Consider the following 57671-nt stretch of genomic DNA (forward strand, 5'->3'; position numbering starts at 1 on the left):
GCCAGCAGCGGCAAAGCCAGCAGCTCGGACCAGGCATCGGCCAGGTCCCGCTCCGAGACCAGACCCAACCGCGCCATCAGCGCGGTCAACGTGCCCTCGGGCGATTCGTCGTGCAGACGGCGGGCGCGGGTCAGGTCGCTGTCTTTAAGACGGCCGCGCGCTACCAGCAGGCGCAATAGCGATACTTCGTCCGCCACCGCATCGCCAATGGCTTCATTAACCGGTTCGGCTACCGTCGACATAATCATGCCGAAAGGCTGACACGGATATATTTCAAAATGGATTACACGATATGTCCCGAGCTAATGGAAATGCATCTTTCATAATCCGTGTAACGATATGCGACTTAAATCCCTAAACGCCGAAAGGAAGGGGCACGAAGCCCCTTCCCTTTGTCGAAAGAATCTCGACTTAGCTTAGTTCAGAACGCAACCGTTGACCTTGGCCTGGGTCAGATCGGTGTTGGTCAGGAACGACAGGCCGCGGTTGGCGCCGATCGTGGTGGTGCTGGCACGAACCGTAGCGTTGTACGGTGCGCCAAGCACGCCGCGAACCTGGGCGAGATCGGCACCGTTGCCATTGGTGTTGCCCAGGAAGTAAGACACGGCCAGGATCGGATAACCCGACGTCGGATTGGCGTAGGTGGAGGGATCCACCAATGCAACGCACTGCGTGGTCAGCGGAAGGGACTGCAGGGTCGGACGGCCGTTGGCATCGACAGTGTTCGCGATCACCTTGTCATACGTCAGGGTAACCGGGAGCGCCGGGCCGAACGCGGTGGGGCTGACGAAGGTGGATGGAGCATTGTCGTTGGCGACGGAGGCGGACTTCACACCCGCAACCAGAGCATTGGCAGCCTCTGCATAGCCGATGTAACCATCGTTCGCAGTGGCACCGACCACACCGACCACGCCCGTGTTGCCCGACGCGGACGTCGAAGCAGCATACGAGCTGATGTACGACGCAGCAGCAGTCGCATAGGACTGGTTCGTCTTGAACAACGGGGCAACGCCGTTGCCGCCGATCGACACTGGACCGCACTTGCCGGACAGGTGGTTGGTCAACGAGAACGACGTACCGCTACCATCAGCACGATAGACGACAGTGATGTTGCCAGTCGCGGTGGACGGCACGCCGGAACCGGCGAGACGGCTATCCGACCAGGTCTTGATGTCGCCGGAGAAAATGCGGCAAACCTGATCTTCAGTCAGCTTCAACGACGTGACGCCCGCCTTCTTGTAGATCACCGAGATCGCACCCGCAACCGACGGAAGCTGGACCGGCTTGCCGGTGCTATGACCGGTCGCGTAGGCATCGTAGTCAGCCTGCGAAAGCGGCGAATCGGAACCTACGAAATGTGGCTGGGCGAGGCCGGTGCCACCGAAACCGGTCGGAACGGCGTTCGCATCGCAAGCGGCGGCGACGTTGGCAACACCTACGTCGTTACCGGCAAGAATCTTCTTGCCCGTGCCACTGCCCGTCTGGCAGTACGTAGCCGGCGTGTTGCCGGCGATATGCGAATACGCGTACAGCAGCGAACCGCTGGTCGGCGTGATGAGACGGTTGGCGACGTTGCCACCGTAACCGAGAGCGGGAAGCGTAGCGCCGCCGCCGATAAGCGTGGCGCTCTGCGCGCCGGCAACGGAAGCGACGCACATCAGCACAGCGCCCGCAACCAACTTCATGCGGGTGTGACCCATCGAGATTCCATGACGCATGGTGTATCCCCTTGCATAGAAGCCCCCCGATTGGAGGCATGTCACAGTGGCATGGGGGAATGACGGGGTAATTAAGCTTAGGTGTCGCGGATTATGCTTGTTTCGTTACTTCGTTAATCCGGAATAACAAACGCGTCCTGCTTTATCTAGACCATAATATAAGCTGTAATATTTGTGATTATCAAATAAGTAAAAATACTTATACAGGAAGATTATCGTGACGCGTATCTCATTACAGGAGTGCGCTTTAGCGCACTCCTGCACAAACAAATCAGTTGTTGCTGATGCGGCCACGCTCCTCTTCGGTCAGCATCTTCGCGTGCGTGCTGTCGAGCTTGCCTGCACCAAGCACCTGCACCGGGCTCGTTACGTCATAGCCCTGCACGGGGCGGTCGATACTGGAACTGTTGTTGCCGTCGCGCAGCACCTGCACTGAGATGACCGAAGGCATGTGATCCCGAGCGTCGGACTGCTGCTTGCGTGCAACATCCTCCGCAACCTTCGATGCGGCATTCGCGGCTGCGCTTGCGGCATTCAGCGCGCCGATGTTCACTGCCGGCACCAGCGGTATACCTGTCGAGTCGCCCTTCACCTGAATGTTGTCTGCGTTGGCGACCCGGGCCGCAGCGATAACGAGATTACCGGCGACACGAATGCCCGCATCGCCGGCATCGACGGTACCGCGCGGCGCAACGAGGAACACATTACCGGGCGGCGCACCCTCGATCGTCTGCAATGTGGCGATACCCGCCCCACTGACCTGACCGCGTGCGTCGATGCGGCACCACGCGTCGACATCGCACAGATAGGTCGGCGGCGGTATTTCCGCCGTTGTCTTCGCACCCTGGCCCGCATTGATGTCGCCGTTCGAGCTCCACATAACCAGATTGCCGCCCTGCTCGGTAAAGATGCGACTTTGGGCGAGAAGCACGCTGCGGTCGGTGAACATGTTGATGTTCCCTTGCTCCAGCGTCAGCACGCCCATCGTATTCGGACCGTCGAGCAGGGTGCCGTCCGCCAAGGCTATCGGCGGCGGTGCCGACGTGCTGCCGATCAGGGCCTGCCCACCAGGCCCCAGAATCGTAATGTCACCACCTTGCTGGGTCTGGATCGATGTACTGCGGATATCCAGATTACCGGTGTCCACGGTGGACGCCGCGCCGTTCAGCCCACCCTGCCCCTGCCCATTGGCGGTGTATCCGAGCGATGCAGGGAAGAGCGTATCGATGGCAGCGTAGCCGCGAGCGTACTGATTGAAATACTTGCTGGATGGCGTGTTGTAGTCGCCACCCACAGCGGCGAGAATCTTGAACAGAGCCTTTTCCGCGAAGAGTCGCTGCACGTATTCCGGCTGCTGCGCGAACATCGCACGCGCCTGCTCCGCGGACAACGAGATGTCTAGCTTGTCGCGAGCATAGCCCGTGTCGACGACCTCGCCAGCCACGCGACGATTCATGAAGTCGACAAGATCTGGCATCAGGCTGCCGAAGCCATCGACGCCACCTGGCGTGTCGAGATAGTGCGTGATGAAAGCCGCGGTATCGATACCCGACCCGACACCGAACGCGACGTTCACGTCGGCTCCCTCGTGCGGCAGATAGGGATTGAAGAAGTTGCCCACGGACTGGATGCCCGTGGGTGTGTTCCCGGCATCGATAGAACCGCCCTTTGCCACATCCACCTGACTGGTAAGCGGACCGATGTCGCGCCCCGCCTCGACCAGAAAGTTGCCTGGTCCGCCGAGTACCAGAGACGGCACAAGTTCGTAACCGCCAATGATAAAACTGGCAAAGGGGCCGTGCGGCAGGATAGCTGTGTCGTAGATATCCCGACCGGCCGCCACTCGAGTGATATCGGCAGCGTGCGTGTGCTGCCCGATAAGCGACAAATTGACGATGTCCCTGCTGGCGTAGATCAGGGCCTGTTTCGCGGGTGAGATGATCAGCGACAGATAATTGAATCCGTTCGGCGCGTCGGTGCCGTCGGTTATGTCGCCCCCGAGCGCATAGATACGTACAGGGTCACTATCGTCGCCATGCAGGGGAACCGCCTGGTGGCCCGTCGCATTATTTAACGCGGAACCGCCATTGGTCACAATCCGGCTAACGTAATTGGTCGTGGGCGCGAGCGGTGAAGGCATGGAGTCCGGTGACGCATCGATGAGTCCGAAAGCGATGCCCTGACTATCCTGCACTGTCTGGCGAGAAAACCCGATGCTGCCGTTCGCGAGAATTGTAAGATTGCCGTCCGCCGAGGGATAGAGCTCGCCATTCGTAAGGATGCCGATATCGCCTCCGAATGCGGTAAGCGAAAGCGTGGCGGGTAAAACGGGACCGGCGATACCGCCTGCTCCGAATACGACTCCGGGGGCTCGCAGACTGCCGACAGTGATGTTGCCAGCCGTCGTGGCGACGGATAGCGCCGAATCCTGACTGTAACCTTGCATATCGGCGTGACCCGCAGGCAGAAGAAACCCGAACAAGCCGCGGGAGTTGTAGTAAGAAGGATCGTAGATACCACCGATGTCCGCACCCAATCGTGCGTTGACGCTCATGTCGGCATCCTGCATTGCGAACAAGGTAGACACCGGCGAGACGACGGACGGAGAAAATCCGGGAATATTTATCGCCGAAAGAAGAGGTGAAGCCGCAACGGCGCCATCCGCATCAATGCGGCCCAGACCCTTCGCGACGAAGTAACTTCCACTGAGGATATCTCCGCCAGCGTGCACGTCGAGATTGCCGCGTCCGACGGTGGTAATTGCATCGCGTGCCGCATTCGCATACCACGTCGTGGGAAGAGACACGGATAGTTCGCTGATGTTTCCGCCCGCGTCGACGCTGACGTTGCCGCCGACGCTCATGATGCCCTGGCCGAAATTACCGAAATCGATCGACGAACGGCTGCCGTCCGCTGCATTGCCGATCTGCATCCACTGCCACCAGTACTGGGAGACCGACTGTCCCTTTGCACCCTTCGTTACGCTGCCGTCCGCATCGACGACATACTGGATCGCGTCGATATTGCCGCGTGCTTTAAGACCGATGTCGCCCGCGTTCTCGGGATTGACGAAGCCCGTCACCAGCATGTCAGGTAGCGTATCGCCGATACCCTGTGCCTTCTCGGAAGGACGAAGGACTGAAACATCCGTACCAACCTGCGTGCCGGATGCCGGGGCGCCCGCGGTATACACGACTGCCGGCGCTTGTTCGTCGGCCCACTGGATGTCGCCACCTGAAACCATGTCGATCGAGCCAGTGCCGGTACGGATCGTCGTTGGCAGAAGCAACGTTTTGCCCGCGAAAGGGCTCTTCACGTTGACCACCGAAGGGTCCGTCAGCATGTCCTTTACGGAGAAATGGCCATCCAGAACAACGCTGCCGCCGCCTGCCGAGGTAGCCAACGGATCGACCGCCCCGATATCGGAACCTGCGACGAAACGGTACGACGTACTCGCGCCACCCAGCAACGTCGCCGATGCGAGCGACGCGGGACTACCGAGCGACGGCATATTGGACGGACTGTTATTGGCTGCGCTGGCAGGCACGGGGATAGGTGTGTTGCCGCCGCCCGGGTTCGTCGGCGCCGCGTCCGACTTCGGCACGAACGGTGCGTAGAACAGCTGGCTACCCCAGAAGAAGTTGCCGACGTTATTGGCGACGTAGTTGTAGTACGTCGAATGACCGTCGATATACTGACCGTAATTGGCTGTATATGCCGTGTAATTGCTATCGATCGGCGTCAGGATAGGTGATGGCGTCGTGTTGAAATGATCCGGGTCGAAGTAGAAATTGGACTCGAGCCATGTCTCATAGGCCGCCGCATAGTCGGTATAGGTCGTATAAGAACCCGGCTGTGGCGCAACCAGCGTGGTCGGCTTGTAGGCAAGGAAGCCGCCACTACTGTTCGACGATGCGAATGCATAAGCCCAGGTCTGATTATTTGCATCGCCCACCTCGCCGATATAGCGCTGGTAGTTCGCGTAATAGTCGTTCGACTGATTGAGAAGTGGCGCCTGCAGCGGCTGGTAGTATGGATCCTTGCTGATATCCGCCCTACCGCCACCCGGTGTCATGCCATCTCCGACGGCACCGTCCTTCAGGTTGATGGAACCGTTCCAGATACCGTTGGCATCGAGATACGCCTGGGATGTCTGATACGACGCCAGCGCGTTGTCGTAAGCCACATTGCGGACGACCGCATCGGATTTCGGCACGAACGGCGCGTAGAACAACTGGGTTCCCCAGAAGAAATTACCGACGTTATTGGCGACATAGTTGTAATACGTATTGTGGCCGTCGATATAAAGGCCATAGTTCGACGAGTAAGCCGTGTAGCTGCTATCGATCGGCGTCAGGATGGGAGAAGGCGTCGAGTTGAAATGATCGGGATCGAAGTAGAAATTGGACTCGAGCCAGGTCTCGTAAGCCGCGACATAATCGGCATAGGTCGTGTATGCATCGGGCTGCGGCGCAATCAACGCCGTCGGCTTATAGGTCAGGAAGCCGCCACTGGTGTTCGATGACCAGAACGCGTAAGCCCAGGTCTGATTGTCCGCGTCACCCACCTCACCGACATACCGTTTGTAATTCGCGTAGTAAGCGACGGACTGGTCTTTCAGCGGTGCCTGCAGCGGCTGGTAGTATCGGTCCTTGGTGATATCGGCGGTGCCACCACCTGGCGTCATGCCATCCCCGACCGCACCATCCTTCAGGTTGATCGAACCGTTCCAGATGCCGTTATCGCTGAGGTACTGCTCGGATTTCTGATAGGCCGCGACCGCATCGGCATAGCCGTTATCGGGCAACGGCGGCGGCGGTGGGGCCGGCGGATCGGACAGCACCGCGCCGTTGTTCTGCTGATAGAACCCGTCGGTAATACTGGCTTTCAGGTCGAGATTGCCCGACGCACGTATCGTGAGGATCGGTGCTTCGGCGCCATACCGGTACGCCAGTTGAATCTTGCCGGCGCTGTCCGTGACTCCCGCACCGAGATTCCAGTTGGTCAGTACGCCGATCGTGCCGCCGTTGACGCCATCGACGGGATTGCGAAGCTCGACGCCGGGGCGGACATGCACATTGGCGATCGTTGCGAAGCGCGGACCAAAGGTGAAGCCGGGATTCTGGATAAAGCCCATCAGCGCACCCGGCCCGTTGACGGCGTTGCCGCCAACATAACCGTAGAAACTCTGATGACCGGCATTCGCCGCATCGGGAATGAAGTAATTGGCGCTTAGATACTTCTTCAGTTGCGCGTCGTCGGCGGGTGCATCGAGCTGCTTGCCGGTCGCGTCGTACCATTTGCCTGCGACGAGGGTGGGTTTGCCGTCCGCACCCGCGCCATACCAGCCTGCCGGGTCGACGATGCCGTCGAAGTACTTCGATTTGTCGGTCTGCTGCGTATCCTTCGTGCTCCAGACAACGAACGGTTCTATCGTCACATCGCGCGCGCCGACGATGTTCGCGTTCCCGCCGTCGAGCGTAATCGGAACGTTGCCGTCCGCGAGAAGCGGCGCCCGCATGCTGACCTTGCCTCCGGAGAAGGCATCGCTCGAACCCCCGGAAACATCGATTCGCGCTTTGGCGCCGACATGGATATAGCCCGCATCGCCGGCCTGCACGTTCTCATAACCGTAAGCGCTATTCAGCGATCCGTCGCCCGTACCCGCGGTACCCAGGATGACATCGCCGCCGCGCTGAGCCGCGATGGAACTCGTAGCAATCAGGTTGCCCTCGATATCGACGCCCTTACGACCGTAGACCTCGATACGACTGCCCGCCGGAGCCGTCGCATCGATGGTACCGTCGATGCGCGCGGTGCCTCCGTTCGCATAGAGATAGACCTTGCCAGCGGTGAGCGTATTGCCTGCGGAAAGCGCGAGATCGCCCGCCCCGCTCGTGATATCGACCAGACCAGTCGCGCCGGCCATTGCGGTCAGCCGTGCCAGCGCGTCGAGGTCCAGCACCGCGCCGGAGCCAAGCGTGAAGTAACCGCCGCGATAGCCCTTCGCGGCGTGACCGTCGAATGTGCCGCCGAGCAGGACACTGTTTGCAGCCAGTGCGCTGAAGCTACCGGCATCGCCGCCCTTCGAGGCACCGCCGAACAGCAATGACGCTCCGGCCCCGATGTCGATACTGCCGCGATTCGCCGCAAGCGCGAGGGTGCCGCCAGGCGCGTACGTTGTCGTATCGAAGAAGACTTTGTTCGTACCGGCGACGTCGAGGCGCGTACCGGGCGCGATGACGAGGTCGCCCTGCGTCGCCGAGATATTCAGCGTGCCGGCCGTCGCATCGAGATTCATTCCGACGGCTACGCTTCCGCCCTTTAGCGTCAGCGAACCACCCAGCGCATCGCTGGCCATCGCCGCGCCGCCGCTGTTAACGAGACTCAATGCGCCGCCCGTCGTCAGCGACGTATCCGACCCACCTGAGGCGATGAAGACGGGTGCGGAAAGACTGACGTCCGCGCCGCCAAAATCCATGCCACCCCGCCCCTGCCCCACCACGCCCTTCGTCGCCGAGGCGGAGAAATTGGCGAAACCTTGCAGGGCCGACGCGCCGGGACCAAAGTCGATTTCATCGGCATGCACATCAAGGCGTCCGCCATGTGCGGCCGGAGCGGGCGCTACGCCACCAAGCGCATTCCCGAACCCCAGACGCGCGGCATGAATCGACACGTCGCCACCATCGCCGACCAGCGCTCCGGCATTCAGCGTCAGGGCGTTTGCGAGAGAAATATCGAGATTTCCGAGAAAATCGATCGCGCCACGGCTACGCAATGTGACTTCGTCGGCACTACGGAACAGGTCCAGCGTGCGCGGACCGATGACGAGGCCGTTGTCGCCGCCATTCACGCCATCGCCGACGAACGTGATCTTGTTGCTATTGGCATCGATGGCCTTCGCGCTGAATGTCGCGTTGGCGTCGACGCGCGTCGCGCCGGTGGCGTCCAGCGTAAGCGCGCTACCGCCATTCACTGTAGCGCCGCCGTCGATGGTCAGCCGCCCTGTCGATGTTCCGGCCACGCCGCCGGTGCCCGGCACCTGCCTGCGTACCACGTTAGCCGCGCCATTCTGCGACACGCGGATCATGGCGCCGTCGCCACTGACTGCCGAGGTCGGGTTGCCTGCCGCATCCTTGCCCGCATTGCTGCCGAACAGAATCGACTGGCTGCCTGCCGGATTCGAATCGCCCTGAGCTTGCAGCACGCTGCCGCTTTCCAGAAGCACGCCTTCGGCACCTGGCGCGGAAGCACCGCGCGCGACGAGCATGATCTCGCGACCCGCAAGCGGATGTGCTGCATCGTTCGACAGCACGACGCTGTCGGCTGCACCATCGATGCGGTCGCCATCGTCTTCGTGATGGCGTGTGCCACCGATGAGCAGGCTACCGGCATTGAGTTGCGTCAGGCCATCGGCGGAGATGTTCAGATACCCGTCGCGGATATTTTCGCCGGCGCCGACGATCTGGATCGCCTGGCCGGCGATGTCGACCTGCGAGCTTCGACCGCCCTTGGCCGGCTCCGCCGTAAGCGTTGCCCCGATATTCAGCTGTTTACCGGCAGCCAGCACCAGACGCCCCGCGTCGGCGAGCAGCTGCGGTGCGACGATGCCACTCTTCGTGGCCTGGTCGCCGAAGAACTTGTCGGCATCGGTAAGACGGTACTGCGAATATTGCTGCCAGACTTTGGCCGACTGGACAAGGAAGGTCGTATTGCGCGCATCGCGTGTGCCGGTGAGGCCATCCGCGAAGTAGCCGGCGACCGAATAGCTGCCGTCCGGATGGACGGCATTGCGGCCGAGCACGCTGTCGACGCTTGTCGTGTCCTGCACGATGCGATAAGCACCAGGCAATTCCGCATACCCAGCGGGCAGCAATGTGTACATGCCAGCCGGAAGGCCCGGAATGCCCGACAGGTAAACCGACTTCCCGATATCCGGAGCCGAAGAGGCATTCTCGAACGCGGCGTCGTGAGCCGCGACAGGCGACTTGTAGCCCGGAATAACCGCATAGACCGCGCGACCATTCGCGGGCTGCGCCAGCAGGTCTCGGGTACCGCCAACGCCAGGAACCCATTCGCCCGCCTGTAGCGCACCACCACCCGACAGGTCGATGCCGGCACCCTTGTCGAGCGCGACGTCGCTGCCGTGAACCTGGATATCCTTCGCAGGTGGTGCGACCAGGTCGGACGAGTTGGCAGCGGGATTGCCGTTGTACCGCCACTCGACACCGTCGACAGTGGTGCCGTACGGCACCGTCAATCCATTGAGCGACACCGAGGTCAGACTGCCCGCCCCCAGATTCACCGATGTTGTCGCCACCAGCGGGAAGATCGTTGGATCGATGCCGAAATCCGCAGCCTGGACAACCGGATCGGTGACGCCAAGTACCAGTGAGCCCGCGGGCGCCCGGATCGTACCGTTTTGCACGATGTGATCGGCGTCGACCAGCAACGCGCCTGCCGCCGAAAGCGGCGCGTTCGATGGACCGCCCGGAAGGATCGTGACCGTCGTGTTTCGCGCGTGGCCATCGGCATCCGCGATACCGGATGCATTGGCATCGATGACGAAACGATAGCCCGTGGCGGGATAAAGTTGCGCGGCCTTGAAGGTCAGGTTGCCGGTGCTGAAAAGGAGGCCCGTATTCGCCTTGCCGTCGACACCGAAAGCAAGGCTAGCCGGCAGGGTGAAGCGAATATCACCCGTCGCGTTGAAGTTCGCGTCGCGCCAGCGCTGCAGATCGACCGTTCCACCGATATCGATGAAATCCGCATCGATATCGAGCGTGCCGTCACCGGCGAGTGCCAGCGGAATCGGCGAAGACGGTACCGGGAGCTTCGTGCCGCTTATGTTGACGTAGGGCGCCGAAATCCGGACGTGTCCATTTCCCGCCGCGTACCCCGTGCCCGTCTGCAGGGACGTCGCACCGTCGGGCAACGCCAGGTAACCCGTCGAATATGCCGTGAAGGAACGGCCGAGCGACACATCGACATTGCCTGCGAACCCTATCGGCAACACGATCCCCAGCGTATTGACCGGGCCGACGGCCGGCCCGATCGCCAGGTTCGAGATACCCGAATTTGCAAGGCTGTCCGCCACGAAGTGAATGATTCCGGACGGAGCACCGCTCTCGATCGCTCCGTACCGCGTGGCACCCATCGGGACGACACTGCCGGATTGCTGGACGAGAACGCCGGTCGGTTGTGGGCGCCTGTCGAAACCGCCGCTATCCATACCCTCGACAGAAAGTGTTCCGCCTTCGGCCTCGGCCGAGCCGCCACGCGCGAGCAAGGTAGCATCACTGAGAAGCCCAGCCGCAGCACCGAACGCGATGGTGCCCGCATCGCTCCACACGGGTGTCGGCACATAGTCGACAGTGGATCCGTTCAATCGCGATGCGGCCACCGGAAGGTCATAGCTGTCCGCTGCACCGGAAACGTCGATGAGTGCGCCCGCTTGCGCCACGACGTATCCGCCACCCGTTGACTCGATCGAAATCGTGCCGCCACCCAACACGGTCCCCGTGCGTGGAGTCTCGCCAACCGGAATCCCTGAGCCTGACCGGACGCCTGCCGCGGCCTGAGTGTCGATCAGCGAGATACCGCTTGCGTCTACCAGGGAATGATCGCCAAGCCATACACGCGGCGCAATCTTGGGAAGGATATATTGGAGCGGCTTATTCGTGATCTCGATATCGCCGCCCGGCGCAATTATCGAACCGTCGACGACGGTTGCATTCATGCCCGACAGGTTGATCACTCCGTCCGCGTCGACGCGTACCGAAGCCCCACGATCGACCAGAACGGAACCGGTGACGCCCGCATAGACAGGGGCATCGGCGTTAAGGGCACCGACCTGTATTTTCCAATCGCGGAAGTCGCCAGCACTAAGAGAGAAACCCGGACCGTGACCCTTGCGCGTGTCGCGTGTCGCCCAGCGTCTGTAGGCGTCGAGTTCGCCGACACCCGCATAACCTGAAGATCGATACAGATCGCTGCCGGTCGGCAGCACGCTAAGTTCGTCCAGCACGGGGAGCATGTTCGCGCGCACGACACGAACGTTCGTGTCCGCTGCCACGGTCCCATCCGTTATCGCATGAAGAATGTAATTATCGAAACCCTGGCCGTCAAAGAATGAAGGTGCGAGGTGCAGGCCATTTCCGGACGCCATGTCGGAAGCGTCTCCTCCTACCTGTATCTGCACGGCCTGAAGCGTAAGGTTACCGCCGCCACCGAAACCGTAGGAAAGAATGTCGCCGTTGAGGTTGATATGCGCGCTGTCGAGCGCATCGGGTGGCGTCTGGCCGATACCATAAGCATCCGTATCCGGCGTCTTGTACGTCACCAGCGAGACATCGCCTCCACGTCCCTCTGGTACGCCATTTTTCATGCGCACGCGTCCGTCCGTGCCGACGTATCCGCCACCCGACACGTCTAGAACGCTCCCCTTCGCCAGATCGATCGAACCCGTGCCGTCCACGTGGTTCACGGGATTGCCCAGGAACGCCTGCTCAGTCGAGAGACTGATCGTGCCGCCGTTGACGAAACGGTCGCCGACGATTCCACCGGCCCCCTGGCCGGTATCGTTGACCCACAGACCACGCGTACTGAGTGTCGCGCCAGCCGCGACATGGATGTCCGCCCGCTGCAATTGCCCCTTCACGCCTTGAGGACCGGGCGCGACGATCGGATATCCCGTCGTCAGAAGAATGCTTCCCGCAGGCGCGGTGACATTTCCGAAGATATCGATGCGGCCACCCCGCAGCGAGATCGTGCCTCCGGAATTCACAGTAAGGTTTGTGCCAGCCGCCTCGACGATCGACGACTTCGTATTCACGCTCAGACTGTCGAAACCAGCGCGCGATACCATGTCTGCGGATACCACGAGCCAACTGCGCAGGCTGCCGTCGTCAGTCGCCGTGCCGTCCTGCGCCTTCTGCACATCTTCCCAGGCGGTGTCCGCCGTAAAGCCTGGCGCGAGCGCGTCCAGGAGCTGCGACGATTGCTGGAGCCGGATGCCACGCTGATAAACGTCGCGGTTGGAAGATGCTGCCATCGTATCGATGTTCAACTTGCCGCTGGTGGGCTGAGATCCATTCGCGACCTGACGGGTTCCCGCGCTCGTAGCGGCGGAGATATCACCGTCCAGTACCAGTGCACGATTAGTGTGGATATTGAGAGTACCGGCATTGCTACCGACAACGAAGCCGTCGTCCCAGCGCCGCGTGCCCCCGAGCAAGGGCGAGTTGTAGGTTTCGGTGACGCCCCAGCGAGCGTGGCTGGCGCTGTACTGCCCCGCGAAACCGACGTAGTTCACTGAAGGATCGGCATCGGCGATGTTGTAAATCCGTCCATCGGCACCGAGAAGGTTCGGGGTCGTGATCCATCCGGCCTGATAGGCGATATAGCCACCGTCGAGCTTCAACTGCGCTCCGCTGCGGACAATAACCTCGTTACCGTCCAGACCGATCGTGCCACCCCTGGTCAACATCTGGGAAATGTCGCGCGGAACGTTTTCGACATAACCCTTTACGTTGAGAATAGGGCTTCCGATCCAGTCGAGACCGTCATCGCGCGTACCGGATTGTGTGCTGTCGACGACGACATTTTTTTGCGTATAGAGAAAACTATTACGCAACAGAGGTGAATCGGCGAGTTCGTTCTGACCGATACGTGGAATATTGACCAGAAGCGCGGACATGGGCAGCACGACATTTACGAGCCCGGAAACATCGATGACCGCCCCACTATCGACGTAGATGCGGCCGGCAGTCTCTGGCGGATGGGCGATAGGCGCCGTATCCCTGATAGCCTTCAGATTGACTGCCGCACCCGGCGCCTCGACCAGCGATCCTCCCTGGAGTGTCACCGATCCACCGACGATGTCGACGTGACCGTTGACGAAGGTCTTATCGGCATCGGCGGACGATGAAGTCGTCGTACCGTCCTTTTCAGGAAGTATCGCCGTGACCGATCCGACACCCAACACGATGGGGCCGGATCTGGCGGCGCTACCATCGTTCGAGGAAAAACCATTCTGGGCTCGCAGCTCGATACTTCCCGGGTGCGCGATACTGGTAGACGCCAGGACAACCCCTGCCTGCTCGACAGAGTAGCCGAGCATATGCACCTGGCCGCGTCGCGACTGGATAAGACCCGTATTGCTTACGTCACCGCGATTTGCCTGAAAGTCCTGACCAAACGGCGTCTGATCGGAAACATTCAAGTCGCCGGATGTCCCATTTTCAAGCCTTGTCGTTGCAGCCAGGGTCGCCTGGCCGTCATCCGCGACGATCAAACCTGCATTGGATACGTTAGGAGCGGCAACCAGTGCGAAGCCCTGCGCTCCCGTAGTGATCGAGGCACCCTTCTCGATAACGACATCGTGGTTGCGGCCATCGGTAAACGTCGCCGTCAACATACCGCCACCATCGTTACGCGCGGCAAGGCCTTCTTTCATATAAAGGGCATTACTAGCCGCGACGTTCGGACCGTACAGATCCAGCGAACTGGCGATCAACGAATGCGTATTGACCTTCGCACCGGCGCCGAAAATCATCCCGTTACGGTTAAGCAGGTAGACCGTTCCCTCGGCCTTGATCTGACCAAGGATCTTGCTCGGCGAACCCGACGGGTCGTTGATGCGATTGAGCGCAATCCAGTCGTTCTTGCCGCCGTTCTGGTTGCCCGCGCTCTGGTTGAAATACATCGTGGTATCGCGACCGACGTTGAAGCTGTCCCACGTGAGGATGGCTTTCTTGTCGTTCTGCTTTACCTCGACCGTCGTCTTGCCGCCCGCGACCGTCTGTACCGGCGCGTTCGCGTTCTGCCATAGTGTCGGATCCTTCGCGATAAGCGCCGCGGGACTCAGCCCACCTGCCGCGATGCCGTCCGGCACGCTCGACGGTGTCTGTGCGGCAGCATCTTGTGCCGCCTTCTGCGCCGCGATCTGCGCGGCCACGACCTGTGCCGAACGATTGAGATTCGTAATGGACTGCTGCACGCGCTGCTGAAGCAACAGGTTGGCGGCGGTTGCGCCACCGGGCGCTCCGCCCACGCCGGCATTCGGCGATGTGCCCGTGGGGGTAGCCGATCCGGGCTGACCCTGTTTCTGCGCGAGCCATGCAGGACTGAACGCGGGCGGCGTCGCCGCGTATGCGCCGAAGGACCCTGCCGTGAGGGCCAGCGCGATCAGCTGACTGAGCGTGCGTCGACGCAGGTTGGCTGCTGTCGTCTGTCCAGCCTGCCTGCCATTCCGATGGGTCTGCTTGGTCACGCTCATGACGAACCTCTTTGTGCAATCGATGTGCGGAGCATCGCGCCCTGTGTCGCGCGCTCCCGCGCTGTGTTCTTCATTCCGTGGTGCGATCGCCTGCGATTCCTACTGACGGAAATCGCGCATGATCGACACCACTTCATCGTCCAGTCCCGGCATCCCGCCAAGTCGATCGAGTCCCTCGTCGTCCAGCTCCGCAAGCACTTTGCGGATTGCCGAGCGACGGCCTTCCTGGCACCACGTGTTCAGCACGAACTGCATCGCCCGAAAACACGAATAGGCCTGCTCGTCGCGCGTCCGTTTACGAAAGCGAAGCCGGTCTTCCACCACGTAACGCACCCGCCCATGGAGCACGTAGTCGCGCGATGCCAGCAGCGCCTCCAGCGCTTCGCGCGGACAGCGATCCAGCAATACGCCCGCCACGCGGTCCTGGTGACCCGCGAACAGCAGCTGAAGCATCTCGGCGAGTGCGTTGTTCACGCACACATCCGTGGTACCGCGGCTCTCATTCGTTTCCATGCGTCCCTCTCCTTGCGTGCCCGTTCCTTCCTGTGAGCCGTCCATGGCGGACGTCCCTGTCCGATACCTACGTCCTTCGCTTTCCTTGCATCCCCCGAGGCAGGGCTAGTTCCAACGGTTACGGATTCTTCGCACTGCGTGCGTCGAATTTCTGCTCGTAGAGCTTGTCGCCGAAGGCCTGCGCCGCTGCATCCAGCCGTACGCGCGCCTTGGCGGCGAACGGCTGGCGTGCCGCGATCACGTCGCCCATGTCGACGTTCTCGTAAGCAGCAAGGATGTCCTTCCCTACCGTATAGAGCCGGGCGTTCTTCGCCGCGCAGGTGTCGATGTTTTCGCGTGTCGCTTTCAGTTCCGCGGCAAGCTTCGCTCGCTCGGCTTCCGCGGCATGTGCCGTCTGCGTGCTTGCGTCGAGTTCGCCGCGATAACGGTCCACCGATGCCGCAAGAACCGCCTGCTTTTCGCGCTCGGCGGCGATTTCGCGATCGTTCGACGGCGGCCGGGCTTTCGTTCCGGCAAGGTTTTTCTTCGCGGCTTCCGCCTCGCTTCGCGCCGCATCCCGCTCACCCTCGAGCGCGGCCTTCTGTGCCTGCCACTGCGCCTGCTGTGCCTGAAGGTCCTGCAACTGGCTACGCGTATCGCGCAGCTGATCGCGCAGGCGCGATTCGAGAGGGGCGGTCTGTGCCGTTGCCGCACCCGTCGAAAGCAGGGCAGCAAGCAGGGAGGTAACGATGAGTATCCGCTTCATATCGGCCTCAGAATCGCGCGTTCATTTCGAGCTGGAAGACGTCGATCGACAGCGGCGGACCGAAGACTTCCTTCGAGTTGAAATAGCGCGCGGAGATCCACGCGTACTTCGAGATACCGTAGCTGCCGCTCAGGATGAAGCCCTTGGCATTGGTGCCGCCGAGGTGGAAATCCGGATCGTTGAGGCCGTCGACCGTGGCATCGGGCTGGAGGTATTTGTAACCAAAGACCACGTTCCAGTCGTTGCTGCCGGACGGCTGCGGATTGCCTAGCGTCGCGCGCATCATCCAGCCGACCGGTCCACTCTTGTACGTATCCGCCGAGAACGCGCCGGAATCGAAGTTATTCACAAGGCGACCCAGGCCCACCGAATCGCGAAAGGCGTCGCGACGGTGATAGGCCATGTTGCGCACGTAGTCGCCTTCCAGCCTCAACGGCGTATCGGCCACCTTCATGTCGAACTGCGTTGTGGCGTTGGCGAGGCGATAGTCGTAGACCAGCCCGACGAACTGCGGCTGCGCATAGTTTCCCGGCGACGACGGATCGGGAACGATGTTGCGCAGCAGGAACAGCGAATTGCCCTTCTGCATGAAGGACGAACGCGTGCTGTCCGTGTCGCAGTAGTTTCCGCCGAGGTAGAGCGAGCACGGCGACGACAGTTCGCCGCGCAGATGATCGAAGCGGTAGTACGCCAGGGCGAACTTCCAGCTCGTGTCTTCGTCGATCTTCCATTTCGCGCCGAGCTGAGCAGCGGTAAGCCACTTGTCGCGACTGGCACTTTTAAGACCAGCCTGCGTCGGGAAGTCGTCGGCCTGGTATTCGATGGGGAACATACCCACGGTCGCGAATGCGCCGACGTCGTCGCTGACCGGAACATGGAACTGGCTGGCCACGCCGTCGAAATTGAGGTCGTCGGCGAAGAGCAGGTTCGTGCTCATGAACGGATTGGCCATGCGGCCGCCCGTGACCGCGACCCAATCGGCCGGCTTCCAGGTCAGGTAGGCCTGGTCGAGCCAGAGCTCTTTCTTGGTCAGGCCACCGCCCAAGGTCTGCGTCGTGGAAACGGGATTGTTGTCGTTGCCTGTACCGATACGGATGCCGCCCGTCACGGTGTCGCCAAGCGTCAGCGTCACGCCAAGACGCGCACGGATACGCAGCGAGTTGGTGCGGTTTTCACGCGTATTGAGCAGCGGCGGCGGATTCTGCGAGTTCAGATCGTAAGGACCGGTACGATTGAGTTGCGCGAAGTCGACGACGGGATAGGCGTTGCCTTTGTCGTAGTAGTGGAACTCGTCGCGAACGCGCATATCGCCCGACCAGCCGATACGGTCGAGCCATTCCGGCAAGGCGTTCGGCTCGGCCCAGTGTTCGGTCTTCGCCTGGGCGATGACTTCCTGCTTCACTTCGTCGCGAATCTGGTTGCGTACCACTTCGGGCACGTATTGCACGCGGACCTGCCCGCCTGCCGTTCCGGCACCGGCGACAACAGGTACGGCGGCACTCGCCGCGCGCGCCTGCGAGGCTTCGGTATTGGCCTGTGCGATCAATGCATCCGCATCGCCCTGCGTCAGCACGCCACGCTTCACCAGCAGGCGAACGAGGTTGACTGTCGCATTCTCCGAGGGAGCGCTCTGCGCGTACGCGGTGGTGGTGCCAAGGGCCAGCCCGATGCACGCGAACAGCACGCCATGCCGAAGCGAGCGTCTAAGGGCGGTTTGGATGGTCATGCGGTCAGTCTCCGGTAGCTTTTTATGTGCTTCGCGTGAGTTCGTGTCGGCGGCGGGCATCAGCCCGGACGACGACCGCGGATTGAAACGCGCAGCGGAAAATGGGTGGTGGATGGCGGTGCCGCGTCGACGCGCGGCATGGCGCGCAATGCGGCAGCCAGCGCGTCGTCGGTTGTCTGATTGCCCGTGGAACCGACCAGTTGTGCCCGCGTCAGCCGGCCATCCGGGTCCATCCAGATGTCGACGCGCACTTCGAAGACGAGGCGATTGACTCGTTCGTCGCGCTGTACCGCTTGCTGGATCGCGTAACCCAGGTACTGGTCATAGCTGCCGGTTCCCGAACCGCTGCCTCCCCCGGAACCGACCATGCCCCCGCCCGTGCCGGCGCCGATGTTGAACGAGTCGCTACCGGCCTGGGCGTCGCTGTTGATCGTCACCTGCTTGGCGACATCGTTCGACGGCTTGGGTGCGTCGACCGGCTTCATCGGTTCGGCGGGCTTGTCGATGGTTTGCTTGATCTCTTCCTCGACCTTCTTCGGCTCCGGCGGCTTTTCTTTCGGCGGAGGCGGTGGAGGCGGCAACGGTGTGATCGTCGCAATGCGCGGCGCTTCCCTGCGAACGCCGACACGACTTCCGGCCATGTGCCAGATCATGCCGACGATGCCGAGAAGCACGGCCACGGCGACCGCACGCGGCAGCCATAGCCGGAGGCGTTCGCGCGATGTCGTACGCTTGTCCACGCGTCGTCAGCCCTTCGCCGGCTTGCCGGTCACGAGACCGACCTGGGAAAGATCCACGCGGCGCAGCAGGTCGAGGATGTCCATGACCTTCTGGTACTGAACCGTCGAATCGCCCTTCACCACCACCGGGAAATCCGGTGTCAGCGCCTTCTGCGAACGCAGTCGCTGTTCCAGTTCCGACAGCGTCACCGGATAGGCATCGAGGAATATCTGCCCGGTCTCGGATACCGTGATGGCCTTGGTCTGCGGCTTGGCCATGCTGACCGCGGCGCTTGCCTTAGGCAGGTTGACCTTGATGCCCTGCACCGAGGCTGTGGTCATGATGATGAAGATCACCAGCAGCACGTACGCCAGATCGAGCATCGGCGTGATGTTGATGTCGTCGTACGGCTTTTCTTCTTCCTGGGCACGCATGGCCGTGGTCTCCCGTCAGGCCAGCACGGGCTGGTCGGCGCTGCGATGCAGCTCGGCCAGACGGGTGACGAACTCATCGACGAACACCTGCATGTTCGCGGTGACGTTCTTGTTGCGGATGAGCAGGTAGTTGTAGCCGAACAGGGCCGGAATCGCGACGAACAGACCGGCGACCGTGGCGAGCAGCGCGGCGGCGATGCCCGGCGCGATGGCATTGACGTTCACATCGCCCGCGGCGGCAATCGCGGCGAAGGTGATCATCACGCCGACGACGGTGCCGAGCAGGCCGAGGAACGGGCCGCCCGAAATCGCAATCGTCAGCAACACCATGGATCGCGACAGCTTCTGATTCTCGCGGACCAGCACCGAATCCATCGTGGCGCGAATGGCCTCGATCGACTCGGCGGCGATGGACGCGTGACCCTGTTCGTCGCGCCGGCTCCAGACTTCTTTCGCACCGACCTGGTACAGACGGAACAACGACGAGGAGCGCAATGGCGCGATCGTCGCGGAGCCTTCCGGTTCGCGGCTCAGGGCGAGCATGTTCTTTCCCGCCGAGCGAAACACGGCGACAAAGGCCTCGTTGGCGCGGGTGACCGTGCCGACATAGACGGCGCGCTGCCACATCACAACCCACGATATGACCGCCATGACCAACAGAATGCCGATGATGACCCATGCGTCGGCGGTCACGGACTTCACGATGATGCCGAAGTAACCGAAGCCCATCCCGGCCTGCTTTTCGTCCTGGCCATACTGGACCAGCTTCGACTCGGCACCCTGCGCCATGGCGTCGACAGCGATCAATACGGGCGTGCGGGCCACGCGCGACAGCCGCACTTCGTCCATCTGACCGACGAAAGCGCTCGCTGCGTCCACCGGTGCGGTAGCGCCCGCCTCCGGCGCGACGTCGCCACCGAGTACCGCCGACGACGTGAATGCCGGAAGTGCCGCGTCCATCGTCGCGTATTGGCGGCCATCCACATAGACAACGAACTTGCCATCGGCGGCGGTAACGGCCAGATGCGTCCACTGGCCCGGCTTGATGGCGTCGCCAGCGTTGCTGCGTACGGTTGTCGTGCCCGAGACTTCCACGACGGGAACCCCCTTTTCCAGCGCGATCACGAGCGACTTGCCGTTCTGCCGGCGCGCATAGATCGCCGAACGTCCGTCCGCGAGCGCGTCCACTTTCAGCCATGCGCTGAAGGTGAAGGCACCGCCTTCCGTGGTATTGAGCGATACGCTGCCCGGCAACACCATCGGCGTCGATCCGTCGAGCCGTGCCGCCTTGCCGATGATGCCGTCGATCGTCGCGACCGATCCGGCCTGCACGTTGTTGCCGTAGGCCGTGGCATCGTGAGGCGGCGTACCCGGCGCTTCGTCGAAGTGATAGACGATGCTGTAGTCGGCATCGAATACCGCCGCGCCCTTCCCGCCGTCTGTCGCTTTCTTATCGCCGTAGTACATCCAGATGGACTGCTGCGACGAACCGACGTCCGGAACGTCGACCCAGATCAGCGCGACGCCCAGTACGGGGTCGAAGCTTTCGATCTGGTAATTGAGCGGCGTCTTGTCGTCAGCGGCGATGAAGCGGATGTCCGCGCCTGTTTCGGAAACGCCGTCGAACTGGAAGTTGCCCGAATGAAGCCGGATCAGTAACGGCGTACGCCCCACCGAAGCGGACAGATTGCCACCCTTCGCGCTGCCATCGACGGTGATCGCCTTGCGGAAGGCGAAGTCCTGGTTCCACCAGGACGCTTCGGCATGCGCTACCTGCGCGGTACCGGTGAAAAGAAGCAGACAGGCCAAGATCAAGAATCGCATAACTTCCCCTAAACGTTGGGCTCCGACGTTTACGTCAGAGATCGGCCCTTAGACTGAAATGAACGCGTGTGTCGTGCGCGCGCGTGGCTTGCCCATCCTTAAGGGGATAGGCGAACTCGAGCGTGCCGGTGACGAAATCGAAAAACTGGAAGCGCGTGCCAAGACCCGCGCTGAGAAGGTCGAAGCTGGTTTTGCGTATGTCGCCGCGCGACGGGTCCGCGGCGTCGACCGGCTGCGCGAGCGCGTTCGACAGCACCAGATGCGCGCCGTCGACGAAGGCGTGGAATCGCCAGTCGTTGGCCCACTTGCCCACCGACGGAGCGATCGACGGCGAACGGAACTCGGCCGAACCGATAACGCCATGGTCCGCGGTGTCTTCGGCTTCGAGATAACCGCGCACGGTGCTCGCGCCGCCAGCGGCGAACTGTTCGCTCGAAACCAGCGACGATGTCGCCCCCTGCGCGCTGCCGCGAAGCGAAAGGCTGTAGCCGTTGTCGAAACGAAGTACGTGCGTCAGATCGGCCCGCACATAGAAGAAATTCGCCTTCGCGCGATAGCGCTGGTTGTCGAACTCGGCGGCATCGCTGCCGCCTGCGCGCATACCGGCGGTCGCGCCAATGGACACATTGGTCGTCGACTTGTCGCGTGTAGCCTGCCCGTTGTACGACACGGTGAAGGGGATATACGTGATCGGCGACTTCGACGCCGCCGTGCCCTGGTTGATGTTCTGGTCGAAGTGTTTGCGCGTGACGCCGATGTTCAGCGACTGCGCATAGGTACCATGCGTCGGCAACGTGCGGATCAGCTGGAAGCCGAACGCGTTGCCCTTGCCCAGCACCGTGGTGCCGCCAACGGTATTCGCGTTGCTGTTGGACTTGTAACCGGAGAAGAGCAGGCTCCAGTCCGCATCGAGTGGCACCAGATAGGACCCTGCGTAGACTTCCGCGGCGTTCCGGTCCTGCGGTGCGACGATATAAGTGAACGACGCCGTATGGCCGAGCTGCCACAGATTGTCATTGCGGATACTGCCGACGGTGCGCAGTTCGGGCGTATCGACGCTATGGTCGTTGTTGACCTCGATACTGCCATGCCATGGCGAAGCGTCTTCGACCTTCAGCGTGACGTCCATGGTCTGCGGCTGCGATCCGGGCGTGAGCATCGGCACGACCTGCCGGCCGGGCTGGCGGTTGACCTGGGTGAGCTGGTCCTGCGCGGCGTTGAAGTCTGGCAGCTGGCCTTCGGCCAACGCGGGCACGGCATCGCGAATTTCCTTGGGCGAATGGTATTTCGCGCCTTCCACGCGCACCCGGCCGATGGTGTTCTCCATGACCTGCAGCCGGATAACGCCCCCCTTGACCTGCTGGGGCGGCAGTTCGACGACCACGGATTGATAGCCGCGACTCTGGTAAATCTTCTGCAAGGCATCGCGGGCCGCATTCACGTCGTTGAGCGACTTGCCGGGACCGAGATACGGATAGACAGCCGTTTCGATGTCCAGCGACTGCAGGGCGGTATTGCCGTCGACGACGTACTCGTTCACGTCGAAGGTTTCGGGAACGTTAGCCGCGGCGTTTGGCTGCGCATCCTGCGCCTGCGCCATGGCCGTCGCGCCGAGCGCAAGCCCGACGAATAGCCGTGCGCATCCGCTGCCGCGCACGTTCTTCGCTTTTTCCATCATTCGCATAACCGCCACACTGGCTCCGCTCACGCGCCCTGCGCCCCTGTTGGTCGTAACTCGTGGACTTCCGAACCATCGATCGGTGTCTTTCGCAGGGTTAGACTTCCCGCGCTGGTCGCGACTGAACCGGTGTCACAAAAAATTCACCGACGGCGCATCGCCAGGACGGCAATCAGCTGAGCAGGACCACGCCACCGGGCAATTCGGTCACGTGAGCGCCATACGCGTCACGGATCAGCTCGGCGACGTCGCCGAGCTGGTCGAGCGAGAAGCGCGCATGCACCTTGCGCATGGCGAGATCGGAGTTCGTGACGATGATTCGTCCCCGACGATAACGATTGATGTCGGCGACGACCTCGGACAGCGGCTGGCTGTCGAAGATGAGCACGCGATGCCGCCAGGACATCGCGACATCCGTATTGACGGCCAACGCCGTCCCGACGCCACGCTCGTCGTAGTCGACCTGCTGCGACGGCTTGACGACCGCGAGGCCTCCCGCGCAGGCCAGTTCCGTATCGCCTTCGAGGCAGGTGACCTGTATGCCGGCGTCCAGGCAGCGAACATTGCAGGCGCTGGCCGCGCCAGCGATGACCTTCCCTTCGCCGGCGGCGATCACGAAGCGGGTTGCACGCGCGGGTAGCGTCGTCACCAGCGCTTCGCCCGCGATCAGGGCGATGCCGGAACCGCCGGGCAATACATTGAACGCGGTCTGCGTGTTCATTTCGATGGCGGCGCCGTGGAGCTCCACGCGATGCTGTTCGCCGACGCCCGTCTGAAAGTCGGGAGTGGCTCCCGACCAGCCGGGCAAGGGACTCCACGGCGAACGCAGCAGCATGAAGGCGCCAGCGGATGCTGCGACGGCACTGCCGAGGAAGGCCCTGCGGCTTATCCGTGGCATGGGCCGTCGCCGGCGGGAAGCGTGACTGGCGGCGGCGCGTGCCGCCGGCTCCAGTCGCTCCCACATCACATGCGCTTCGGCGAACGCACGGGCGTGCGCGTCGCTGGATGCGCACCAGCGACGGAACGCTTCGGCGTCGTCCGCCGTGGCCTGGCCCGATGTCAGCAGTAGCAGCCACGCCTGCGCGTCGCGCCGTAAAGCCGCCTGCTGCTCGTCGTCGTGTTCGCCGTCCATGTTCTTATGACGTTTTTCCCGCGCCGGGACCGAACCTCTGCACGACGCGGCGGTCCAGCCGGTCGCCGCAATGCTCCAGCGCCTTCCTGAGGTCCTTGCCGACCATGCGCACGGAAATGCCGAAACGCGCGGCGATGTCGGTATGCGGCTGCTCTTCGACACGTGCCGCGATCAGGATGTCCCGCTGGCGCGCGGTCAGTTCGGCGAGAGCCTCCTGCAGCGCGGCGATATCGCGCCGTGCCTGGAATACATGCGCGGGATCGAGCGCGTCGTCGGCCATATGCAGCAGCTCGTCCACTTCCTGACCGGTCAGGAAGCGGCTGTCCGCCCTGCGTTGGTCCGCGGCGACGTTGAGTGCCATACGGAAGAGATAGCCCGTGGGATTGGTCGATCCGCCCTCGACGGCGCGCATGCCTTCTACACGCAGGAATGTCTCCTGCATGACATCGTCGACCATGTCGTCGGAGCGCAGACGCATGCGCAGGCGGCGTGCGAAGTCCTGATAGTGGTCGACGAACAGGCCGAGCATGGTCGATTCCATCAGGCGTCCGCCCCATGGTTGGTACCCTGGGTCGCGCGCCGGCAGTCGTAGGGAGCGTCGGGTGCGCGTGGCAGCAGCAGGATAGTCAGCGGTTCGGGAAGTTCGGCTGGCGGCACGCCCACGTCGAGGCCATTCATGATCGCGACGATGCGTCCGTCCAGATCGTCGCTGCCCGCGGAGTTCAGGAGTTCGGTCCGGCGTACCCGGCCGCTGGCGTCGATCCAGAGTTGCAGCGCAAGACGGAAGCGTCCGGGGCGGGTACGTTCGGTACGACAGAGCGCGGCTTCGATGCTTGCCTGCAACCGTGCGGCATAAGCTGCGCCGATATCGACGGTTCCTGTTGCGACTTGCGCGGTTTCGGCGCTGGCCGGGCCGGACGATTTCGGATCGGGGACGAGCGTGAAGGCATCGTTCGACGCATAGCTCGGCGTAAGACCGGTCCCTTCCAGCAACCTGCGCAACGCGGCGGTAACGTCGAAACGTCCGGTGACGCCAGGACTGTTACGCCCTACGGTCTGCGCATCGTCGACGAGGACGGCGATACCCGTGGTTTCGCTGTAGGCGCGCAAGGCCATCACCAGAGGCTGCGGTGCGATATCGAAAACGACCTGCTCATCGTGTCTGTGGCCTGCCGTGTTTTCTTCGGGAAGGTGCTGTATCTCGGCTCCCATACACAGGGAGCTGGCGAATGCGATGGCCCCGATCCACGCGACCGCGCTTCGTGCCACGGCCATTCCCGTCCGCCTGATCCCCTGGGATCGTGATCGATGCAGATCCCTAAAGTAGGCTCGCCACATGACACATCCGCAGCACTTTTGTGACCGTATTTCTTTCCGTTTCGTGACATTCCACGTTCCGGACCGTCACGGAGTAGGATGCGCGCCAACGGCTGCCGGCCGGTCCCGCGGTGTTTGCCATGCGTCCTTCAGCGATCCCTGCCCTGCTTGTCTTTGTCCTGCTCGTTACCGGGCCGATGGCGCGTGCGCAGGATCGCCCGACCGGCGATAACGCGGCGACGTCGTGTACCGATGTCGAGATTCAGGGCAGGCGGGTGCCGTCGTACGACTGTCTCAGCCGCCTGATGGCCGCGCCCACGCGCACGGGCACATCGACCGCCCCTCTCGCCAGCGAAGCACAATCGGCCATGTCCCATCGGATGGGTTTGTATAACGACAGCGCGCTGCGGCAGCGCATGGGGACCAACTTCGGACGCTCCGTGGAACCGATGCGGCCGACCGTGTCGTATCCGACGCCGTTAGTCCCCGCGCTGGGTGGTCACTAGTGCTTCGATCGCACGCCTTCCGCGATCGCCGAAGGCATGCCAGGTAGCGACACGGCCCGTGCCGTCGCGGCGCAAATCGAGCACGATGTCCGCGGCGGGCAACGCGCCAGTGCCTCGCTCGGGCCACTCGACAAGGACGATGGCACCCGGCTCGGCGAGCGAATCCAGCCCAAGCCATTCGAGTTCGCCGGGATCGGCGATACGATACAGATCCAGATGGAAGGCTAAACGGCCATCGACTTCGTAGCCTTCGACGAGGCTGTAGGTCGGACTCTTGATGCGTTCGCCCACGCCGATCGCACCGAGAAAGGCGCGTGCGAATGTCGTCTTGCCAGCGCCCAGGTCGCCATGGAGATACATGACGAGTCCGCCGGGCACGAGCGAGGCGAAATGTTTGCCGAGCGCCATCGTGGCTTCTTCGTCGGCCAGGATTATGCTGAACTCGCTCATGCTTTCAGTCCGTTGACGAGACGACGCAGCGGATCGAGCAAATCGGTAGCCAGCAGGCCGCGTTCGCCGTCGCGAGCGGCAACATCGGCTGCCCGGGCGTGAAGTCCCACGCCGAGGCATGCCGCGTCCCATGCACTCAATCCCTGCGCCATCAGGGCAGCCACGATACCGGTGAGCGTGTCGCCCATGCCACCGCCGGCCATGCCCGGATTACCCCAGGGGCAGACAGCGACGCGCCCGTCGGGAGATGCGATCAAACTGCCATTGCCTTTCAGAACGGCGACGGCGCCATAACGCCGCGCGAGTTCGCGGGCGGCAGCGTAGCGGTCGCGCTGAATGTCGGCGGTCGATACGCCAAGCAGGCGTCCGGCCTCGCCGGGATGCGGCGTGATAACCGATTCGACGGGCAGGTCGCGCTTTTCCTTCGCCAGCATATTCAGACCGTCGGCATCCAGTACCAACGGGCGGCCGGCATCGAGAGCCGTCGTCCACAGCGCATGTCCCCACGCGCCCTGCCCCAGGCCCGGACCCAGGGCGAGCACCGTGGCCTTGTCGAGCAACGGCTCGAGCGCCTGCGGCCCATTGACGCCACGCGCCATCAGTTCCGGCCGGCCGGTGTTGATCGCAAATACGTTTTCGTCCCGGGTGGCGACACTGACCAGCCCGGCCCCCGTGCGCAAAGCGGCCTCGCTCGCCATGCGGATGGCACCGCCCGTGCCATGGTCTCCGCCGATCGCCAGCACATGGCCGTTGTCGCCCTTGTGGGAGTCGCGCGGCCGGGCCGGCAGGGCTTGCGGGGAAAGGAGATGGGCGTCCGGCTCGATCGTACCCACGAGTTCGTCCGGCAGACCCAGCCGGGCTAGCTCGATATCGCCCGCCAGCCCGCAGCGCCCCGTGGACAGACCGCGCTTGCGCACAATGAAGGTGACGGTGACCGTCGCCTGTACAGCGGCCCCCGGGTTGGTGCCGGAATCGGCCGAGAGGCCCGAGGGAATGTCGAGTGCGAGAATCGGTTTGCCGCAAGCGTTCAGACGCTCGATAAGCGAGGCCGCGATGCCGGCCGGCGCCCGATTCAGGCCCGTGCCGTAGAGCGCATCGACATAGACGTCCGCATCGGGCAGTTCCATGTCCGCGCACGCGTTATGCACGATGCCCCCGTGCGATTCGTAGTTCTGCCGCGCCGTCAGGGCGTCGCCGCCGCCCGGTGCGTCCAGGGCGACGACCTCGGCCACCATGCCCGCCTGCAGGGCGAGTTCGGCGACAAGATAGCCGTCCCCACCGTTATTGCCCGAACCGCACAACACCACGACGCGGCTGGCCTGTGGCCAGCGGCGTCCCAGGGTGTCGAAAGCGGCATGGGCGGCGCGTCTCATCAGTTCGAAACCCGGGATACCCAGGTCCTGGCTGGCACGCCGGTCCAGTTCGCGCGCCTGTCCGGCGGTAAAAAGGGCGGTATCGACAGTGTTTGAGCTCATCGGTCGATTATAGGAGCCGCCGGTAGAATAGACGCATGTCCGCCCCTGACCCCACCATGATCGATTACGCCGCACTCGCGCTGGACATCAAGCGCTGGGCGCGCGAGCTCGGCTTCGCGGACGTGGGAATCTCCGGCACGGCACTCGGCCACGACGAGGCCTATCTCGAGCGCTGGCTCGCCGACGGACATCACGGCGAGATGGATTACATGGCGCGGCATGGCACGCGAAGAAGCCGGCCCGCCGAACTCGAGCCGGGCACGCTGCGGGTGGTGTCGGTACGCATGGACTATGTGCCGCCAGGCACGCGCGACGCGTGGGACGTTATCGGCGACGGCGAAGCGGCCTATGTCGCGCGCTACGCACTCGGTCGCGACTATCACAAACTCATGCGCAACCGGTTGCAAAAACTGGCCGAACGCATCGGACAGGCGATCGGCGATTTCGGCTACCGCGCCTATGTCGATTCCGCACCCGTGCTGGAAAAGGCGCTGGCGCGCAACGCCGGACTGGGCTGGATCGGCAAACACACGGTCCTGATCAACAAACGCGCGGGTTCGTATTTCTTTCTTGGCGAGCTATATACCGACCTTCCCCTGCCCGCCGACGAGCCTGCCTCCGCGCATTGCGGAAGTTGTCGCCGCTGTATCGACATCTGCCCGACGCAGGCCATCGTGGCGCCTTATCGCCTCGATGCCCGGCGCTGCATTTCCTATCTGACGATCGAATTGCGCGGCAGCATTCCGGAGGAATTCCGCGCGCCGATGGGCAACCGTATCTTCGGCTGCGACGACTGCCAGCTGATCTGCCCATGGAACAAGTTCGCGCAGGAGGCCGTCGAACCGGATTTCGCTCCGAGGCATAGCCTCGACGGACCGAAGCTCGTGGATCTGTTCGCCTGGAGCGAGGACGAATTCCTGAAGCGCACCGAAGGCATGGCCATCCGGCGCACGGGATATGAAGGATGGTTGCGAAATATCGCCGTGGGACTGGGCAACGCGCCGACGTCGGATGTGGTGGTCGACGCGCTGCGCGCACGCGCCGACGATCCGTCGGCAATCGTGCGCGAGCATGTGGCATGGGCGCTGTCGCGGCACGGTTGATTCCCCACATAGCCGGGACACGCTGTTGTAGGAGCCCGCTTGCGGGCGAAAGCCAACGAAGCGGCGATGCCACGTGTGACATCCGCAGCGCATAGATCGGGCTCGCGGATGTGAGCATCCGTCGTCCTCGCCCCGTTGGCTTTCGCCCGCAAGCGGGCTCCTACAACAGCAGCTGCTTACGCCATCCCGCCCGACTTGCGCACGATCAACATCGCCAGCTCCAGCGACTGTTCGTAATTCAGACGCGGATCGACCATCGACTTGTACGCGCGCTGGAGATCCTGCTCCACCAGGTCGCGCGCGCCGCCAAGGCATTCCGTCACGTCTTCGCCCGTCAGTTCGAGATGCACGCCGCCAAGGCGCGTACCCGTTGCCGCATGGATGTCGAACGCCTTGTCCAGCTCGCCGGCAATGTTCTCGAAGCGGCGCGTCTTGAAGCCATTCGACGTGCTTTCCGTATTGCCGTGCATCGGATCGGCCACCCAAAGCACGCGGCGCCCTTCGCGCTTCACCGCCTCGAGCAACGGCTGCAGGGCCGTGCCGATCTGCGCATTACCCATGCGATGGATCAGCGTGAGACGACCTGGCTCTTCGTTCGGATTCAGTACGTCGATCAGGCGCAGAAGATCGTCCGGCTTGACCGTAGGTCCGACCTTCACTGCGATCGGATTGCGAATGCCGCGGAAGTATTCCGTGTGCGCACCGTCGAGTGCAGCCGTACGCATGCCGATCCAAGGGAAGTGGGTCGACAGGTTGAACCAGCCATCCTGACGCGGCACGCGACGCGTGAGCGCTTCTTCGTAGTGAAGCAGCAACGCTTCGTGCGACGTGTAGAAATCGACGCGCGAGTAGCTCGATATCGACTGGCCCGCGAGCGTCTCCATGAAACGCAGCGAGTCGCCGATGCTGCCGACCATCCGGCGATATTCCGCGGCGAGCGGCGAATGTTCGACCCACGCGAGATCCCAGTATTCCGGGTGATGCAGATCGGCGAAACCGCCATCGATCAGCGCGCGCACGAAGTTCATGGTCATCGCGGAACGCGCATGTGCCTTGATCAGACGCTGCGGATCGGCACGACGCGCTGCGGGCGTGAACTCGGGGCTGTTGACCAGATCGCCGCGGAAGGCTGGCAAGGTGACATCGTCGCGCGTCTCGGTGTCGGCGGAACGCGGCTTGGCGTACTGGCCGGCGAAACGACCGACGCGAAGCACAGGCTTCTTCATGCCGTGCACGAGCACGAGGCTCATCTGCAGCAGCACCTTGAGACGATTGGAGATGATCGGGCTCGTGCAGTCCGCGAAGCTCTCCGCGCAATCGCCGCCCTGAAGCAGGAAGCGTTCGCCGTTCTGCGCCTCGGCAAGCCGCTCTTTAAGCGCGAGGACTTCCCACGAGGTCACCAGAGGCGGCAGTTCACCCAGGCGATAAAGCGATTCGCGCAGTTCGGCCGTATCTTCATACGTCGGCTGCTGCAAAGCGGTCCTGCCCTGCCAAGATCCCGGCGTCCATTCGGAGGCTTCGTGATCTACCGCTTTGAGTGTGTGTTGCATGACAGTCATACCTTCAGGAAGCGCCCTTGTGGCGCGGTCGATCAACGAACGGTGCGACGAGCGGCAATGACCGCCCAGACACCGAGTACAACGAACCAGATCACCGTCCATGCAGGCATGGGCAGGCCAAGGATCGGTTCAATCTTCGCGCATTCGCCGGAGCCGGTGAATGCGAGTTTGAGCATCTTCATAAACGGAAACGAATCGAACAGATAACCGAGACCCGGACCGCACGCGGGCACCTGGTCGGGTGGCAAGGTCTGCAGCCAGAGGTGGCGCCCGGCAACCACGATTCCGCCGATCGCTCCGAGGATGGCGAGCACGGTATAGACCGTACGCCCCGCCGGGCGCCGTGGCGCATGCAAAGCGCCAATGAGGAAAACGAGGCCCATGAAACAGACCGCGATGCGCTGGAAGATACACAAGGGACATGGGTCGAGCAGCATCACGTACTGCGCATAGAGCGCGAACGCCATGAGGCCCGCGCAAACGACGAAGCCGGCGAGGTAACGCGTACGGAACGACCAGGAGAACGGGTTCATAAGACGCTGCTGCATTGCGGAACGACCACGTTAACTCTTTGTGTTGCGCGTGTCAGCTTGTTGATGCGCAATGATGTGTCGTAGTTTTCCAAAAAACGCTTGGTAAGTTGCAAACAAAGATGGCGGACGGATAAAACGAGAAAGCCCCGGCCGGTTTCCCGGCCAGGGCTTCTCGAAAACACGCGATGGATTGCGTGCTTATTCTGCTTCGACTGCCTCGGCGTTAGCCGGGCGATCCACCAGCTCGACATACGCCATCGGCGCGTTGTCGCCCGGACGGAAGCCGCACTTGAGGATGCGCAGGTAGCCGCCGGGACGCTCGCGGTAACGCGGCCCGATTTCGACGAAGAGCTTGCCGACGGCCTGCTTGTCGCGCAGACGCGCGAAAGCGAGACGACGGTTGGCAACGCCATCGGTCTTGGCGAGCGTGATAAGCGGCTCGGCGACGCGCCGCAGCTCCTTGGCCTTCGGCAGGGTCGTGCGGATCAGCTCGTGCTTCAGCAGCGACGAGGCCATGTTACGGAACATAGCTTCGCGGTGGCTGCTGGTGCGGTTGAGTTTGCGTCCGGATTTTTGGTGGCGCATGGTCTTATTCCAGTTCTATAAAGGGCCGAGCGGGGCTCAACCCAGCTGCATGCCGTGCGAAAGGCCCGGCGGCGGCCAGTTTTCGAGTTTCATGCCAAGTGCGAGACCACGCCCGCCCAGCACATCCTTGATTTCGGTCAGCGACTTCTTGCCAAGGTTAGGCGTTTTCAGCAGCTCGACTTCGGTCTTCTGAACCAGATCGCCGATGTAGTAAATGCTTTCCGCCTTCAGGCAGTTCGCCGAACGCACCGTCAGCTCGAGATCGTCGATCGGACGGAGCAGAAGCGGATCGAACCCACCCTTCTCAGCCTTGGTCGAATCGCTCTCACGGCGCGAGAAATCGCCGAAGACCGACAGCTGATCGTTGATGATCTCGGCAGCCTTACGGACTGCGTCCTCAGCGCCGATGGTGCCATTCGTTTCGATGTCGAGCACGAGCTTGTCGAGGTTGGTGCGCTGCTCGACACGAGCCGCGTCCACTTCGTAAGCCACGCGCAACACCGGCGCGAAAGAGGCATCCAGCTGCAGACGGCCGATGGGGCGCGTCTCGTCGTCCGGATGCTGGCGCGCGCTGGCCGGCTGGTAGCCGACACCGCGACGCACCTTGAGGCGCATGTTCAGAGCCACATCCTTGGTGAGGTGGCAAATCACATGGTCGGGATTCACGATCTCGACGGAATGATCGACCGCGATATCGCCCGCGGTGACCACGCCCTTACCTTTCTTCGACAGCGTCAGGGTGACTTCGTCACCACTGTGCTGGCGAATGGCCACGTCCTTCAGGTTGAGCAGGACTTCGATCACGTCCTCCTGCAAACCTTCGAGAGTGGTGTATTCGTGCAGGACACCGTCGATTTCTACTTCGACGATGGCGCTGCCGGGAATCGACGAGAGCAGCACGCGACGCAGCGCGTTGCCCAGGGTGTGGCCGAAACCACGCTCAAGCGGCTCGACCACCACCTTCGCGCGGTTGGATCCAAGCTGCTCGACGCTGAGGCCGCGAGGCCGCAGCACGCTAGTTGACGAAACTGCCATGCAAGGCTCCGATGGATTACTTCGAGTAAAGCTCGACGATCAGGGCTTCGTTGATGTCGGCCGGCAGGTCGCCGCGATCCGGCACTGCCTTGAACGTACCAGCGAACTTCTTGCTGTCGACTTCGACCCACGACGGACGAAGGTCCATCGTGTCGTAGACGGTAGCGGCTTCTTGCACGCGCAACTGGGCGCGGGCCTTTTCGGTCAGCGAAACTTCGTCGCCCGGACGGACGTTGTACGAAGGAACGTTGACCTTCTTGCCGTTCACCGTCACGGCCTTATGAGCCACGAGCTGACGGGCCTGGGCGCGGGTGACCGCAAAACCCATGCGATAGACGACATTGTCGAGGCGGCTTTCCAGCAGGCGCAGCAGGTTCTCACCCGTATTGCCCTTCTGGGTCGATGCCTTGACGTAGTAGTTGCTGAACTGACGTTCCAGCACGCCGTAGATGCGCTTGACCTTCTGCTTCTCACGCAGCTGAACCGCGTAGTCGGACAGACGGGCGCGCTTGTTGGCGCCATGCTGACCGGGCTTGTTTTCAAGCTTGCACTTGGAATCCAGCGCGCGGGCCGGGCTCTTCAGACCGAGGTCGGCACCCTCACGACGCGCCAGTTTGCAGGTAGCTCCACGATAACGGGCCATGGTTATGCTCCTTAGACTCGACGCTTCTTGGGGGGACGGCAGCCGTTATGCGGAATCGGCGTGACGTCAATGATGTTGAGCACTTTGTAGCCCAACGCATTCAGGGAACGCACGGCCGACTCACGGCCCGGGCCAGGGCCCTTGATGCGAACTTCAACCGTCTTCACACCGTAGTCGCCTGCAGCGCGGCCAGCCTTTTCGGCGGCAACCTGGGCAGCGAACGGCGTCGACTTACGCGAACCGCGGAAACCCGCGCCGCCAGCCGTCGCCCACGACAGGGCATTGCCCTGGCGGTCGGTGATCGTAACGATCGTGTTATTGAAAGAAGCCTGCACGTGGGCCACGGCATCCGTGACGACGCGCTTGATCTTCTTCTTGGTTTTAACCGGCTTAGCCATAATCGGTATCCGTTACTTCTTGATCGGACGACGCGGACCCTTACGGGTACGGGCGTTGGTACGCGTGCGCTGACCGCGCACCGGCAGACCGCGACGGTGGCGCAAGCCACGGTAGCAGCCGAGATCCATCAGACGCTTGACGGCCATGCCGACTTCGCGGCGGAGGTCGCCCTCGACGGTGTACTTAGCGATTTCGGCGCGGATTTTCTCCACCTCGCCCTCGCTCAGCGATTTGATGGGGGTGGTCGGAACCACGCCCGCATCCACGCAAACCTTCTTCGCCCGCGAACGGCCGATACCGAAAATGCTCTGCAAACCAACCCAGACATGCTTCTGGACCGGCAAATTGACACCCGCGATGCGCGCCATGATGTACTGTCTCCGATGCGTTTCGTGCGCGGTAAACGCGCAATTCTAACCTGAATTAACCTAAACGGAAAGCCCTGCGGCGCTGGGCGCCGCGACCTTCCCTACCTGGGACCTGCACCGGGGTCAACCCCGACGCAGATTGGACTTCTTGAGCAGACTCTCGTACTGGTGGCTGACAAGATGGGCCTGGACCTGAGCCGTAAAGTCCATCACCACCACCACCACGATCAGCAGCGAAGTGCCGCCGAAATAGAACGGTACGTGCCAAGCGTTCTGCATGAACGTCGGTACCAGACAGACCAATACGATGTAGAGCGCGCCAACACCGGTAAGCCGGGTCATGACGCCATCGATGTAGTCGGCCGTGGCACGACCCGGACGGATGCCCGGAATCAGCGCGCCCGAACGTTTGAGGTTGTCGGCCGTTTCCTGCGCGTTGAACACGATCGCCGTATAGAAGAAGGCGAAAGCGATCACCAGCACCGCAAAGACCAGATCGTGCACCGGTTCACCCGGGCTCAGCGCCGTCGTCAGCCACTGCAACCAGCGGGACTGATGAGCACTGCCGAACCACGTTGCGGCCGTTGCCGGGAAAAGCAGCAAGCTGGTCGCAAAGATCGGCGGAATCACACCCGCCATGTTGATCTTGAGCGGCAGATGCGACGTCTGGTTCATGTACTGACGCTGCCCGCCCTGCTTCCGCGCATAGTTCACGGTAATGCGCCGCTGGGCGCGCTCCATGAACACCACGAAGGCCGTGACCGCCAGAATCAGCGCCGTGACCATGAGCAACTTCAGCACGGACAGCTCGCCGTTGTTCGCCATGGTCAACGTGTGCGCGATCGCACCCGGCAGACCAGCGACGATACCAGCGAAGATCAGCATCGAAATACCGTTGCCGATACCCCGCTCCGTGATCTGCTCGCCAAGCCACATCAGGAACATCGTGCCGGCGGTGAGGCCGACGACAGACGCCATGACGAAGCCGGCACCCGGCATGTAGACGACCGGAGCACCACCCACGGCGACCTGCTTCTGCAGGGCGACCGCGATGCCGAAGGCCTGGAAGGCCGCCAGCCCGACGGTACCGAAGCGCGTATACATGGTCATCTTTCGACGACCGGATTCGCCTTCCTTGCGAAGCTGCTGAAGACTGGGAATCACCGAGCCCATCATCTGAACGACGATGGACGCGGAGATGTACGGAACCACGCCAAGCGCGAATACCGAGAAGCGCGACAGCGAACCGCCCGAGAACATGTTGACCATGTTCAGGAGACCGCCACCCTGCTCGATGAGGCTGGTCATAGCCTCGGGATTCACACCCGGCACGGGGATGAACGAACCGAGCCGGAAGACAATCAGCGCACTAATGAGGAAAAAGATGCGCTGGCGGAGTTCCGTCAGTTTGCCCAGCGAGCCGAGCGTATTGCCCTGCGCTGCTGCCACCTGATTACTCCACGCTGCCGCCGGCAGCTTCAATAGCTGCCTTGGCGCCGGCGGTGGCGAGAACGCCCGAGAGCTTTACGGCCCGGGTGATTTCGCCCTTAAGGACGATCTTGACCTTCTTCGCGCGGCTGGTCACCAGACCGGCGGCGTGAAGAGCGATCAGGTCGATGGTGTCGGCCTTGATCGAAGCCAGCTGATACAGCATGACCTGCTGCGTGTCGGCCTTCTTCAGCGAGCGGAAGCCCACCTTCGGAAGACGACGCTGCAGCGGCATCTGACCGCCTTCGAAACCGACGCGATGCGTGTTACCGGCGCGAGCGTGCTGACCCTTGTGACCGCGGCCGGCAGTCTTGCCGAGGCCGGAGCCAATACCGCGACCGACGCGCAGCTTGGTCTTGCGGGAACCCTTGCCGGGCTTGAGTGTATTAAGGCGCATGATGCTTACTCCTCGACCCGAACCAGGTAATAAACCGTGTTGATGAGACCACGGACCTGGGGGCTATCTTTCAGTTCGCGCACATCGTTGATCTTTCTCAGACCGAGAGCCTTGACGCTCAGACGATGACGACCCTGCACACCGCGCAGCCCCTTGACCAGGCGGACCTTGACGGTTGCGTTAGCAGCGATTTCGTTCTTCTTAGCCATTGCCCAGAACCTCTTCGATCGTCTTGCCACGCTTGGCGGCGATACGCTTCGGCGAAGCTACGGCCTGCAGGCCCTTGATCGTTGCGCGAACCAGATTGATCGGGTTGCGCGAACCGACGGCCTTGGCAAGGACGTTCTTCACACCTACCACTTCGAGGACAGCGCGCATCGCGCCGCCGGCGATGACGCCGGTACCCTCGGAAGCGGGCTGCATGTAAACGCGGGCTGCGCCGTGGTTAGCCTTAATGGCGTACCAGAGCGTGCCGTTGTTGAGTTCGATGGACACCATGTTGCGACGGGCGCGTTCCATGGCCTTGGAAATGGCGACCGGCACTTCACGCGCCTTGCCATAACCGAAACCAACACGACCTTCGCCGTCGCCAACTACCGTCAGCGCGGTGAAGCTCATCTGGCGGCCACCCTTGACGGTCTTGGCCACGCGGTTGACGGCGATCAGCTTTTCAAGCATGCCGTCCGAATTTTCGCGATCTGTCGAGGACATCTCTTTTCCTGTTACGCCCGGGTATCCGGGACTTCATTACGGCTTAAGCCGCTTGGAGTTGTAGGTACATCGGGTGACGCCGGCCAGAAGCCGGCGTCACGGCCAGGTCTCTTAGAACTTGAGACCAGCCTCACGAGCCGCGTCGGCAAGAGCCTTGATACGACCGTGGTAACGGAAACCCGAACGATCGAAAGCGACGGACTGGACGCCCGCTGCGATGGCGCGTTCGGCAACGATCTTGCCAACGGCCGTCGCTGCTTCGAGGTTCTTCTTGCTCTTCAGACCTTCGGCAACCGACTTCTGCAGCGTGGAAGCAGCAGCGAGGACGGTACCGTTCGGCGCGAAGACCTGCGCGTAAAGGTGTTGACCGGTGCGATGCACGCTCAAGCGGGCCACGGCGAGCTCACGGATGTGGGCACGGGTGGACTTGGCGCGACGCAGGCGGGATTCGTTCTTATTCATCGTGTCATCTCCAGGAAGCGGATAGGCCGATTAGGCCTTCTTGGCTTCCTTCAGCAGGATCTTCTCGCCGCTGTAACGCACGCCCTTGCCCTTGTACGGCTCCGGCTTACGGTACCCACGGATCTTCGCGGCAACCTGCCCCACCAGCTGCTTGTCGGCGCCCTTTACAAGGACTTCCGTCTGCGTCGGGACTTCGATGGTGATGCCTTCCGGCGCATCGAACACGACCGGGTGCGAATACCCGAGCGACAGGTTCAGGGTCTTGCCGGCGAGCGCGGCACGGTAGCCGACGCCGACGAGCTCAAGCTTGCGCTCGAAGCCCTGCGACACGCCGGTGACCATGTTCGCGATCAGCGCGCGGGCGGTACCACCGAACTTGTCGTCAGCGCCTTCGGCGACGACGATGTTCACGATACCGTTTTCCTGCTGCAGGCTGACGCCCGGCAGCGCGTGCGTCGTCAGAGCGCCCTTCGGGCCCTTGACGGTGGTCGTGCCGGAGGCATCGACCGAGACTTCAACGCCCTTGGGCAGGGAAATCTGTTTCTTGGCAACACGTGACATACCGGACTCCTTATGCCACCTGGCCGATGACTTCGCCGCCCAGACCGCGCGAGCGGGCCTGTGCGTCGGTCAGCAGACCAGCGGATGTCGAGATGATCGAAATACCCAGGCCACCGAGGACCTTCGGCAGCTCGTCCTTGCCGCGGTAAACGCGGAGGCCGGAGCGGCTGACACGGGCAATCGTCTCAATGGCCGGACGGCCTTCGAAATATTTCAGCTTGATTTCGAGCACCGGCTTACCCGCTTCTTCAGCGGTCTTGGCGTCGAGGACAAAGCCTTCGTTCTGGAGAAGCTTGGCCAGGGCCAGCTTCATTTTCGACGACGGCATACGTACAACCTGCTTGCCCGAAGCCTGGGCATTGCGGATGCGCGTAAACAGATCGGCGATGGGATCAGTCATGCTCATAGATAAAACCCTTGAGAGTGCACCGATATCCGAATTACCGGAGTATCAAATTGTATAGCCGACAGACGTCGGCCTGCCTTGCGCAGACCGACGACTATAACAGCTTATGTCGCCAAAGGCGACTTTTTACCAGCTAGCCTTGCGAAGACCCGGCACGTCGCCGCGCATGGTCGCTTCACGAAGCTTATTACGGCCCAGGCCGAACTTGCTGTAGACGCCACGCGGACGACCAGTCAGTGCGCAGCGATTACGCTGACGAACCGGGCTGGCATCACGCGGAAACTTCTGCAGCTTGGTCTGGGCTTCCATCTTCTCGTCGTACGACGCCGTCGCGCTCAGAACAATCGCCTTCAGTTCGGCGCGCTTGGCGGCGTACTTCTTGACGATCTTCGTGCGCTTGATGTCGCGCTCGATCATTGAGGTCTTAGCCATGTTCTACCTGTAATCAGTTGCGGAACGGGAAGCTGAAAGCTTCCAGCAGCGCTTTGGCTTCTTCGTCGGTCTTGGCGGTCGTGGTGATGGAGATATCCATACCGCGCAGCGCGTCAACCTGATCGAAGTCGATTTCCGGGAAGATGATCTGCTCTTTGATACCGAAGTTGTAGTTACCGCGGCCATCGAAAGCACGACCCGAGACACCACGGAAGTCGCGAGTACGCGGCAACGAGATGTTGATCAGGCGATCCAGGAATTCCCACATCTGGGCACGGCGCAGGGTGACCTTGCAACCGATCGGCCAGCCGTCGCGGATCTTGAAGGAGGCGACGGAAACGCGCGCCTTCGTCGTGATCGGCTTCTGACCGGCGATCTTCGCCATGTCGGCCACGGCATTTTCAAGAATCTTCTTGTTGCCTGCGGCTTCACCCACGCCCATGTTCAGCGTGACTTTCGTGATGCGGGGAACCTGCATCACATTCTGGTAACCGAAGCGCTCAATGAGCTTCTGCATTACCGACTCTTTGTAAAACGTTTCAAGGCGGGTCATGACTTCGGTTCCTTACGCGTCGACCACTTCGCCAGAGACGAACACGCGCACTTTGCGCCCGTCCTCGAGCGTCTTGGTGCCAACGCGCTCGCCCTTATTCGTGGCGGAGTTGAAGAGCTGTACATTGGAAATGTGGATCGACGCTTCACGCTCGACGATACCGCCAGGCTGGTTGGCCTGAGGATTCGGCTTCGTGTGACGCTTGATCAGGTTGACGTTCTGCACGACAACGCGATCGCCATCCACGCGCAGCACGTCACCGCGCTGCCCCTTGTTTTTGCCGGTGAGCACGACGACGTGGTCACCCTTGCGGATACGGTTCATGGTCTGGTCTCCGCTCAGAGCACTTCGGGCGCGAGCGAGACGATCTTCATGAACTTCTCGGTACGCAGCTCGCGGGTGACCGGTCCGAAGATACGGGTACCGATCGGCTCGAGCTTGTTGTTGAGGAGCACGGCCGCGTTACCGTCGAAACGGATCAGCGAACCATCGGCGCGGCGGACACCCTTGGCGGTACGAACCACCACGGCGTTGTACACCTCACCCTTCTTCACCTTACCGCGGGGAATAGCATCCTTCACGGTGACCTTGATGACATCGCCGACGCTGGCATAACGGCGCTTGGAGCCGCCCAGCACTTTGATGCACATCAATTCTTTGGCGCCGCTGTTATCCGCTGCGGAGAGCGTGCTTTGCATCTGAATCATGGCTGCACCTCCTCTTAGACTTTGGCGCGCGTGATGATTTCGACCACGCGGTGATGCTTGGTCTTCGACAGCGGACGGCACTCGGCGATACGCACCAGGTCGCCCTCGTTCGCACCGGTGTCGTCATGTGCGTGGAGCTTCGTGGAGCGGCGAAGGATCTTGCCGAGCAGTGCGTGCTGCACCTGACGCTCGACCAGAACCGTTACCGTGTGGTCCATCTTGTTGCTGATGACGCGGCCCGTCAGGGTGCGCGCCGTCTTCGTGTTATCGCTCATGTTCGCCGTCCTTACTTCTTGCCGCCGAGCACAAACTTCGTGCGGGCGATGTCACGCCGAACGCGGCGTAGCTGGTGCGGCTGCGTAAGCTGACCGGAGCCCTTCTGCATGCGCAGATTGAACTGCTCCTTGCGAAGGTCCAGCAGGTGCTGTTTCAGCTCTTCCGCCGACTTCTCTTTGATTTCTTTCGTGGCCATTACATCACCGCCCTGGAGACGAACTGAGTCTGCACGGACAATTTGGCTGCCGCCAGACGGAACGCTTCGCGTGCCGTCGTCTCGTCGACACCCTCGATTTCATAAAGCATGCGACCGGGCTGGATCGGAGCGACCCAGAACTCGACGCTACCCTTACCTGCACCCATTCGAACTTCGATGGGCTTACGGGTGATCGGCTTGTCCGGGAACACGCGGATCCAGAGCTTGCCGCCACGCTTTACAAAGCGCGTGATGCAACGACGAGCGGCTTCGATCTGACGAGCGGTCAATTGACCGTGGGTCGTCGCCTTGAGGCCGTACTCGCCAAAGCTCACGAGGTTGGAATTGTATGCCAGGCCGTCATTACGACCCTTATGCATCTTGCGGTACTTGGTACGCTTAGGTTGCAACATGGCAACGCTCCTTACTTGGCAGTCCGCTCGCGGCGGTTTTCACCACCCTCGCGACGCGGCTGCTGAGGCTGCTGTTCTTCCTTCGATTCTTGCGATGCTGCCGCAAGGTCGAAGATCTCGCCCTTATAGATCCACACCTTGACACCGATGATGCCGTAGGTGGTCTTGGCTTCGGCGGTGCCGTAGTCGATGTCCGCGCGCAGGGTATGCAGCGGAACGCGACCTTCACGGCTCCACTCGGAGCGGGCGATTTCAGCACCGTTCAAGCGACCGGAAACGTTGATCTTGATGCCCAGGGCGCCGAGGCGCATGGCATTGCCGACCGACCGCTTCATAGCGCGACGGAACATAATGCGACGCTCGAGCTGCTGAGCGATCGATTCGGCGACAAGCTGGGCATCGAGCTCCGGCTTACGGACTTCGCTGACGTTGATGTGCGTCGGAACGCCCATCATGTCGGTGACTTCCTTGCGCAGCTTCTCGATGTCCTCGCCCTTCTTGCCGATCACAACGCCCGGACGGGCGGTGTGGATCGTCACGCGGGCGGTCTTGGCCGGGCGCTCGATCTGAATCTTCGAGATACCGGCGGCGGCGAGCTTCTTGCGAAGCATCTCGCGAACCTTGAGGTCGGCTGCGAGATACACCGCATATTCGCCCTTATTGGCGTACCACTTCGAGTTCCAGTCCTTGGCAATGCCGAGGCGGATACCGGTGGGATGAACTTTATGACCCATCGTGTCTTACCCCAGTCAGTTGCCAACAACCACAGTGATGTGGCTGGTGCGCTTCAGGATGCGCGAACCGCGGCCTTTGGCGCGGGCATACATACGCTTCATCGCCGGACCTTCGTCGACAAAGATGCGGGCCACCTTAAGTTCGTCCACGTCGGCGCCGAGATTGTTTTCGGCGTTGGCAACGGCGGACAGCAGCACCTTGCGAACAAGGAGTGCGGCTTTCTTGTTGGTGAAGGCAAGCACGTCGCTGGCTCGACCCACGGGGAGACCGCGGACCAGGTCAGCCACCAGGCGTGCCTTCTGCGCCGAAATGCGGGCGCTGCGCAGGATCGCTTTGGCTTCAGTGCTCATCACTTGCCCTTCTTGTCGCCGGCGTGACCCTTGTACGTGCGGGTCACCGCGAACTCGCCGAGCTTATGCCCGACCATGTTCTCGTTGATCAACACAGGCACGTGCTGGCGGCCGTTGTGGATGGCGATGGTCAGACCGACCATCTCCGGCAGAATCATCGAACGACGCGACCAGGTCTTGATCGGACGCTTGTTATTGGCGGAAACGGCGGCTTCCACCTTTTTGAAGAGGTGCAGGTCGACGAACGGACCTTTTTTTAGAGAGCGCGACATGATCGTTTCCTAATTACTTGCGACGACGCACGATGAACTGCTGGGTGCGCTTGTTATTGCGCGTCTTGTAACCCTTGGTCGGGGTACCCCACGGGCTGACCGGATGACGGCCGCCGGAGGTCTTACCTTCACCACCGCCATGCGGATGGTCGACCGGGTTCATAACGACACCGCGGACGGTCGGACGGATACCCATCCAACGCTTTTTGCCGGCTTTGCCGAGCTTGCGCAGGCTGTGTTCCGAGTTACCGACTTCACCGATGGTGGCGCGGCATTCGACCGGCACGCGACGCATTTCGCCGGAGCGAAGACGCAGCGTGGCATAACCCTGTTCGCGAGCGACCAGCTGGACCGACGCACCGGCGGAGCGTGCGATCTGCGCACCCTTACCCGGCTTCATCTCGATGCAGTGGATCGTCGAACCGACCGGAATCGCACGAAGCGGAAGGCAGTTGCCGGCCTTGATGGGAGCATCGGCGCCCGACACGAGACGATCGCCCACCGCCACGCCCTTCGGCGCGATGATGTAACGGCGTTCGCCGTCGGCGTAGCACAGCAGCGCGATGTGCGCCGTGCGGTTCGGATCGTATTCGATACGTTCGACAACAGCCGCGATGCTTTCTTTATCGCGCTTGAAATCGATGATGCGGTAAGCCTGCTTATGACCGCCGCCACGATGGCGAACGGTAATGCGACCGTAATGGTTACGACCGCCAGACTTCGACTGCGATTCGGTCAGGGGCGCGTAAGGTGCGCCCTTGTGCAGACCTTCGGTACGTACGCTGACAGCGTCGCGACGTCCCGGCGAGGTCGGCTTGTGAGTGATCAGTGCCATCTCAATTCAACTCCTGGGCTCAAGCCTTGGCCGACACGTCGATCGTGTGACCGTCGGCGAGGCGCACGTAGGCCTTACGCTTCCCCTGGCGGCTGCCAGCGCGGAAACGGAACGACTTGACCTTGCCCTTGGTGTTCACCAGGTTCACGGTTTCTACCTTGACGGAGAAAAGGTGTTCCACGGCGGCACGGACATCGGCCTTGGTCGCTTCGGGGGCTACCACGAAAACGTACTGGTTGTTTTCCGCAAGGCGGGCAGCCTTTTCGGAAATGTGCGGCGCGCGCAGCGTATTAAGGGTGCGTTCGTTGCTCATGCCAGCCACTCCTCGACCTTCTTGACCGCATCCACCGTCATGACGACGTAGTCGGAACCGACCAGGCTGACCGGATTCAGGGCCAGCACGTCAACGACGTGGATATACGGAATATTGCGTGCGGAAAGGTAGAGCGCTTCGGTGGAGTCTTCCGACACCAGCAGAACGCGACCCTTCACTTCCAGCTCGGCCAGCTTGGCGATCATGCCCTTGGTGCTCGGGGCTTCCATCGACAGCTCGGAGACGACCTTCAGACGATCCTGACGGCACAGCTCGGCAATGATGGAACGGATCGCGACGCGATAGGCTTTGCGATTGACTTTCTGCTCGAAGCTGCGCGGCTTCGCGGCGAAGGTGACACCACCGCCGACGAAGATCGGAGCGCGGTAATCGCCGTGACGAGCGCCGCCGCCCTTCTGCTTCTTGAACTTCTTGGTCGTACCGGACATCTCACCGCGCGACAGCTGTGCCTTGGTACCGGCACGGCCACCCGCCTGGTAGGCAGTCACGACCTGGTGAACTAGGGCCTTCTTGTACTCACCGCCGAACACTTCGTCCGACACGCTGAGCGACTTGGCGCCAATTACATTGAGTTCCATGGCGTCTCTCCTCAACCCTTGGTCGTCGGACGGATGACAACGTCACCGCCAGGCGCGCCCGGGACAGCACCCTTGACAGCGATCAGGTGACGCTCGGCGTCGACCTTGACCACTTCCAGGCCCTGACTGGTGCGATTGACCGCACCCATGTGGCCGGACATCTTCTTACCAGGAAACACGCGGCCCGGCGTCTGGCGCTGGCCGATCGAGCCAGGGGCGCGATGCGACAGCGAGTTACCGTGCGTGGCGTCGCCCATTTTGAAATGGTGACGCTTGATGGTGCCCTGGAAGCCCTTACCCTTCGACACACCGGCGACGTCGACCGTCTGCCCGACGGAGAAAACATCGTCCGCCTTGATCTCGGTGCCGACGGCATACTTGCCAGCGTCGTCCGCGGTAACGCGGAATTCCCACAGGCCACGGCCCGGCTCAACTTTAGCCTTGGCGTAGTGACCCTTCGCCGGCTGCGTGAGAAGCGAGGCACGCTTCACACCCGTGGTGACCTGCACCGCGGAATAGCCGTCATTTTCTTCGGTCTTCACTTGCGTCACACGATTCGGGGTCGCTTCAATCAGCGTCACCGGAATCGAGCGGCCGTCTTCAGTGAAGAGCCGGCTCATGCCGCATTTGCGGCCAACCAGTCCGATACTCATCTTCGTATCCTGTAATTCGCTCAACCGAGCTTGATCTGCACGTCGACGCCGGCGGCAAGATCGAGCTTCATGAGCGCGTCCACGGTCTTGTCATTGGGGTCGACGATGTCCAGAACGCGCTTATGCGTACGGGTTTCGTACTGGTCGCGGGCATCTTTGTCGACGTGCGGCGACACCAGAATGGTGTAGCGCTCAATCTTGGTCGGCAGCGGGATCGGGCCGAGGACCGTGGCGCCAGTGCGCTTGGCCGTCTCGACGATTTCGCTGGCCGAACGGTCGATCAGACGATGATCGAACGCCTTGAGCCGAATGCGAATCTTTTGGTTCGCCATAAAAACCGTGTCCTGTTATCGAAAGAACATTCTGTAAACGGAGTGGCTTCTCACCGCTCCGCACAACCATTGCACTGCAGTTACAACAACGGACCAGCGTCGAGTGCTTTCGAAGCACCGAAGCCGGCCCTAAAATGCTGGGCAGGCCGAGATATCGGCCTGCCCAGACAGAAAAGTATAAAATGCGCGAACGCCACCGTCAACAGGGCTGACGCCTTGCTGACACGGAACTCCCGCAACGATCCCTGTAAGCGAACTCGAAGCACATCCGTGCACCTCATTTCGCGGTGAGGCCACCCTCTCCACTTAAGGCAGGTGACATATAACTCGTCGAATATACTTCACTGAAAAATAAAAGACAAGCTTTTATTTCAACCATGTTATTCGTCCATAAAAAAAGGCGGGGACTTTCGTCCCCGCCTTTGCAGTCAGACTGCCTAACCGGCCAGTCAGTATCCGCTATTTACTTGACGATCTTGGCAACCACGCCGGCGCCGACAGTACGGCCACCTTCGCGAATCGCGAAACGCAGGCCATCGTCCATGGCGATCGGGTGAATCAGGGTCACCGTCATCTTCACGTTGTCGCCCGGCATCACCATCTCGATGCCTTCCGGCAGCTTGCAAGCGCCGGTAACGTCGGTCGTGCGGAAGTAGAACTGCGGACGGTAGTTGTTGAAGAACGGCGTGTGACGGCCGCCTTCGTCCTTCGACAGAACGTAGACTTCGGCTTCGAACTCGGTGTGCGGCTTGATCGAGCCCGGCTTGGCCAGAACCTGGCCGCGCTGGACGTCGTCACGCTTCAGACCACGCAGCAGCAGACCGGCGTTGTCGCCTGCCTGACCCTGGTCGAGGAGCTTACGGAACATCTCGACGCCCGTGACGGTCGTCTTCTGCGTGTCGCGGATACCGACGACTTCGATTTCGTCGCCAACCTTGATGATGCCGCGCTCGATACGACCCGTGACAACGGTGCCGCGACCCGAGATCGAGAACACGTCTTCGACCGGCATCAGGAAGGTCTTGTCGACGTCGCGTTCCGGCGTCGGGATCCAGGTGTCGAGCGCATCGACCAGCTTGACGATCGACGGCACGCCCATCTCGGACTGGTCGCCCTCAAGCGCCTTACGCGCCGAACCCGAAATGATCGGAGTGTCGTCGCCCGGGAAGTCATACTTCGACAGCAGTTCGCGCACTTCCATTTCGACGAGCTCGAGAAGCTCGGCGTCGTCAACCAGGTCAGCCTTGTTCAGGTACACAAGGATGTACGGTACACCGACCTGACGCGAGAGCAGGATGTGCTCGCGGGTCTGCGGCATCGGGCCGTCAGCGGCCGAGCAAACCAGGATCGCGCCATCCATCTGCGCCGCACCCGTGATCATGTTCTTCACATAATCGGCGTGGCCCGGGCAATCGACGTGCGCATAGTGACGCGCGGCCGATTCGTATTCCACGTGGGCGGTCGAGATCGTGATACCACGAGCCTTCTCTTCCGGAGCCGCGTCGATCTGGTCGTAACCCTTGAACTCGCCACCGAAGCGCTCTGCGCCGATCTTGGTCAGCGCTGCCGTCAGCGTGGTCTTGCCATGGTCGACGTGACCGATGGTGCCGACGTTGACATGCGGTTTGGTGCGTTCGAACTTACCCTTTGCCATGACTCAAAAACCTCTGGATATCTGATACTTGGACTGTTAAAGACAGGGGCGATCAGCCCTTCTTCATGACCTGCTCGGCGATGTTCGCGGGAGCCTCGGCGTACTTGAGGAACTCCATCGTGAACGTCGCGCGACCCTGGGTCAGCGAGCGAATGGTCGTGGCGTAACCGAACATTTCACCCAGCGGGACTTCAGCATCGATCGTCTTACCCGACGGCGTATCTTCCTGACCGGTGAGCATGCCGCGACGCTTGCTGATGTCGCCCATCACGTCGCCCATATAGTCTTCGGGCGTCACGATCTCGACCTTCATGATCGGCTCGAGAAGAACCGGGCTGGCTTTGTTGAAGCCCTGCTTGAAGGCCATGGAAGCGGCGAGCTTGAACGCCATTTCCGAGGAATCGACGTCATGGTAAGAACCGAAGACCAGCTTGGCCTTCACGTTAACCACCGGGAAGCCAGCCAGCGGACCGCTGGTGATGGTTTCGCGCAGGCCCTTTTCGACCGACGGGATGAATTCCTTCGGAATCACGCCACCCGTGATGTCGTTGATGAAAAGGAAGTCGTCCTTGATCGACGCAGCGATCTTCGGATCCGCACGATCGGCATCGCTGATCGGCGACAGTTCGATCACGACGTGACCGTACTGACCCTTACCACCGGACTGCTTGGCGTGCTTGTAATCCGACTTGACGTCGAGCGAGCGAATCGTCTCGCGGTAAGCAACCTGCGGCTTGCCGACGTTGGCCTCGACGTTGAACTCGCGACGCATACGGTCCACCAGGATGTCCAGGTGAAGCTCGCCCATGCCCGAGATGATCGTCTGACCCGACTCTTCGTCCGTACGAACGCGGAACGACGGATCTTCCGCGGCCAGACGGCCGAGAGCGACGCCCATCTTTTCCTGGTCCGACTTGGTCTTCGGCTCGACCGCCATCGAGATCACCGGCTCCGGGAACGTCATGCGCTCGAGAGTGATGATGTGATCCTGCGCGCACAGCGTGTCACCGGTCGTGACGTCCTTCAGGCCGACCGCGGCGGCGATATCGCCCGCGCAGACTTCCTTCAGTTCGTGACGCTCATTGGCGTGCATCTGCAGAATACGGCCGATACGCTCTTTCTTGCTCTTGACCGGGTTGTACACGAAATCACCGGAGTTCAGCGTGCCCGAGTACACACGGAAGAACGTGAGCGAACCGACGAACGGATCGGTCATGATCTTGAACGCCAGGGCCGAGAACGGAGCCTTGTCGTCAGCCTTGCGGGTGTCCGGCTTCTCGTCGTCATCGACGCCTTCGACCGGCGGACGATCCGACGGCGACGGCAGCAACTCGACGACGGCGTCGAGCATAGCCTGCACACCCTTGTTCTTGAACGCCGTACCGCAGTAAACCGGGATGATCTCGTTCTTCAGCACGCGCGTACGAAGACCGAAGGTGATCTCGTCTTCGCTGAGCTCGCCCTCTTCGAGGTACTTGTTCATCAGGTTTTCGTCCGCTTCGGCAGCGGATTCGACCATGAAGGCACGCGCATCTTCCGCCGTACCCTGCAGGTTCGCCGGAATCTCTTCGTATTTAAACTTCATGCCCTGGGATTCCATGTCCCAGATGATCGCCTTCATTTTCAGAAGATCGATCACGCCTTCGAAGTTTTCCTCGGCGCCGATCGGCACCTGCATCGGAACGGCAACGGCACCGAGACGCGCCTTCAGCTGGTCGACGACCTTGTTGAAGTTCGCACCGGTGCGGTCCATCTTGTTGACGAAGGCAAGACGCGGCACTTTGTACTTGTTGGCCTGACGCCACACCGTCTCGGACTGCGGCTGAACGCCACCGACGGCACACAGGACGAACACCGCACCATCGAGCACGCGCAGCGAACGCTCGACTTCAATGGTGAAGTCGACGTGCCCCGGGGTGTCGATGATGTTGAAGCGGTGCTGTTCCTTCTGGCCATCCATGCCCTTCCAGAAGCAGGTGGTAGCAGCGGACGTAATGGTGATACCACGCTCCTGCTCCTGCTCCATCCAGTCCATCGTGGCCGCACCGTCGTGCACTTCGCCAATCTTGTGACTGACACCGGTATAGAACAGGATGCGTTCCGTGGTCGTGGTCTTACCGGCATCAATGTGAGCCATGATGCCGAAGTTGCGGTAGCGGTCGATGGGCGTAGTGCGTGCCACGGTCTTTCCTCGAAATCTAAGCTGTGATTACCAGCGGTAATGCGAGAAGGCCTTGTTGGCCTCCGCCATACGGTGCGTCTCTTCGCGCTTCTTCACTGCGCCGCCGCGGCTTTCCGAAGCCTCGAGCAGTTCAGCGGCAAGCTTGCGCGGCATGGACGTCTCACCACGCTTGCGCGCGGAGTCGATCACCCAGCGCATGGCAAGAGCCATACGACGACCCGGACGCACTTCGACCGGAACCTGGTACGTGGCGCCACCGACACGACGGGATTTAACCTCGACGGCCGGAGCGATATTCGCCAAAGCCTTCTCGACGAGCTGCACCGGCTCGGCGTGCTTTTCGCCGATTTGCTGCAGGGCGCCGTAAACGATGCTTTCGGCTACGGACTTCTTGCCGCTCTTCATCACCATATTGATGAAGCGGGCAATAAGCTGGCTTCCGTGCTTCGGGTCCGGGAGGACCACACGGGCGGGATGGGAACCTTTACGCGACATAATTCTTGTCCTTTGCTCAGCTCTTCGGGCGCTTGGCGCCGTACTTCGAGCGCGACTTGCGACGCTTGGTCACGCCGGCGCAGTCGAGACTGCCGCGAACCGTGTGGTAACGCACACCCGGAAGATCCTTGACGCGACCGCCACGGATCAGAACAACCGAGTGCTCCTGCAGATTGTGACCTTCGCCACCGATGTAGCTGATGACCTCGAAACCATTGGTCAGGCGCACCTTGGCAACCTTACGCAGGGCCGAGTTCGGCTTCTTCGGGGTGGTCGTATAAACACGCGTGCAAACACCGCGGCGCTGCGGGCTGCTCTGCAGGGCCGGGGAAGCGCTCTTATACGCTTTCGGGCTGCGGGATTTGCGCACCAACTGGTTGACTGTCGTCATGCGAAGCTATTCCTGAGAAACATAAAGGCAGACCGAAGGCTCGGTCTGCCAAGAAGCGGGTTGTTAACATGGGTCGTCTGCCAGGCAGACCGACACCCATCATCCATGAACCGAACACGAGGCGCCTCCATGCACCTCATTTCGTATGTACGAGCATTGCCCTAACGGGCTTTACTCGGCGCTATCGTTGGACCCGGCGGGAGCTTCTGCGAAGCTGGCAACCGAAGCCGAACCCGAGAGGGTTTCGAGCTCCGAGGCGGTAAGACCGCCCTGGTTACGACGCGCAGCGTGATAAGCCAGACCCGTGCCCGCAGGGATTAGCCGCCCAACAATAACATTTTCCTTCAGGCCACGCAACGTGTCGCGCGTGCCACGGACCGCCGCCTCGGTAAGGACGCGGGTGGTCTCCTGGAACGAGGCCGCCGAGATGAACGACTCGGTAGCCAGCGACGCCTTGGTGATGCCGAGCAGGACCGAATCGAACTCCGCACGACGCTCGCCGCGGGCTTCCGCACGCTCGTTTTCGCCGTTGATCCGGACACGCTCGACCTGCTCGCCGCGCAGGTAATTGCTGTCGCCAGCCTCGCTGATCTCGACCTTGCGGAGCATCTGGCGAATGATCGCTTCGATGTGCTTGTCGTTGATCTTCACGCCCTGCAGACGGTAGACGTCCTGAATTTCCTTGACCAGGTACGAAGCCAGCGGCTCCACACCCAGCAGGCGCAGGATGTCATGCGGATTCGGCTCGCCGTCGACGACGGTTTCGCCCTTCTCCACATGCTCGCCTTCGAAGACGATGACCTGACGCCACTTCGGGATCAGCTCTTCGTGCTCGTTGCCGTCCACATCCTTGATGATGAGACGCTGCTTGCCCTTGGTGTCTTTGCCGAAGCTGACGATACCCGAACGCTCCGCGAGGATCGCCGGCTCCTTCGGCTTGCGGGCTTCGAACAGATCGGCGACGCGCGGAAGACCACCGGTGATATCGCGGGTCTTCGACGTTTCCTGCGGGATACGGGCGACGACGTCGCCCACGCCCACTTCGGCGCCGTTCTGGATCGACACGATCGCACCGGCCGGCAGGAAGTACTGCGCGGCGATATCGGTACCCGGCAGCTTGAGCTCGCGGCCCTTGCTGTCTTCCAGGCGCACGATCGGGCGCAGATCCTTCGCCTGCGTACCACGACGCTTCGGATCGGTGACGACCGCGCTTTCCAGACCCGTCAGCTCATCGGTCTGCGACTGCACGGTGATGCCGTCGATGAAGTCGATGAAACGAACCACACCGGCCACTTCCGTGACGATCGGATGGGTATGCGGATCCCAGTTGGCCACGGTCTGGCCGGCCTTGACCGGATCGCCGTCCTTGACCGAGATCGTTGCGCCGTAGGGCACCTTGTAGCGCTCGCGCTCGCGACCGTTGACGTCGATGACGCTGACTTCGCCCGAACGCGACACGGCCACCAGGTGACCCTGCGAATGCTCGACCGACTTCAGGTTGTTGAACTTCAGCGCGCCGGTGGTGCGAACAGTGACGTTATCCACGGCGGCGGCACGGGAAGCCGCACCACCGATATGGAACGTACGCATCGTCAGCTGGGTACCCGGCTCACCGATGGACTGTGCGGCGACAACGCCCACGGCCTCACCCATGTTGACCAGGTGACCACGAGCCAGATCGCGGCCGTAGCACAGAGCGCAGACACCGTGGCTCGCGCGGCAGGTGATCGGCGAACGCACCTTGATCAGCTGCACGCCGGCCTTGTCGAGCTTGTCGACGAGGCCTTCGTCCAGCAGCGTGTCGCGCGTGACGATCGCCTGATCGTCGTCGCCCGGGGCGTAGACGTCTTCGACGACCACGCGACCGAGGACGCGCTCGCGCAGCGGCTCGACCACGTCGCCGCCTTCGACGATCGGGGCCATCATGACGCCGTCTTCCGTGCCGCAATCGTGTTCGGTGATGACGACGTCCTGGGCCACGTCGACGAGACGACGGGTCAGGTAACCGGAGTTCGCGGTCTTCAGCGCCGTATCCGCGAGACCCTTACGGGCACCGTGGGTGGAGTTGAAGTACTGCAGAACGTTCAGGCCTTCGCGGAAGTTCGCCTTGATGGGCGTCTCGATGATCGAGCCATCGGGACGGGCCATCAGGCCACGCATACCGGCCAGCTGACGAATCTGCGCCGCACTGCCTCGCGCACCGGAGTCGGCCATGATGTACAGCGAGTTCATGGACTTCTGGTTGACCGTCTTGCCGTCGGCATCGACGACCTTCTCGGTACCGATACCGTCGATCATCGCCTTGGCGACGAGTTCGTTGGTGCGGGACCAGATGTCGACGACCTTGTTGTAGCGCTCGCCGGCGGTCACGAGACCGGACTGGTACTGCTCCTGGATCTCGACGACTTCCTTCTCGGCTTCCTCGAGGATGCCCTTCTTCTCGGCCGGGATCTTCATGTCGTCGATGCCGATCGAGATACCCGCACGCGTAGCGAAGCGGAAACCCGTGTACATCAGCTTATCGGCGAACACGACGGTCTCTTTCAGACCGAGCAGACGGTAGCTCTGGTTGATGAGGCGCGAGATGTTCTTCTTGGTCAGCTCGGTGTTGACCAGCGCGAACGGCAGGCCGCTCGGGATGATTTCCATGAGCAGCGCGCGACCGACCGTCGTGTCGACGATGGCCACACGCTCGGAGAGCGCACCGCCCTCCTCGGCCAGTTCGACCAGGCGAACGCGGACCTTGACCTTGGCGTGCAGTTCGACGGCGCGGTTGTCGTATGCACGACGAACCTCGGCGACGTTCGCGAACACCATGCCGGTGCCCTTAGCGTTGATGAGCTCGCGGGTCATGTAATACAGACCCAGGACCACGTCCTGCGACGGCACGATGATCGGCTCGCCGTTCGCGGGCGACAGGATGTTGTTCGACGACATCATCAGCGCGCGGGCTTCGAGCTGGGCTTCGATCGACAACGGCACGTGGACGGCCATCTGGTCACCGTCGAAGTCGGCGTTGAATGCCGTACAGACGAGCGGATGCAGCTGGATCGCCTTGCCTTCGATCAGCACCGGCTCGAACGCCTGGATACCCAGACGATGCAGCGTCGGCGCACGGTTCAGCATGACGGGATGCTCGCGGATCACGTCCTCGAGGATGTCCCACACCTGGGCTTCTTCGCGCTCGACGAGCTTCTTCGCGGCCTTGATCGTCGTGGCTTCGCCACGCGCCTGCAGCTTCGCGAAGATGAAGGGCTTGAACAGCTCGAGCGCCATCTTCTTCGGCAGACCGCACTGGTGCAGCTTCAGCGTCGGGCCGACCACGATGACCGAACGGCCGGAGTAGTCGACGCGCTTGCCGAGCAGGTTCTGGCGGAAGCGGCCCTGCTTGCCCTTGATCATGTCGGCCAGCGACTTCAGCGCGCGCTTGTTCGTGCCGGTGATGGCACGACCGCGACGGCCGTTGTCGAGCAGCGCATCGACCGATTCCTGCAGCATGCGCTTTTCGTTACGCACGATGATATCGGGCGCGGCGAGTTCGAGCAGACGCTTCAGGCGGTTGTTACGGTTGATGACGCGGCGGTACAGGTCGTTCAGATCGGACGTCGCGAAACGGCCGCCGTCCAGCGGGACGAGCGGACGCAGATCGGGCGGCAGCACGGGAAGGACGGTCATGACCATCCATTCCGGCTTGTTGCCCGATTCCAGGAACGCCTCGATCAGCTTCACGCGCTTCGTGAGGCGCTTGAGCTTGGTCTCGGAATTGGTCGACGTGATCTCTTCCTTAAGGCGAATGACTTCGCCCGGCAGGTCGAGGCTCTTCAGCAGCTCGTAGACGGCCTCGGCACCCATGCGGGCATCGAACTCGTCGCCGTGCTCTTCGGTCGCTTCCAGGTACTGGTCTTCGCTGAGCAGCTGACCGCGCTCGAGCGCGGTCAGGCCTGGATCGATCACGACGAACGCTTCGAAGTACAGGATGCGTTCGATGTCGCGCAGCGTCATGTCCAGCATGAGGCCGATGCGCGACGGCAGCGACTTCAGGAACCAGATATGCGCCGTCGGGCTGGCAAGCTCGATGTGGCCCATGCGCTCGCGACGCACCTTGGCCAGCGTCACTTCCGTGCCGCACTTCTCGCAAACCACACCGCGGTGCTTCATGCGCTTGTACTTGCCGCACAGGCACTCGTAGTCCTTGACCGGTCCGAAGATCGCGGCGCAGAACAGGCCATCACGCTCAGGCTTGAACGTACGGTAGTTGATGGTTTCCGGCTTCTTGACTTCACCGAACGACCACGAACGGATCAGCTCCGGCGAAGCCAGAGCGATCTTGATCGCGTCGAAATCCAGCGTCTGTCGCTGCTGGTTGAACAGATTGAGCAGGTCTTTCATGCGTAATCTCCGGTAGCCGCGACGATCACTTGATCTCTTCCAGCTCGATGTCGATAGCGAGCGAACGGATTTCCTTCACGAGCACGTTGAAGGATTCCGGCATACCCGCCGACATCTCGTGGTTGCCGTCGACAATGTTCTTGTACATCTGGTTGCGGCCCTGCACATCGTCCGACTTGACGGTGAGCATTTCCTGCAGCGTGTATGCCGCACCGTATGCTTCCAGCGCCCAGACTTCCATTTCGCCGAAGCGCTGACCGCCGAACTGCGCCTTACCACCAAGCGGCTGCTGGGTGACGAGCGAGTACGGACCGGTCGAACGCGCATGCATCTTGTCGTCGACCAGGTGGTTCAGCTTCAGCATGTGCATGTAGCCCACGGTGACCGGGCGATCGAATGCTTCGCCGGTACGACCGTCGAACAACGTCGTCTGACCCGATTCCGGCAGGTCCGCCAGTTTCAGCATGTGCTTGATCTCGGACTCTTCCGCACCGTCGAAGACCGGCGTAGCCATCGGCACACCGTCACACAGGTTATTGGAGAGCTCGACGATCTCGGCGTCCGTCATCGACTTCAGGTCGACGTGGCGCACCGCACCTTCCGCACCGGCATTGCCGTGGTTGTAGACCTCGTCGAGGAACTCGCGCAGTTTCGCGGGCTTCTCGTTGGCTTCGATCATGCGCTCGATCTTGTGGCCCAGGCCCTTGGCGGCCCAGCCCAGATGGACTTCGAGAATCTGACCGATGTTCATACGCGAAGGCACGCCCAGCGGGTTCAGCACGATGTCGACCGGACGACCGTCGGCGGAGAACGGCATGTCCTCGACCGGAACGATCATCGACACGACACCCTTGTTACCGTGACGGCCGGCCATCTTGTCGCCCGGCTGGATGCGGCGCTTAACGGCGAGGTACACCTTCACCATCTTGAGTACGCCCGGAGCGAGGTCGTCGCCCTGGGTGATCTTGCCCTGCTTTTCCTTGAAGCGCTTCTCGAAGGCTTCCTTGTGGCGCTTGACCTGATCGGCCGCACGCTCGAGGAATTCGGCGACGTCTTCTTCCTTGACGTTGACCTTGAACCAGTCGTCTTTCTTCAGCGTGTCGAGGTACGCGTTGTCGATGACGGCGCCGCGCTTCAGGCCACCCGGGCCGCTCATCGCGGTCTTGCCGTTCAGCTGGCTACGCATACGGGCGTAGATCGCGCCCTCGAGGATGCGGAACTGGTCGTCGAGATCCTTGCGGATACGCTTCAGTTCGGTTTCTTCGATCTGCTTGGCACGCTTGTCTTTCTCGATGCCGTCGCGGGTGAAGACCTGCACGTCGATGACATTGCCGTCCATGCCCGGGGGCACGCGCAGCGAGCTGTCCTTAACGTCCGAGGCCTTCTCGCCGAAGATCGCGCGGAGGAGCTTTTCTTCCGGCGTCAGCTGGCTCTCGCCCTTCGGCGTGACCTTGCCGACGAGGATGTCGCCCGCCTTCACTTCCGCACCGATGTACACGATGCCGGACTCGTCGAGGCGTGCGAGCGCCTGCTCGCCCACGTTCGGGATATCCGCGGTGATTTCTTCCGCGCCCAGCTTCGTGTCGCGTGCGATACAGGTCATTTCCTCGATGTGGATCGAGGTGTAACGATCTTCCTGCACGACGCGCTCGGAGATGAGGATCGAGTCTTCGAAGTTGTAACCGTTCCACGGCATGAACGCGACGAGCATGTTCTGGCCGAGCGCGAGCTCGCCCAGATCGGTCGACGAACCGTCGGCCAGCGTGTCGCCCACCGCAACGATGTCACCCACGTTCACCAGCGGACGCTGGTTGAGGTTGGTGTTCTGGTTCGAGCGGGTGTACTTGGTCAGCGTGTAGATATCCACGCCGGCGTCGTTGTCACCGACTTCGACTTCGTTGACGCGCACGACGATACGCGCGGCATCGACCTGGTCGATGACGCCGCCGCGCTTGGCGGACACGGTAACGCCCGAGTCGCGCGCCACGGCGCGCTCGATGCCCGTGCCGACGAGCGGCTTCTGGCTGCGCAAGGTCGGAACGGCCTGGCGCTGCATGTTCGCGCCCATGAGCGCGCGGTTCGCGTCATCGTGCTCGAGGAACGGGACGAGCGCCGCGGCGACCGAAACGGTCTGCATCGGCGAGACGTCCATGTAGTTGATCTCGGCCGACGGACGCAGCTCGGATTCACCACGGAAACGGCAGGAGACGAAGTCCTCGATGAACTTGCCTTCCTTCGTCAGCGGCGAGTTCGCCTGCGCGATGACGTGGTCGCCCTCTTCGATCGCGGAGAGGTAATCGACCTTGTCGGTGACCTTGCCGTTCTCGACCTTGCGGTACGGCGTCTCGAGGAAGCCGTAGGCATTGGTGCGGGCGTACACGGCCAGCGAGTTGATCAGACCGATGTTCGGGCCTTCCGGCGTTTCGATGGTGCAGACGCGACCGTAATGGGTCGGATGAACGTCGCGCACTTCGAAGCCGGCGCGCTCGCGCGTCAGACCGCCTGGTCCAAGCGCCGATACACGACGCTTATGGGTCACTTCGGACAGCGGGTTGTTCTGATCCATGAACTGCGAAAGCTGCGACGAACCGAAGAACTCCTTCACCGCGGCCGCGACGGGCTTGGCGTTGATGAGCTCCTGCGGGGTCAGGCCTTCGGATTCGGCCAGCGACAGACGCTCGCGCACGGCACGTTCCACACGGACGAGGCCGATGCGGAAGGTGTTCTCGGCCATTTCGCCGACCGAACGGACGCGGCGGTTACCGAGGTGATCGATGTCGTCGACCGTTCCGATACCGTTACGGATATCGATGAGTACGCGCAGCACGTCGAGAATGTCCGACGTCTCGCCCTGCTCGGCGACCAGACGCTGCGACTCTTCTTCCTTGCGCTCGCTGAAGTACTTGTGGTCGTAGAGCACGCCAGGACCGAGAACGTCCTTGCGACCCACACGACGATTGAACTTCATGCGACCGACGGCCGAAAGGTCGTAACGGTCGAACGTGAAGAACAGATTGAAGAACAGGTTCTGCGCGGCATCCTTGGTCGGCGGCTCGCCCGGACGCATCATCCGGTAGATTTCGACCAGGGCTTCGAGCTGCGTGCGCGTGTTGTCGATGCGCAGCGTGTTCGAGATGTACGCGCCGCGATCGAGATCGTTCACGTACAGGGTCGGGATCGTTTCGATACCGGCCTTGCGGAAGCGCTCGAGATGATCGAGCGTGATCTCGTCGTTCGCCGCGGCGATGACTTCGCCCGTTTCCTTGTCGACCATATCAAGAGCGACGATGCGACCGACCGGATAGTCGTCCGGCACTTCGAGCGTCGTAATCTTCTCGCTGGCGAGCTGGCGAACGTGACGCGCAGTGATGCGCTTGCCGGCTTCGACCAGCACCTTGCCGTCGAGCATGAGGTCGAACGAGAGGGTTTCACCGCGCAGACGCTCGGCGACGAGGTCGAGCGTGGTGCCGCCCTTCTTGCCGAGGTGGAATACGTTGTGCTCGAAGAAGATCGAGAGGATCTCTTCGTTGTTGTAGCCCAGCGCACGCAAAAGCACCGTAACCGGCAGCTTGCGGCGACGGTCGATACGCGTGAACAGCGCATCTTTCGGGTCGAACTCGAAATCGAGCCACGAACCACGGTAAGGAATGACGCGCGCGGAGAACAGCAGCTTGCCCGAGCTGTGCGTCTTGCCGCGGTCGTGATCGAAGAACACGCCCGGCGAACGATGCAGCTGCGAGACGATAACGCGCTCGGTGCCGTTGATGATGAAGGTACCAGTGTCGGTCATGAGCGGAATTTCGCCCATGTAGACTTCCTGTTCCTTCACGTACTTCACGGCCTTCTTCGACGCCGGGCTGTCCTTGTCGTAAATGACAAGGCGCACGGTCGTGCGCAGCGGCGCGCCGAACGTCATGCCGCGGTTGCGGCACTCGCGCTCGTCGAACGCCGGCTCGCCCAGACGGTACTCAACGTACTCGAGGGCGGCGTTGCCGGAATAGCTGGAAATCGGAAAGACGGACTTCAGCGCGGCATGCAGACCCTTTTCCTCGCGCTGCTTGGGCGCGGTCTGCTCCTGCAGGAATTCCTTATACGAGTCGGTCTGGATCGTCAGCAGGTTGGGCACG

The 57671-nt window shown here is 61.8% G+C and carries 51 protein-coding genes and 1 pseudogene (1 of these 52 running past the window's edge); 2 read left to right on the forward strand and 50 right to left on the reverse strand.

Going from position 1 to position 57671, the window contains the following annotated elements:
- The 13 genes and pseudogenes from EC912_RS17190 to EC912_RS17250 all read right to left on the reverse strand — a co-directional run.
- Positions 1-242 (reverse strand): annotated as a pseudogene (locus EC912_RS17190) (type II secretion system protein GspE); the annotation flags it as partial.
- 174 nt (positions 243-416) lie between these two features.
- Complete coding sequence (locus EC912_RS17195) at positions 417-1718, reverse strand: substrate-binding domain-containing protein (RefSeq protein ID WP_132146555.1); 1302 nt, start codon at positions 1716-1718, stop codon at positions 417-419.
- A 271-nt stretch (positions 1719-1989) separates the two neighbouring features.
- Positions 1990-14997, reverse strand: coding sequence for a filamentous haemagglutinin family protein (locus EC912_RS17200; RefSeq protein ID WP_132146558.1), 13008 nt, complete (start codon positions 14995-14997; stop codon positions 1990-1992).
- A 99-nt stretch (positions 14998-15096) separates the two neighbouring features.
- Positions 15097-15510, reverse strand: a complete 414-nt coding sequence (locus EC912_RS17205) for a hypothetical protein (RefSeq protein ID WP_132146561.1) — start codon at positions 15508-15510, stop codon at positions 15097-15099.
- Between the two features lie 118 nt (positions 15511-15628).
- A complete protein-coding gene (locus EC912_RS17210; RefSeq protein WP_132146564.1) occupies positions 15629-16255 on the reverse strand; it encodes a DNA repair protein in 627 nt (208 codons plus the stop codon).
- Positions 16256-16262: 7 nt separating this feature from the next.
- Positions 16263-17981, reverse strand: coding sequence for a putative porin (locus tag EC912_RS17215; protein WP_165973655.1), 1719 nt, complete (start codon positions 17979-17981; stop codon positions 16263-16265).
- A gap of 59 nt (positions 17982-18040) precedes the next feature.
- Positions 18041-18721, reverse strand: coding sequence for a TonB family protein (locus tag EC912_RS17220; RefSeq protein ID WP_207906886.1), 681 nt, complete (start codon positions 18719-18721; stop codon positions 18041-18043).
- Between the two features lie 6 nt (positions 18722-18727).
- Positions 18728-19135, reverse strand: coding sequence for an ExbD/TolR family protein (locus EC912_RS17225; RefSeq protein ID WP_132146570.1), 408 nt, complete (start codon positions 19133-19135; stop codon positions 18728-18730).
- Between the two features lie 15 nt (positions 19136-19150).
- Positions 19151-20959, reverse strand: coding sequence for a DUF2341 domain-containing protein (locus EC912_RS17230; RefSeq protein ID WP_132146573.1), 1809 nt, complete (start codon positions 20957-20959; stop codon positions 19151-19153).
- Between the two features lie 34 nt (positions 20960-20993).
- Positions 20994-22643 (reverse strand): ShlB/FhaC/HecB family hemolysin secretion/activation protein, encoded by a 1650-nt coding sequence (locus EC912_RS17235; protein WP_243649342.1) that lies wholly within the window; start codon positions 22641-22643, stop codon positions 20994-20996.
- A gap of 166 nt (positions 22644-22809) precedes the next feature.
- Positions 22810-23769 carry a FecR family protein gene (locus tag EC912_RS17240; protein ID WP_132146576.1) on the reverse strand — a complete coding sequence of 320 codons (960 nt, stop codon included), beginning with the start codon at positions 23767-23769 and terminating at the stop codon, positions 22810-22812.
- A gap of 4 nt (positions 23770-23773) precedes the next feature.
- A complete protein-coding gene (locus EC912_RS17245) occupies positions 23774-24310 on the reverse strand; it encodes an RNA polymerase sigma factor (protein ID WP_132146579.1) in 537 nt (178 codons plus the stop codon).
- Positions 24310-25038: an STN domain-containing protein gene (locus EC912_RS17250; protein WP_132146582.1), complete on the reverse strand. Its 729-nt coding sequence runs from the start codon at positions 25036-25038 to the stop codon at positions 24310-24312. The genes EC912_RS17245 and EC912_RS17250 overlap by 1 nt, the downstream gene beginning before the upstream one ends.
- A 188-nt stretch (positions 25039-25226) precedes the next feature.
- Here EC912_RS17250 and EC912_RS17255 point away from each other — a divergent pair, with 188 nt between their 5' ends.
- Entirely contained in the window at positions 25227-25592 is a 366-nt protein-coding gene (locus EC912_RS17255) for a hypothetical protein (protein ID WP_132146585.1), read from the forward strand.
- On the opposite strand, the gene tsaE is transcribed toward EC912_RS17255, so the two are convergent.
- Positions 25566-26042 carry a tRNA (adenosine(37)-N6)-threonylcarbamoyltransferase complex ATPase subunit type 1 TsaE gene (gene tsaE, locus EC912_RS17260; RefSeq protein WP_132146588.1) on the reverse strand — a complete coding sequence of 159 codons (477 nt, stop codon included), beginning with the start codon at positions 26040-26042 and terminating at the stop codon, positions 25566-25568. The genes EC912_RS17255 and tsaE overlap by 27 nt on opposite strands.
- Positions 26039-27517 carry an NAD(P)H-hydrate dehydratase gene (locus tag EC912_RS17265; protein WP_132146591.1) on the reverse strand — a complete coding sequence of 493 codons (1479 nt, stop codon included), beginning with the start codon at positions 27515-27517 and terminating at the stop codon, positions 26039-26041. Before EC912_RS17265 ends, tsaE begins: the two co-directional genes overlap by 4 nt.
- 35 nt (positions 27518-27552) lie before the next feature.
- On the opposite strand from EC912_RS17265, the gene queG reads away from it, so the two are divergent.
- The gene (queG, locus tag EC912_RS17270) at positions 27553-28620 is read left to right on the forward strand and encodes a tRNA epoxyqueuosine(34) reductase QueG (protein WP_132146594.1); all 1068 of its coding nucleotides are present in this window, start codon (positions 27553-27555) and stop codon (positions 28618-28620) included.
- Between the two features lie 176 nt (positions 28621-28796).
- Here the strand turns inward: queG and EC912_RS17275 are convergent, their stop codons facing one another.
- The 35 genes from EC912_RS17275 to rpoB form a co-directional block, all read right to left on the reverse strand.
- Complete coding sequence (locus EC912_RS17275) at positions 28797-30170, reverse strand: class II 3-deoxy-7-phosphoheptulonate synthase (RefSeq protein WP_132146597.1); 1374 nt, start codon at positions 30168-30170, stop codon at positions 28797-28799.
- A 41-nt stretch (positions 30171-30211) separates the two neighbouring features.
- Positions 30212-30712 (reverse strand): disulfide bond formation protein B, encoded by a 501-nt coding sequence (locus tag EC912_RS17280; RefSeq protein ID WP_132146600.1) that lies wholly within the window; start codon positions 30710-30712, stop codon positions 30212-30214.
- Positions 30713-30910: 198 nt separating this feature from the next.
- Positions 30911-31297, reverse strand: a complete 387-nt coding sequence (rplQ, locus tag EC912_RS17285) for a 50S ribosomal protein L17 (RefSeq protein WP_132146603.1) — start codon at positions 31295-31297, stop codon at positions 30911-30913.
- Between the two features lie 36 nt (positions 31298-31333).
- On the reverse strand, positions 31334-32332 hold the full coding sequence (locus EC912_RS17290) for a DNA-directed RNA polymerase subunit alpha (protein WP_132146606.1): 999 nt from the start codon (positions 32330-32332) through the stop codon (positions 31334-31336).
- Between the two features lie 16 nt (positions 32333-32348).
- Positions 32349-32975: a 30S ribosomal protein S4 gene (rpsD, locus tag EC912_RS17295; RefSeq protein WP_132146609.1), complete on the reverse strand. Its 627-nt coding sequence runs from the start codon at positions 32973-32975 to the stop codon at positions 32349-32351.
- A gap of 11 nt (positions 32976-32986) precedes the next feature.
- The gene (rpsK, locus tag EC912_RS17300; RefSeq protein WP_007513384.1) at positions 32987-33373 is read right to left on the reverse strand and encodes a 30S ribosomal protein S11; all 387 of its coding nucleotides are present in this window, start codon (positions 33371-33373) and stop codon (positions 32987-32989) included.
- Between the two features lie 12 nt (positions 33374-33385).
- Complete coding sequence (rpsM, locus tag EC912_RS17305; protein ID WP_132146612.1) at positions 33386-33742, reverse strand: 30S ribosomal protein S13; 357 nt, start codon at positions 33740-33742, stop codon at positions 33386-33388.
- A 123-nt stretch (positions 33743-33865) separates the two neighbouring features.
- Positions 33866-35191: a preprotein translocase subunit SecY gene (gene secY / locus EC912_RS17310; RefSeq protein ID WP_132146615.1), complete on the reverse strand. Its 1326-nt coding sequence runs from the start codon at positions 35189-35191 to the stop codon at positions 33866-33868.
- Between the two features lie 4 nt (positions 35192-35195).
- Positions 35196-35627, reverse strand: coding sequence for a 50S ribosomal protein L15 (gene rplO, locus EC912_RS17315; protein ID WP_132146619.1), 432 nt, complete (start codon positions 35625-35627; stop codon positions 35196-35198).
- Between the two features lie 5 nt (positions 35628-35632).
- Positions 35633-35836: a 50S ribosomal protein L30 gene (gene rpmD, locus EC912_RS17320; RefSeq protein WP_132146622.1), complete on the reverse strand. Its 204-nt coding sequence runs from the start codon at positions 35834-35836 to the stop codon at positions 35633-35635.
- Entirely contained in the window at positions 35829-36338 is a 510-nt protein-coding gene (rpsE, locus tag EC912_RS17325; RefSeq protein WP_132146625.1) for a 30S ribosomal protein S5, read from the reverse strand. Before rpsE ends, rpmD begins: the two co-directional genes overlap by 8 nt.
- A gap of 111 nt (positions 36339-36449) precedes the next feature.
- Positions 36450-36800, reverse strand: a complete 351-nt coding sequence (rplR, locus tag EC912_RS17330) for a 50S ribosomal protein L18 (RefSeq protein WP_132146628.1) — start codon at positions 36798-36800, stop codon at positions 36450-36452.
- A 30-nt stretch (positions 36801-36830) separates the two neighbouring features.
- Positions 36831-37361 carry a 50S ribosomal protein L6 gene (gene rplF, locus EC912_RS17335; RefSeq protein WP_132146631.1) on the reverse strand — a complete coding sequence of 177 codons (531 nt, stop codon included), beginning with the start codon at positions 37359-37361 and terminating at the stop codon, positions 36831-36833.
- A 10-nt stretch (positions 37362-37371) separates the two neighbouring features.
- Positions 37372-37767: a 30S ribosomal protein S8 gene (gene rpsH, locus EC912_RS17340; RefSeq protein WP_132146634.1), complete on the reverse strand. Its 396-nt coding sequence runs from the start codon at positions 37765-37767 to the stop codon at positions 37372-37374.
- Between the two features lie 126 nt (positions 37768-37893).
- Positions 37894-38199, reverse strand: a complete 306-nt coding sequence (rpsN, locus tag EC912_RS17345; protein WP_132146637.1) for a 30S ribosomal protein S14 — start codon at positions 38197-38199, stop codon at positions 37894-37896.
- Between the two features lie 13 nt (positions 38200-38212).
- The gene (gene rplE, locus EC912_RS17350) at positions 38213-38752 is read right to left on the reverse strand and encodes a 50S ribosomal protein L5 (RefSeq protein WP_132146640.1); all 540 of its coding nucleotides are present in this window, start codon (positions 38750-38752) and stop codon (positions 38213-38215) included.
- Positions 38753-38764: 12 nt separating this feature from the next.
- The gene (rplX, locus tag EC912_RS17355; protein WP_132146643.1) at positions 38765-39076 is read right to left on the reverse strand and encodes a 50S ribosomal protein L24; all 312 of its coding nucleotides are present in this window, start codon (positions 39074-39076) and stop codon (positions 38765-38767) included.
- Positions 39077-39090: 14 nt separating this feature from the next.
- On the reverse strand, positions 39091-39459 hold the full coding sequence (rplN, locus tag EC912_RS17360) for a 50S ribosomal protein L14 (protein ID WP_132146646.1): 369 nt from the start codon (positions 39457-39459) through the stop codon (positions 39091-39093).
- 14 nt (positions 39460-39473) lie between these two features.
- Positions 39474-39734: a 30S ribosomal protein S17 gene (rpsQ, locus tag EC912_RS17365; protein WP_132146649.1), complete on the reverse strand. Its 261-nt coding sequence runs from the start codon at positions 39732-39734 to the stop codon at positions 39474-39476.
- 11 nt (positions 39735-39745) lie between these two features.
- A complete protein-coding gene (rpmC, locus tag EC912_RS17370; protein WP_132146652.1) occupies positions 39746-39931 on the reverse strand; it encodes a 50S ribosomal protein L29 in 186 nt (61 codons plus the stop codon).
- A complete protein-coding gene (rplP, locus tag EC912_RS17375) occupies positions 39931-40344 on the reverse strand; it encodes a 50S ribosomal protein L16 (protein WP_132146655.1) in 414 nt (137 codons plus the stop codon). The genes rpmC and rplP overlap by 1 nt, the downstream gene beginning before the upstream one ends.
- An 11-nt stretch (positions 40345-40355) precedes the next feature.
- Positions 40356-41078: a 30S ribosomal protein S3 gene (gene rpsC, locus EC912_RS17380; RefSeq protein WP_132146658.1), complete on the reverse strand. Its 723-nt coding sequence runs from the start codon at positions 41076-41078 to the stop codon at positions 40356-40358.
- 15 nt (positions 41079-41093) lie between these two features.
- Complete coding sequence (rplV, locus tag EC912_RS17385; RefSeq protein ID WP_132146661.1) at positions 41094-41429, reverse strand: 50S ribosomal protein L22; 336 nt, start codon at positions 41427-41429, stop codon at positions 41094-41096.
- A complete protein-coding gene (gene rpsS, locus EC912_RS17390; protein ID WP_132146664.1) occupies positions 41429-41701 on the reverse strand; it encodes a 30S ribosomal protein S19 in 273 nt (90 codons plus the stop codon). The genes rplV and rpsS overlap by 1 nt, the downstream gene beginning before the upstream one ends.
- Positions 41702-41714: 13 nt before the next feature.
- Positions 41715-42536, reverse strand: a complete 822-nt coding sequence (gene rplB / locus EC912_RS17395) for a 50S ribosomal protein L2 (RefSeq protein WP_132146667.1) — start codon at positions 42534-42536, stop codon at positions 41715-41717.
- A gap of 19 nt (positions 42537-42555) precedes the next feature.
- Positions 42556-42849 (reverse strand): 50S ribosomal protein L23, encoded by a 294-nt coding sequence (gene rplW / locus EC912_RS17400; RefSeq protein WP_132146670.1) that lies wholly within the window; start codon positions 42847-42849, stop codon positions 42556-42558.
- The gene (rplD, locus tag EC912_RS17405; RefSeq protein WP_132146673.1) at positions 42846-43448 is read right to left on the reverse strand and encodes a 50S ribosomal protein L4; all 603 of its coding nucleotides are present in this window, start codon (positions 43446-43448) and stop codon (positions 42846-42848) included. Before rplD ends, rplW begins: the two co-directional genes overlap by 4 nt.
- An 11-nt stretch (positions 43449-43459) precedes the next feature.
- The gene (gene rplC, locus EC912_RS17410) at positions 43460-44101 is read right to left on the reverse strand and encodes a 50S ribosomal protein L3 (RefSeq protein WP_132146676.1); all 642 of its coding nucleotides are present in this window, start codon (positions 44099-44101) and stop codon (positions 43460-43462) included.
- Between the two features lie 20 nt (positions 44102-44121).
- Positions 44122-44433 (reverse strand): 30S ribosomal protein S10, encoded by a 312-nt coding sequence (gene rpsJ, locus EC912_RS17415; protein ID WP_014402136.1) that lies wholly within the window; start codon positions 44431-44433, stop codon positions 44122-44124.
- 463 nt (positions 44434-44896) lie between these two features.
- Positions 44897-46087, reverse strand: a complete 1191-nt coding sequence (tuf, locus tag EC912_RS17420) for an elongation factor Tu (RefSeq protein ID WP_132146679.1) — start codon at positions 46085-46087, stop codon at positions 44897-44899.
- Between the two features lie 52 nt (positions 46088-46139).
- A complete protein-coding gene (gene fusA / locus EC912_RS17425; RefSeq protein ID WP_132146682.1) occupies positions 46140-48269 on the reverse strand; it encodes an elongation factor G in 2130 nt (709 codons plus the stop codon).
- Positions 48270-48296: 27 nt separating this feature from the next.
- The gene (gene rpsG / locus EC912_RS17430) at positions 48297-48764 is read right to left on the reverse strand and encodes a 30S ribosomal protein S7 (protein ID WP_132146685.1); all 468 of its coding nucleotides are present in this window, start codon (positions 48762-48764) and stop codon (positions 48297-48299) included.
- Between the two features lie 16 nt (positions 48765-48780).
- A complete protein-coding gene (rpsL, locus tag EC912_RS17435) occupies positions 48781-49155 on the reverse strand; it encodes a 30S ribosomal protein S12 (protein ID WP_036115505.1) in 375 nt (124 codons plus the stop codon).
- Positions 49156-49326: 171 nt separating this feature from the next.
- Positions 49327-53544, reverse strand: coding sequence for a DNA-directed RNA polymerase subunit beta' (gene rpoC / locus EC912_RS17440; protein ID WP_132146688.1), 4218 nt, complete (start codon positions 53542-53544; stop codon positions 49327-49329).
- A gap of 25 nt (positions 53545-53569) precedes the next feature.
- Positions 53570-57671 carry the 3' portion of a DNA-directed RNA polymerase subunit beta gene (gene rpoB, locus EC912_RS17445; RefSeq protein WP_132146691.1) on the reverse strand. The gene runs 68 nt beyond the window's last position, so 4102 of the gene's 4170 nt are visible here — the last part of the coding sequence; the start codon falls outside the window, past its right edge; the stop codon is at positions 53570-53572.

This window comes from Luteibacter rhizovicinus (assembly GCF_004342265.1).
In the GTDB taxonomy this organism is placed as follows: Bacteria; Pseudomonadota; Gammaproteobacteria; order Xanthomonadales; family Rhodanobacteraceae; genus Luteibacter; species Luteibacter rhizovicinus_B.

Coding starts and splice junctions, on each gene's coding strand:
- EC912_RS17195 (WP_132146555.1), bottom strand. CDS start 1,718: ATGCGTCATGGAATCTCGATGGGTCACACCCGCATGAAGTTGGTTGCG.
- EC912_RS17200 (WP_132146558.1), bottom strand. CDS start 14,997: ATGAGCGTGACCAAGCAGACCCATCGGAATGGCAGGCAGGCTGGACAG.
- EC912_RS17205 (WP_132146561.1), bottom strand. CDS start 15,510: ATGGAAACGAATGAGAGCCGCGGTACCACGGATGTGTGCGTGAACAAC.
- EC912_RS17210 (WP_132146564.1), bottom strand. CDS start 16,255: ATGAAGCGGATACTCATCGTTACCTCCCTGCTTGCTGCCCTGCTTTCG.
- EC912_RS17215 (WP_165973655.1), bottom strand. CDS start 17,981: ATGACCATCCAAACCGCCCTTAGACGCTCGCTTCGGCATGGCGTGCTG.
- EC912_RS17225 (WP_132146570.1), bottom strand. CDS start 19,135: ATGCGTGCCCAGGAAGAAGAAAAGCCGTACGACGACATCAACATCACG.
- EC912_RS17230 (WP_132146573.1), bottom strand. CDS start 20,959: ATGCGATTCTTGATCTTGGCCTGTCTGCTTCTTTTCACCGGTACCGCG.
- EC912_RS17235 (WP_243649342.1), bottom strand. CDS start 22,643: ATGCGAATGATGGAAAAAGCGAAGAACGTGCGCGGCAGCGGATGCGCA.
- EC912_RS17240 (WP_132146576.1), bottom strand. CDS start 23,769: ATGGACGGCGAACACGACGACGAGCAGCAGGCGGCTTTACGGCGCGAC.
- EC912_RS17245 (WP_132146579.1), bottom strand. CDS start 24,310: ATGGAATCGACCATGCTCGGCCTGTTCGTCGACCACTATCAGGACTTC.
- EC912_RS17255 (WP_132146585.1), top strand. CDS start 25,227: ATGCGTCCTTCAGCGATCCCTGCCCTGCTTGTCTTTGTCCTGCTCGTT.
- tsaE (WP_132146588.1), bottom strand. CDS start 26,042: ATGAGCGAGTTCAGCATAATCCTGGCCGACGAAGAAGCCACGATGGCG.
- EC912_RS17265 (WP_132146591.1), bottom strand. CDS start 27,517: ATGAGCTCAAACACTGTCGATACCGCCCTTTTTACCGCCGGACAGGCG.
- queG (WP_132146594.1), top strand. CDS start 27,553: ATGTCCGCCCCTGACCCCACCATGATCGATTACGCCGCACTCGCGCTG.
- EC912_RS17275 (WP_132146597.1), bottom strand. CDS start 30,170: ATGCAACACACACTCAAAGCGGTAGATCACGAAGCCTCCGAATGGACG.
- EC912_RS17280 (WP_132146600.1), bottom strand. CDS start 30,712: ATGAACCCGTTCTCCTGGTCGTTCCGTACGCGTTACCTCGCCGGCTTC.
- rplQ (WP_132146603.1), bottom strand. CDS start 31,297: ATGCGCCACCAAAAATCCGGACGCAAACTCAACCGCACCAGCAGCCAC.
- EC912_RS17290 (WP_132146606.1), bottom strand. CDS start 32,332: ATGGCAGTTTCGTCAACTAGCGTGCTGCGGCCTCGCGGCCTCAGCGTC.
- rpsD (WP_132146609.1), bottom strand. CDS start 32,975: ATGGCCCGTTATCGTGGAGCTACCTGCAAACTGGCGCGTCGTGAGGGT.
- rpsK (WP_007513384.1), bottom strand. CDS start 33,373: ATGGCTAAGCCGGTTAAAACCAAGAAGAAGATCAAGCGCGTCGTCACG.
- rpsM (WP_132146612.1), bottom strand. CDS start 33,742: ATGGCGCGCATCGCGGGTGTCAATTTGCCGGTCCAGAAGCATGTCTGG.
- rplO (WP_132146619.1), bottom strand. CDS start 35,627: ATGCGCCTTAATACACTCAAGCCCGGCAAGGGTTCCCGCAAGACCAAG.
- rpmD (WP_132146622.1), bottom strand. CDS start 35,836: ATGGCTAAGAAGAACGAAATCGCTGCTAACGCAACCGTCAAGGTCCGC.
- rpsE (WP_132146625.1), bottom strand. CDS start 36,338: ATGTCCTCGACAGATCGCGAAAATTCGGACGGCATGCTTGAAAAGCTG.
- rplR (WP_132146628.1), bottom strand. CDS start 36,800: ATGAATAAGAACGAATCCCGCCTGCGTCGCGCCAAGTCCACCCGTGCC.
- rplF (WP_132146631.1), bottom strand. CDS start 37,361: ATGTCACGTGTTGCCAAGAAACAGATTTCCCTGCCCAAGGGCGTTGAA.
- rpsH (WP_132146634.1), bottom strand. CDS start 37,767: ATGAGCATGACTGATCCCATCGCCGATCTGTTTACGCGCATCCGCAAT.
- rpsN (WP_132146637.1), bottom strand. CDS start 38,199: ATGGCTAAGACCTCAATGATCGAGCGCGACATCAAGCGCACGAAGATC.
- rplE (WP_132146640.1), bottom strand. CDS start 38,752: ATGACCCGCCTTGAAACGTTTTACAAAGAGTCGGTAATGCAGAAGCTC.
- rplX (WP_132146643.1), bottom strand. CDS start 39,076: ATGAACCGTATCCGCAAGGGTGACCACGTCGTCGTGCTCACCGGCAAA.
- rplN (WP_132146646.1), bottom strand. CDS start 39,459: ATGATTCAGATGCAAAGCACGCTCTCCGCAGCGGATAACAGCGGCGCC.
- rpsQ (WP_132146649.1), bottom strand. CDS start 39,734: ATGAGCGATAACACGAAGACGGCGCGCACCCTGACGGGCCGCGTCATC.
- rpmC (WP_132146652.1), bottom strand. CDS start 39,931: ATGGCCACGAAAGAAATCAAAGAGAAGTCGGCGGAAGAGCTGAAACAG.
- rplP (WP_132146655.1), bottom strand. CDS start 40,344: ATGTTGCAACCTAAGCGTACCAAGTACCGCAAGATGCATAAGGGTCGT.
- rpsC (WP_132146658.1), bottom strand. CDS start 41,078: ATGGGTCATAAAGTTCATCCCACCGGTATCCGCCTCGGCATTGCCAAG.
- rplV (WP_132146661.1), bottom strand. CDS start 41,429: ATGAGCACTGAAGCCAAAGCGATCCTGCGCAGCGCCCGCATTTCGGCG.
- rpsS (WP_132146664.1), bottom strand. CDS start 41,701: ATGTCGCGCTCTCTAAAAAAAGGTCCGTTCGTCGACCTGCACCTCTTC.
- rplB (WP_132146667.1), bottom strand. CDS start 42,536: ATGGCACTGATCACTCACAAGCCGACCTCGCCGGGACGTCGCGACGCT.
- rplW (WP_132146670.1), bottom strand. CDS start 42,849: ATGAGCAACGAACGCACCCTTAATACGCTGCGCGCGCCGCACATTTCC.
- rplD (WP_132146673.1), bottom strand. CDS start 43,448: ATGGAACTCAATGTAATTGGCGCCAAGTCGCTCAGCGTGTCGGACGAA.
- rplC (WP_132146676.1), bottom strand. CDS start 44,101: ATGAGTATCGGACTGGTTGGCCGCAAATGCGGCATGAGCCGGCTCTTC.
- rpsJ (WP_014402136.1), bottom strand. CDS start 44,433: ATGGCGAACCAAAAGATTCGCATTCGGCTCAAGGCGTTCGATCATCGT.
- tuf (WP_132146679.1), bottom strand. CDS start 46,087: ATGGCAAAGGGTAAGTTCGAACGCACCAAACCGCATGTCAACGTCGGC.
- rpsG (WP_132146685.1), bottom strand. CDS start 48,764: ATGTCGCGTAAAGGTTCCCATCCCGCCCGTGTGGTCCTCCCGGACCCG.
- rpsL (WP_036115505.1), bottom strand. CDS start 49,155: ATGACGACAGTCAACCAGTTGGTGCGCAAATCCCGCAGCCCGAAAGCG.
- rpoC (WP_132146688.1), bottom strand. CDS start 53,544: ATGAAAGACCTGCTCAATCTGTTCAACCAGCAGCGACAGACGCTGGAT.